This is a genomic window from Brenneria sp. L4-2C (genome assembly GCF_040240335.1).
In the GTDB taxonomy this organism is placed as follows: Bacteria; Pseudomonadota; Gammaproteobacteria; order Enterobacterales; family Enterobacteriaceae; genus Brenneria.
Genome location: NZ_JBEIAC010000013.1, coordinates 1 through 57671, shown reverse-complemented (window position 1 = coordinate 57671; position 57671 = coordinate 1). Strand labels below are relative to the sequence as shown.

Annotated in this window: 52 protein-coding genes, 1 rRNA gene and 1 pseudogene (1 of these 54 running past the window's edge); 36 read left to right on the top strand and 18 right to left on the bottom strand. The window is 54.7% G+C overall.

The window, feature by feature from the left end; genetic code table 11:
- From rfaQ to envC, 7 genes are all read right to left on the bottom strand, one after another.
- Positions 1 to 644, bottom strand: partial view of a lipopolysaccharide core heptosyltransferase RfaQ gene (rfaQ, locus tag ABRZ26_RS17390; protein ID WP_319605417.1) — the 5' portion only. Its footprint begins 439 nt before the window's first position; the window shows 644 of its 1083 coding nt (coding positions 1-644); its start codon is at positions 642 to 644; its stop codon lies off the left edge, out of view.
- Positions 645 to 887: 243 nt separating this feature from the next.
- Positions 888 to 2141 carry an O-antigen ligase family protein gene (locus ABRZ26_RS17385; protein ID WP_319605416.1) on the bottom strand — a complete coding sequence of 418 codons (1254 nt, stop codon included), beginning with the start codon at positions 2139 to 2141 and terminating at the stop codon, positions 888 to 890.
- A 29-nt stretch (positions 2142 to 2170) separates the two neighbouring features.
- The gene (gene rfaC, locus ABRZ26_RS17380) at positions 2171 to 3154 is read right to left on the bottom strand and encodes a lipopolysaccharide heptosyltransferase RfaC (RefSeq protein WP_319605415.1); all 984 of its coding nucleotides are present in this window, start codon (positions 3152 to 3154) and stop codon (positions 2171 to 2173) included.
- A complete protein-coding gene (gene rfaF, locus ABRZ26_RS17375) occupies positions 3151 to 4203 on the bottom strand; it encodes an ADP-heptose--LPS heptosyltransferase RfaF (RefSeq protein ID WP_319605414.1) in 1053 nt (350 codons plus the stop codon). The genes rfaC and rfaF overlap by 4 nt, the downstream gene beginning before the upstream one ends.
- Before the next feature lie 71 nt (positions 4204 to 4274).
- Positions 4275 to 5207: an ADP-glyceromanno-heptose 6-epimerase gene (gene rfaD / locus ABRZ26_RS17370; protein ID WP_319605413.1), complete on the bottom strand. Its 933-nt coding sequence runs from the start codon at positions 5205 to 5207 to the stop codon at positions 4275 to 4277.
- A gap of 155 nt (positions 5208 to 5362) precedes the next feature.
- On the bottom strand, positions 5363 to 6328 hold the full coding sequence (locus tag ABRZ26_RS17365) for a divergent polysaccharide deacetylase family protein (RefSeq protein WP_413556309.1): 966 nt from the start codon (positions 6326 to 6328) through the stop codon (positions 5363 to 5365).
- A gap of 2 nt (positions 6329 to 6330) precedes the next feature.
- Positions 6331 to 7632, bottom strand: coding sequence for a murein hydrolase activator EnvC (gene envC / locus ABRZ26_RS17360; protein WP_319605412.1), 1302 nt, complete (start codon positions 7630 to 7632; stop codon positions 6331 to 6333).
- A 348-nt stretch (positions 7633 to 7980) separates the two neighbouring features.
- Between envC and ABRZ26_RS17355 the strand changes: the two genes are divergently transcribed.
- The 6 genes from ABRZ26_RS17355 to ABRZ26_RS17330 all read left to right on the top strand — a co-directional run bounded on the left by ABRZ26_RS17355 (position 7981) and on the right by ABRZ26_RS17330 (position 13018).
- A complete protein-coding gene (locus ABRZ26_RS17355) occupies positions 7981 to 8412 on the top strand; it encodes a rhodanese-like domain-containing protein (protein ID WP_319605411.1) in 432 nt (143 codons plus the stop codon).
- 133 nt (positions 8413 to 8545) lie between these two features.
- Positions 8546 to 9016, top strand: coding sequence for a protein-export chaperone SecB (gene secB, locus ABRZ26_RS17350; protein ID WP_319605410.1), 471 nt, complete (start codon positions 8546 to 8548; stop codon positions 9014 to 9016).
- Positions 9016 to 10032, top strand: coding sequence for an NAD(P)H-dependent glycerol-3-phosphate dehydrogenase (gpsA, locus tag ABRZ26_RS17345; RefSeq protein WP_319605409.1), 1017 nt, complete (start codon positions 9016 to 9018; stop codon positions 10030 to 10032). Before secB ends, gpsA begins: the two co-directional genes overlap by 1 nt.
- Positions 10033 to 10142: 110 nt before the next feature.
- Positions 10143 to 10964 (top strand): serine O-acetyltransferase, encoded by an 822-nt coding sequence (gene cysE / locus ABRZ26_RS17340; protein WP_319605408.1) that lies wholly within the window; start codon positions 10143 to 10145, stop codon positions 10962 to 10964.
- Positions 10965 to 11310: 346 nt separating this feature from the next.
- Positions 11311 to 11919 carry a lipid IV(A) palmitoyltransferase PagP gene (gene pagP, locus ABRZ26_RS17335; protein ID WP_319605407.1) on the top strand — a complete coding sequence of 203 codons (609 nt, stop codon included), beginning with the start codon at positions 11311 to 11313 and terminating at the stop codon, positions 11917 to 11919.
- Positions 11920 to 12118: 199 nt separating this feature from the next.
- Complete coding sequence (locus ABRZ26_RS17330) at positions 12119 to 13018, top strand: carboxylate/amino acid/amine transporter (protein WP_319605406.1); 900 nt, start codon at positions 12119 to 12121, stop codon at positions 13016 to 13018.
- Here ABRZ26_RS17330 and metR read toward each other — a convergent pair.
- A complete protein-coding gene (gene metR / locus ABRZ26_RS17325; protein ID WP_319605405.1) occupies positions 12924 to 13859 on the bottom strand; it encodes an HTH-type transcriptional regulator MetR in 936 nt (311 codons plus the stop codon). The genes ABRZ26_RS17330 and metR overlap by 95 nt on opposite strands.
- Positions 13860 to 13962: 103 nt before the next feature.
- Between metR and metE the strand changes: the two genes are divergently transcribed.
- The gene (gene metE, locus ABRZ26_RS17320) at positions 13963 to 16227 is read left to right on the top strand and encodes a 5-methyltetrahydropteroyltriglutamate--homocysteine S-methyltransferase (RefSeq protein WP_319605404.1); all 2265 of its coding nucleotides are present in this window, start codon (positions 13963 to 13965) and stop codon (positions 16225 to 16227) included.
- Positions 16228 to 16270: 43 nt separating this feature from the next.
- Here metE and ABRZ26_RS17315 read toward each other — a convergent pair whose 3' ends face one another.
- Positions 16271 to 17098 carry a dienelactone hydrolase family protein gene (locus ABRZ26_RS17315; protein ID WP_319605403.1) on the bottom strand — a complete coding sequence of 276 codons (828 nt, stop codon included), beginning with the start codon at positions 17096 to 17098 and terminating at the stop codon, positions 16271 to 16273.
- Between the two features lie 410 nt (positions 17099 to 17508).
- On the opposite strand from ABRZ26_RS17315, the gene udp reads away from it, so the two are divergent.
- The gene (udp, locus tag ABRZ26_RS17310; RefSeq protein WP_319605402.1) at positions 17509 to 18279 is read left to right on the top strand and encodes a uridine phosphorylase; all 771 of its coding nucleotides are present in this window, start codon (positions 17509 to 17511) and stop codon (positions 18277 to 18279) included.
- A gap of 67 nt (positions 18280 to 18346) precedes the next feature.
- Positions 18347 to 19129, top strand: coding sequence for a tyrosine-protein phosphatase (locus ABRZ26_RS17305; protein ID WP_319605401.1), 783 nt, complete (start codon positions 18347 to 18349; stop codon positions 19127 to 19129).
- A 152-nt stretch (positions 19130 to 19281) separates the two neighbouring features.
- On the opposite strand, the gene ABRZ26_RS17300 is transcribed toward ABRZ26_RS17305, so the two are convergent.
- The 3 genes from ABRZ26_RS17300 to lsrR all read right to left on the bottom strand — a co-directional run bounded on the left by ABRZ26_RS17300 (position 19282) and on the right by lsrR (position 22298).
- A complete protein-coding gene (locus tag ABRZ26_RS17300) occupies positions 19282 to 19632 on the bottom strand; it encodes a cupin domain-containing protein (RefSeq protein ID WP_319605400.1) in 351 nt (116 codons plus the stop codon).
- A gap of 15 nt (positions 19633 to 19647) precedes the next feature.
- A complete protein-coding gene (gene lsrK, locus ABRZ26_RS17295; protein WP_319605399.1) occupies positions 19648 to 21240 on the bottom strand; it encodes an autoinducer-2 kinase in 1593 nt (530 codons plus the stop codon).
- A gap of 92 nt (positions 21241 to 21332) precedes the next feature.
- The gene (gene lsrR, locus ABRZ26_RS17290; RefSeq protein WP_319605398.1) at positions 21333 to 22298 is read right to left on the bottom strand and encodes a transcriptional regulator LsrR; all 966 of its coding nucleotides are present in this window, start codon (positions 22296 to 22298) and stop codon (positions 21333 to 21335) included.
- A gap of 252 nt (positions 22299 to 22550) precedes the next feature.
- On the opposite strand from lsrR, the gene lsrA reads away from it, so the two are divergent.
- The 7 genes from lsrA (at position 22551) to ABRZ26_RS17255 (ending at position 29291) form a co-directional block, all read left to right on the top strand.
- Complete coding sequence (gene lsrA / locus ABRZ26_RS17285) at positions 22551 to 24119, top strand: autoinducer 2 ABC transporter ATP-binding protein LsrA (RefSeq protein ID WP_319605397.1); 1569 nt, start codon at positions 22551 to 22553, stop codon at positions 24117 to 24119.
- Positions 24113 to 25162: an autoinducer 2 ABC transporter permease LsrC gene (gene lsrC / locus ABRZ26_RS17280; protein WP_319605396.1), complete on the top strand. Its 1050-nt coding sequence runs from the start codon at positions 24113 to 24115 to the stop codon at positions 25160 to 25162. The genes lsrA and lsrC overlap by 7 nt, the downstream gene beginning before the upstream one ends.
- The gene (gene lsrD / locus ABRZ26_RS17275) at positions 25159 to 26160 is read left to right on the top strand and encodes an autoinducer 2 ABC transporter permease LsrD (RefSeq protein WP_319605395.1); all 1002 of its coding nucleotides are present in this window, start codon (positions 25159 to 25161) and stop codon (positions 26158 to 26160) included. Before lsrC ends, lsrD begins: the two co-directional genes overlap by 4 nt.
- Before the next feature lie 50 nt (positions 26161 to 26210).
- On the top strand, positions 26211 to 27233 hold the full coding sequence (gene lsrB / locus ABRZ26_RS17270) for an autoinducer 2 ABC transporter substrate-binding protein LsrB (RefSeq protein ID WP_319605394.1): 1023 nt from the start codon (positions 26211 to 26213) through the stop codon (positions 27231 to 27233).
- 71 nt (positions 27234 to 27304) lie between these two features.
- Positions 27305 to 28180 (top strand): 3-hydroxy-5-phosphonooxypentane-2,4-dione thiolase, encoded by an 876-nt coding sequence (gene lsrF / locus ABRZ26_RS17265; RefSeq protein WP_319605393.1) that lies wholly within the window; start codon positions 27305 to 27307, stop codon positions 28178 to 28180.
- A 72-nt stretch (positions 28181 to 28252) separates the two neighbouring features.
- Positions 28253 to 28543 (top strand): (4S)-4-hydroxy-5-phosphonooxypentane-2,3-dione isomerase, encoded by a 291-nt coding sequence (gene lsrG, locus ABRZ26_RS17260; RefSeq protein WP_319605392.1) that lies wholly within the window; start codon positions 28253 to 28255, stop codon positions 28541 to 28543.
- A 10-nt stretch (positions 28544 to 28553) separates the two neighbouring features.
- Positions 28554 to 29291, top strand: a complete 738-nt coding sequence (locus ABRZ26_RS17255; protein ID WP_319605391.1) for a beta/alpha barrel domain-containing protein — start codon at positions 28554 to 28556, stop codon at positions 29289 to 29291.
- An 86-nt stretch (positions 29292 to 29377) separates the two neighbouring features.
- Here ABRZ26_RS17255 and ppc read toward each other — a convergent pair whose 3' ends face one another.
- The 3 genes from ppc to ABRZ26_RS17240 all read right to left on the bottom strand — a co-directional run bounded on the left by ppc (position 29378) and on the right by ABRZ26_RS17240 (position 35619).
- Positions 29378 to 32017 carry a phosphoenolpyruvate carboxylase gene (gene ppc / locus ABRZ26_RS17250; protein ID WP_319605390.1) on the bottom strand — a complete coding sequence of 880 codons (2640 nt, stop codon included), beginning with the start codon at positions 32015 to 32017 and terminating at the stop codon, positions 29378 to 29380.
- Between the two features lie 325 nt (positions 32018 to 32342).
- The gene (locus tag ABRZ26_RS17245) at positions 32343 to 33998 is read right to left on the bottom strand and encodes a glucan biosynthesis protein D (protein ID WP_319605389.1); all 1656 of its coding nucleotides are present in this window, start codon (positions 33996 to 33998) and stop codon (positions 32343 to 32345) included.
- 250 nt (positions 33999 to 34248) lie between these two features.
- Positions 34249 to 35619 (bottom strand): PTS transporter subunit EIIC, encoded by a 1371-nt coding sequence (locus ABRZ26_RS17240; protein ID WP_319605388.1) that lies wholly within the window; start codon positions 35617 to 35619, stop codon positions 34249 to 34251.
- Between the two features lie 322 nt (positions 35620 to 35941).
- On the opposite strand from ABRZ26_RS17240, the gene ABRZ26_RS17235 reads away from it, so the two are divergent.
- On the top strand, positions 35942 to 37141 hold the full coding sequence (locus ABRZ26_RS17235) for an enolase C-terminal domain-like protein (protein WP_319605387.1): 1200 nt from the start codon (positions 35942 to 35944) through the stop codon (positions 37139 to 37141).
- 7 nt (positions 37142 to 37148) lie between these two features.
- Here the strand turns inward: ABRZ26_RS17235 and ABRZ26_RS17230 are convergent, their stop codons facing one another.
- Both ABRZ26_RS17230 and argE read right to left on the bottom strand, forming a co-directional pair.
- The gene (locus ABRZ26_RS17230) at positions 37149 to 37862 is read right to left on the bottom strand and encodes a GntR family transcriptional regulator (RefSeq protein WP_249231761.1); all 714 of its coding nucleotides are present in this window, start codon (positions 37860 to 37862) and stop codon (positions 37149 to 37151) included.
- A gap of 58 nt (positions 37863 to 37920) precedes the next feature.
- Positions 37921 to 39072 carry an acetylornithine deacetylase gene (gene argE, locus ABRZ26_RS17225; RefSeq protein ID WP_319605386.1) on the bottom strand — a complete coding sequence of 384 codons (1152 nt, stop codon included), beginning with the start codon at positions 39070 to 39072 and terminating at the stop codon, positions 37921 to 37923.
- 105 nt (positions 39073 to 39177) lie between these two features.
- Here argE and ABRZ26_RS17220 point away from each other — a divergent pair.
- The 12 genes and pseudogenes from ABRZ26_RS17220 to hemB form a co-directional block, all read left to right on the top strand.
- A pseudogene (locus tag ABRZ26_RS17220) lies at positions 39178 to 39282 on the top strand (N-acetyl-gamma-glutamyl-phosphate reductase); the annotation flags it as partial.
- A gap of 52 nt (positions 39283 to 39334) precedes the next feature.
- Positions 39335 to 40108 carry an acetylglutamate kinase gene (gene argB / locus ABRZ26_RS17215; RefSeq protein ID WP_319605385.1) on the top strand — a complete coding sequence of 258 codons (774 nt, stop codon included), beginning with the start codon at positions 39335 to 39337 and terminating at the stop codon, positions 40106 to 40108.
- A 61-nt stretch (positions 40109 to 40169) separates the two neighbouring features.
- Positions 40170 to 41543 carry an argininosuccinate lyase gene (gene argH / locus ABRZ26_RS17210; RefSeq protein ID WP_319605384.1) on the top strand — a complete coding sequence of 458 codons (1374 nt, stop codon included), beginning with the start codon at positions 40170 to 40172 and terminating at the stop codon, positions 41541 to 41543.
- A 261-nt stretch (positions 41544 to 41804) separates the two neighbouring features.
- Entirely contained in the window at positions 41805 to 43337 is a 1533-nt protein-coding gene (rmuC, locus tag ABRZ26_RS17205; protein WP_319605383.1) for a DNA recombination protein RmuC, read from the top strand.
- A gap of 140 nt (positions 43338 to 43477) precedes the next feature.
- Positions 43478 to 44233: a bifunctional demethylmenaquinone methyltransferase/2-methoxy-6-polyprenyl-1,4-benzoquinol methylase UbiE gene (gene ubiE / locus ABRZ26_RS17200; RefSeq protein WP_319605382.1), complete on the top strand. Its 756-nt coding sequence runs from the start codon at positions 43478 to 43480 to the stop codon at positions 44231 to 44233.
- 12 nt (positions 44234 to 44245) lie between these two features.
- Positions 44246 to 44854 carry a ubiquinone biosynthesis protein UbiJ gene (gene ubiJ / locus ABRZ26_RS17195; RefSeq protein WP_319605381.1) on the top strand — a complete coding sequence of 203 codons (609 nt, stop codon included), beginning with the start codon at positions 44246 to 44248 and terminating at the stop codon, positions 44852 to 44854.
- Positions 44851 to 46491: a ubiquinone biosynthesis regulatory protein kinase UbiB gene (gene ubiB / locus ABRZ26_RS17190; RefSeq protein ID WP_319605380.1), complete on the top strand. Its 1641-nt coding sequence runs from the start codon at positions 44851 to 44853 to the stop codon at positions 46489 to 46491. The genes ubiJ and ubiB overlap by 4 nt, the downstream gene beginning before the upstream one ends.
- Positions 46492 to 46572: 81 nt before the next feature.
- Complete coding sequence (gene tatA / locus ABRZ26_RS17185; protein WP_319605379.1) at positions 46573 to 46830, top strand: Sec-independent protein translocase subunit TatA; 258 nt, start codon at positions 46573 to 46575, stop codon at positions 46828 to 46830.
- Between the two features lie 3 nt (positions 46831 to 46833).
- The gene (tatB, locus tag ABRZ26_RS17180) at positions 46834 to 47358 is read left to right on the top strand and encodes a Sec-independent protein translocase protein TatB (RefSeq protein WP_319605378.1); all 525 of its coding nucleotides are present in this window, start codon (positions 46834 to 46836) and stop codon (positions 47356 to 47358) included.
- A gap of 3 nt (positions 47359 to 47361) precedes the next feature.
- Positions 47362 to 48114 carry a Sec-independent protein translocase subunit TatC gene (gene tatC, locus ABRZ26_RS17175; RefSeq protein ID WP_319605377.1) on the top strand — a complete coding sequence of 251 codons (753 nt, stop codon included), beginning with the start codon at positions 47362 to 47364 and terminating at the stop codon, positions 48112 to 48114.
- Positions 48115 to 48221: 107 nt separating this feature from the next.
- Positions 48222 to 49004: a 3'-5' ssDNA/RNA exonuclease TatD gene (gene tatD, locus ABRZ26_RS17170; protein ID WP_319605376.1), complete on the top strand. Its 783-nt coding sequence runs from the start codon at positions 48222 to 48224 to the stop codon at positions 49002 to 49004.
- Between the two features lie 17 nt (positions 49005 to 49021).
- Positions 49022 to 50044 carry a porphobilinogen synthase gene (hemB, locus tag ABRZ26_RS17165; protein WP_319605375.1) on the top strand — a complete coding sequence of 341 codons (1023 nt, stop codon included), beginning with the start codon at positions 49022 to 49024 and terminating at the stop codon, positions 50042 to 50044.
- Positions 50045 to 50081: 37 nt separating this feature from the next.
- Here the strand turns inward: hemB and rfaH are convergent, their stop codons facing one another.
- Positions 50082 to 50570, bottom strand: coding sequence for a transcription/translation regulatory transformer protein RfaH (gene rfaH / locus ABRZ26_RS17160; RefSeq protein WP_319605374.1), 489 nt, complete (start codon positions 50568 to 50570; stop codon positions 50082 to 50084).
- 195 nt (positions 50571 to 50765) lie between these two features.
- Here rfaH and ubiD point away from each other — a divergent pair, with 195 nt between their 5' ends.
- From ubiD to ABRZ26_RS17125, 7 genes are all read left to right on the top strand, one after another.
- The gene (gene ubiD / locus ABRZ26_RS17155) at positions 50766 to 52262 is read left to right on the top strand and encodes a 4-hydroxy-3-polyprenylbenzoate decarboxylase (protein ID WP_319605373.1); all 1497 of its coding nucleotides are present in this window, start codon (positions 50766 to 50768) and stop codon (positions 52260 to 52262) included.
- Between the two features lie 53 nt (positions 52263 to 52315).
- Entirely contained in the window at positions 52316 to 53017 is a 702-nt protein-coding gene (gene fre / locus ABRZ26_RS17150; RefSeq protein WP_319605372.1) for an NAD(P)H-flavin reductase, read from the top strand.
- Between the two features lie 191 nt (positions 53018 to 53208).
- Positions 53209 to 54540, top strand: a complete 1332-nt coding sequence (gene pepQ, locus ABRZ26_RS17145) for a Xaa-Pro dipeptidase (protein ID WP_319605371.1) — start codon at positions 53209 to 53211, stop codon at positions 54538 to 54540.
- Positions 54540 to 55154, top strand: coding sequence for an IMPACT family protein (locus ABRZ26_RS17140; protein ID WP_319605370.1), 615 nt, complete (start codon positions 54540 to 54542; stop codon positions 55152 to 55154). The genes pepQ and ABRZ26_RS17140 overlap by 1 nt, the downstream gene beginning before the upstream one ends.
- 41 nt (positions 55155 to 55195) lie before the next feature.
- Complete coding sequence (gene trkH, locus ABRZ26_RS17135) at positions 55196 to 56647, top strand: Trk system potassium transporter TrkH (RefSeq protein WP_319605369.1); 1452 nt, start codon at positions 55196 to 55198, stop codon at positions 56645 to 56647.
- A 19-nt stretch (positions 56648 to 56666) separates the two neighbouring features.
- On the top strand, positions 56667 to 57206 hold the full coding sequence (gene hemG, locus ABRZ26_RS17130; protein WP_319605368.1) for a menaquinone-dependent protoporphyrinogen IX dehydrogenase: 540 nt from the start codon (positions 56667 to 56669) through the stop codon (positions 57204 to 57206).
- 384 nt (positions 57207 to 57590) lie between these two features.
- A 16S ribosomal RNA gene (locus ABRZ26_RS17125) occupies positions 57591 to 57671 on the top strand; the annotation flags it as partial.

Genomic DNA, 57671 nt, shown 5'->3' with positions numbered 1-57671 from the left:
AGATGATCAATAACCTGGGCGAACTTATCGTTATCCCAGCATTTGAATAACTGTCTGGCCGTCGGTTGAATCACCACGTAGGGCTGATCCAGCAGGTGCGGATGCGCGGCGAAAATGCGTGCCGCCTCTTCAGCGCCGTAAGCAAGGGTCATGCGTTCTTTCCGCTGTGCCGCAGGCAAACCCAACGGCGCAAGCATCGAGCGATTTTGCTCGATAATATGCTCGCCCTGCGGGCGCACGCATTCGCTGAACAGTGAACGCCACCATTTCCCTTTCAGGCTATCGCCGCGGTCTAGGGCGATGCTGCGGCTTGCCAGCGATTTGATTAACAGCGCGACGGGCCATTGGTCGGCCAGATTGACGATCAGATCGTAATGATTGCGCTTAAGCGTTTTTCGTATTGCAATGAATTCTTTTATTTTTTCCGGCAGACTCGCCGTTTTTCTTTTTAAGCCGTAGAGATGATGAATATCCGGATTTTTCGACAGTATGGGGCGAGTGTCTTCGTACAGCAGCACATCGATCTTGGCAGCGGGATAATGGGCTTTCAATGTGCTGATAAGCGGCGTGGTAAGCAGCATATCGCCGTGAAAGCGCAGTTTCACAACCAGAATCCGATGACAGGGAAGGGCTTTTTCACTCACTCGCTTTCCTTACTTTCCTTAAATAACGGAACGCTACCGCCCCTGGCTCAACAGCTACCAATAGACTGCGGGTCATGCTCCGGATTATCACCAATAGGGCGCGCACGCGACTGCCGCGCCGTTTTATGCCGCTATGGTACTAAAAGCCGCTATGCTCTCACAGTGATAATTAAGATTATATCCGCCATCTTGCCAGCGGCGGGGACGTCGCTGGCAGGCGCTGATTTCCGCCGTTGTACCCGGTTATCGTTTCAGTAACGTGCCGGTCAATGTGGCGGCGAGGCAAAAGGTCAGCAGCCAGGCGATTAACATATCCCGTGAGTACAAAATAACATCGCTCAAACCGTACATGATCAGCGCAAAGACAATGGCCGCCAGCAGGTGGCTTCTGAGAACAAACAGGGAAAAGTAGATCAGGGACGCATAAAAGAGGGTTAACATCGCGACGCCAGGCAATCCTTTAAGGGAAAACGCCTCGATCGCTTCGTTATGCAGGTGAACATTCAGGTATTCCACCGCGCCGCTTAAACCGGGCTTTTGCGCGGCCAGGGCGGTAATGTGCGCGGAACGCTGCTCGGCGGATTGCCCGAACAACGCCTCTTCTCCCGCTTCAATCCCCGATTGATACATGGCAATGCGCGCGCCGACCGAGGTCTTGCTGTTATTCATGCTGTAGTTGCGTATGTCGTTGCGCAGGTCGTCGGCGCGTTTCTGGATGGTGTCGTGAAACAGCAGCGAACACAGCAGAATAGTCATGACGGAGCCGACAAAGGCTTTGATGAGCAGCGGTTTATCGTGCCGAACCTCTGATAACAGGATCATGACGCCGACAATCGGATAGACAAAAATGGCCGCCCGCGTCTCTGTCAAAATGATCGCAACGGTGACGAGTAAGAAGTGCGCCAGATAGAGATAATATTTATAGCGTGAGTTGAGTTTGAGCAGCACCTGCGCGCTCAGCGCGCCGATAAAGGTCAGGAAATAAGCGGCGCTGGTCGCCTGACCGAACATCAGCCTGATACGGTGCATATCATCAAATACGGATTGATAAAACGCATAGCCTACCGTAAGCAGACAGATCGCCAGTATGCAGGGCAGGTGATATTTTCGCCGCTCCTGAATATTGTTCAACGCGGCAAGCATAATGAACGCCCCCAAAATACAGGCATGGGCGGCAGACAAGTGGGCGTCGTAGACGTAAAAAAATAAACTATCCTGGCGAGAGTAGTGATAAAACCAAATGAGATTGATGATGCCGATAATCAGCAGGCACAGCGGCGTAATCAGCAGGCGTTTGGCCGCAAGCACCGTTTTCAGATGGGTCATCACATAAAAAACGGCAAATGAACCGGTTAAATAGAAAAACCATCCGGCGATAACGGTGCTGAACGGCATAATACATAACGTCAATAAACAACCGGGAAAAAGGGCTTTTAGCGCCAGCGCGGAACTCAGGTCTGGTGTTTTTACCAGCCCATATCTTAAATAATTAAGCATGTATTTTTATTCAAAAGTCGGGAGTGGGATTACTCGCCTGATGGGGTTAAGTCTATCATTTGATCCAGTTTTTGCCGGATTTCCCCGGCGGTAATGGCCGCCATGTGCCGATTTTCAGACAGTTCCGCCACCTGATTCAATCCATATCCGCCGATCAACCCCGGATCTGTCGGGCCATACAGCGTGATGTTGGGACGATCCAGCGCGGCGGTTAAGTGGCTTAACCCGGTATCGACGGAAACCACCGCTTTCGCGCCGGCCAACACTTCCGCGACTTGTTGCAATGCAAGGCGAGGTAAAACCTCGACGTGATGAAACCCTTGTGCCAGACGCAGCGCGCGCTGATGTTCATGTTCGGCGCCCCAGGGCAGCTTAATCCTTAAGCCGCTGGGTTGCAGCAAGGCGATCAGTTCCCGCCAGTGCGCCTCCGGCCAGTGTTTTTCATCGCGGGTGGTGGCATGAAGAAACACTAAATATTGATTGGCGTCGGCCGGCAAGCGAGAAAGAAAGCGCGGGGCGATGGCATAGTCGCCTTTCTCGGCCGGTTTTTTATAGTGCAGGCTGGCGGCGAAAAGCTCGCGTACACGTTCAACCGCATGCAGCCGACGACTGACGTAATGACGATAGTTATAGAACCAGCTGGCGAGTGGTTCGCGGGCGCTTTTGTAATCCAGTCCGTGTTTTTTGCCGCGCGCGAGGCGCGTAACCAGCGCGGCGCTTTTAATCAACCCCTGCGCATCGATCACCGCGTCATACCGGTATTCACGCAGTTGTTGCCTGAAGCGCGCGCGTTCCCGGCGTGTTTCGGCGCTGAACCAGCTTTTTCTCCAGCGACGGAGAGCCACCGGGAGCACGCGGGACACCGCAGGGTGCCAACTGGGGATCTGTGCGAACCCTTCTTCCACCACCCAGTCAAACTGGATGCCGGGCAATGCCTGCATGGCGTCGGTCAGGGCGGGTAACGTATGAAGAACATCGCCCATTGAGGATGTTTTGACGATCAGCACCCTCATGCGCCTTCTCCCGGCGCGGTCAGGTATTTTTCCAGCGCGGTGAGAACCTGTTCCGGCTGAATATCGATGAGACTTTGATGGTAGCCCTGTTCTGCATCGCCTTTACGCACCCGCTGATAACCGGTAATTAAGCGAATAACTTCCGCCCGATGCGACAACGGCGGCGTAAAGTCAGGACTGCTGGGGCCGTAGAGCGCGATCAGCGGACGATCGAGCGCGGCGGCGACGTGCATTAGCCCCGAGTCGTTGCTCACGACCGCGTGACAGGCGGCAATCAGCACCACCGCCTGTTCCAGCGACGTTTGGCCGGCAAGGTTGAGGCAGTGCGGCCGGGCGTTTTCCGGCAATGCCGAGCGAATATCATCGCCTGCCGGCCGGTCGTTGGCGGATCCAAACAAGGCGACTTGATAACCCCGTTCAATCAGCATTTGCGCCAGCGCGGCGTAGTGATAATGCGGCCAACGTTTGGCGGGGCCAAATTCCGCGCCGGGGCAAAAACCGATAACCGGGCGCGGCCCCTTCAGTTTGAAGGTCGCCGCCGTCGGCGCGATTTCCTCGTCGCCGACCTGTAGCCGGGGCCACAATACCGGCTGAGGAAGATCCTGCGCGCTATGAATACGGTCGCGTTCGTAGGCCAGCGCGACATAGCGCTGCACCATCAGCGGAAAGGCGGCTTTATCCAGCACGCGGACATCCGTCAGCAGCCCATAGCGCATTTCCCCACGCCAGCCGGTCCGCTGCGGGATGCCGGCGAAAAAGGGCACCAGCGCCGATTTAAATGAATTGGGTAATACATAGGCGCGGTCGTAATGGGCGGCCCGCAGAGAAATACCGAGGCGACGACGTTCTCCCAGCGCCAGTGCGCCGTGGCCCAACGGCATCGCCAGCGCCTGATTGACCTCGGGCATGCGCGCGAGAAGAGGGCGGCACCAGGCCGGCGCCATCACGTCGATGATCGCTTGCGGATGTTCCGCCTTCAGCGTGCGATACAGGCTGTGCGACATCATCATATCGCCGACCCAGGAAGGGCCGATAACCAGGATTCTCATGCTTTTGCTTTCATACCGTTTATCAGTTCCTTAATGGCGCATGCCTGCCTATGGGGCGTAACGATCCCGGATTAAGCGGAGCGGTTCAGCCAGGCCATATATTCAGCGACGCCTTCGGCAACGGTTTTAAACGGTTTGTCGTAACCAGCCGCGCGCAGTTTGGTCAGGTCTGCCTGGGTGTACGCCTGGTAACGGCCTTTCAGCTTATCCGGGAATTCAATATATTCCACGCTGCCTTGTTGATGGAACGCCAGCGTGGCATCGGCAACCGCCTGGAAAGATTCAGCCCGGCCGGTGCCGCAGTTGAAAATGCCGGACACGCCTTTTTGCCAGAACCACAGGTTGACGGCGGCGACATCGCCGACGTAGATAAAGTCCCGTTTGAAGTTTTCGCTGCCGGTGAACAGCTTCGGATTTTCACCCTGATTAATCTGTTTGTTCAGGTGGAAGGCGACGCTGGCCATGCTCCCTTTATGTCCTTCGCGCGGACCGTACACGTTGAAATAGCGGAAGCCGCAAATTTGCGATTCGGCCTGCGGCAGAATTTCGCGTACGTATTGGTCGAACAGGAACTTGGAGTAGCCGTAGACGTTCAGCGGTTGCTCATATTGGCGATCTTCAATGAAGTTATTGTCGCGACCGCCATAGGTTGCGGCGGAAGAGGCGTACAGGAACGGGATATTGCGATCGAGGCAGTAGTGCAGCAGCTCTTTGGAATACTGATAGTTGTTTTCCATCATGTACTTGCCGTCCCACTCGGTGGTCGACGAGCAGGCGCCTTCATGGAACACGGCGTCGATATCGTCCAGATTGTCGCCGGCGATGATATTGGCGATGAAATCCTCTTTATCCATGTAATCGGTGATATCCAAATCCGCCAGATTGACGAATTTCGTCCCGTCTTTCAGGTTATCGACAACCAGAATATCCCGATAGCCAATGTCATTGAGCGCTTTTACGATATTGCTGCCGATGAAACCGGCACCGCCAGTAACGATAATCATGGGATCTACCCTTGTTAATCTTGCCGGTGAGGCACCGCGCCTCACGCTGTTTATGAACGCTATAATAGCATTTCATTTTATCGCAAGCAGCCCGGCGTGCGTTTATCCGGGATTTCTGCGAGCGGAGAAAGAAAAATAGCGCAACGGTTTAGCGTTTAATGTGATTTTTCCGCGGATCCGAACCAGGTTTGCCAGCGACGTTTTACAAACACGACGGCCGCGTTGTCGTGAACGGCATCGCCGAACAGTTGGAGCATCGCCCCGTTTTTCACGGCTTCAGGCGGATGTTTCACCCTGCACTGTTTTATCCCAATGAATGGTTTGCCGCCGTCGGCCGTCGGCCGGGTTTTTGGCGCTTTCGGCGTAACTGGCGCGGATAAAGGCTCGTCGTGCGGCATCGGTTCATTCAGCAACTGGCTGGGGCGAACTAAAACGATGTCAGGCGCCAGCGTGGGCAGCATCTGCTGCAAAACCTTAATGGTCGACGGATGCGGGTGGCCGATGGCGATGGCGGAGCCGCTGCGCCGCGCAATCTGCACCGCCCGGTTAAACTGCTGGCGGATATCGGCCTCATTTTTCGAGTCATCCAGGAATACTTTGCGCTTAATGACCTTGACGCCGGTTCCGGCGGCCGCGCGGCTGGCCTGACTGCTGCCGATGGTCATGCTGTCGAGAAAATAGAGGTGATAGGCGCTCAGCGACTGCATCACTTTTTGCATGCCCGGCAGGCTGGAGGTCATCGCGCTGCCCATATGATTATTCATCCCGACGGCGTAAGGCACATTGTTGACCGACTGGCGAATGATACGCGCAATCTCTTCGCTGCTCATGTCAGGATGCAGGGTGTCGCGCTCCAGGGGCTGTTTGCTGAGCGGCGCCATCGGCAGGTGGATCAGCACTTCACGGCCTTGATTATGCGCCTTGGTCGCCATTTCTCTGGCATAGGGCGCATTCGGCAAAACCGCGACCGAAATGGCGGTGGGCATGTTTAAAACCTGATTCTCGTTATGAGGGCGATAGCCGAAGTCGTCAATCACAATGGAAAGTTTACCGGCCATGATGAACGGAGATAACGACAACAGGCTGAAAAGCAATAGTATTTTTGATTTTAACTGGTACAAGACTATCTTCCCAACCAAGGTTGTGGGTTTACCGCCTGCCCCTGGCGACGAATTTCAAAATAGAGCGCGGGCTGGCTTTGTCCTCCGCTGGTCCCTACCAGCGCAATCGGCTCGCCCGCTTTGACCTGAGCGCCGACGGAAACCAGCGCGCTCTGGTTATAGCCGTATAAGCTCATATCGCCTTTACCGTGCTGCACCACCACCACCAGGCCGTAGCCTTGCAGCCAGTCGGCCATCAAAACGGTGCCGTCGGCGATCGCCTTCACTTCGGTGCCTTCCGGCGCGGCGATCACCATACCTTTCCAGCGTAATTCGCCTTGCAGCGATTCGCCGAAACGATGTTCGATACGGCCGCGCACCGGCCAGAAAGCTCTTGCGGCGGGGCGGCCCAAACCACCGGTGCGCGCCATCAGCGATTGCTCGCTTGCCGTCGGTTTATAGCTGCCGCCGCTGCGTTTGGCCTGCTGCTCTTTGGCCCGCACTTTGGCCGCTTCCCGCGCTTCTCGTTCCGCCCTTGCCTTGGCTTCCCGCTCCGCCCGTGCGATTTGATCGCGCAGCCGGGTTTCATTCTGCCGCAGTTCAGTGAGCAAACGCTGGTCTTTTTCCAGCGAGCTTTCCAGCGTCGTCAGCGTTTTCCTGCGCTCGGACTGCGCCTGTTCCAGCGTTTGCTGCTGCTGTTGTTGGTCGCTCAACAGGGTTTTTTGCTGATTTTGCTTTTGTTCCAGCAACTGTTTCTGGCTGGCCAGCTCGGTTCGCGTTTGCTGTAACTCATTGATGGATTTCTGACGCGCTTCGTTCAGATAACCGAAATAGGCGAGAATACGTTCGCTGCGCTGGCTCTCTTCGCCGCTCAGGATCAGTTGCAGCGCGCTGTGCTGTCCCTGCCGGAAGGCGGCGTCAAGCTGGCGCGACAGCATATCTTGTTGTTTTTTTTGCTGTGACTGCAATCTGGCGATGGAGGCGCCGAGTTCGCTCAACTCTTTGTTTAAGGCGGACAGCGTATTGCGTGTTTCGCGCAGCTGGCGACTCGATTGGGCAATCGACTGTTCCTGTTTTTTCAATTGCTGGAGCAGCGCGCCGCGTTGCTGCCGCTGCTGCTGAACGCTTTTTTCTTTTGCCGCGATATCCTGTTGCAGATTTTTGAGCTGCTGCTGATTATCAGCGGCCAGGCTGATATCGGACAACAGCAAAACGCCGACGCAAAACGCGCAGGCGCTCCGGGCGAACCGCTGCTGTAACGACGGAAATTGAGCCGTGGCGCGACAGGCGGTTCTCAACTGTACAGATAACGCTTTTTTACTCATAGCAAAGGATTATTCCACGATGAACAGCGGCTTACCAGTCGTCTAATTCTGGATTTCTATTTCCATTCGTGACAAGCATGGCATGGAATCCGCGGCAGGGGATGGATAAATGGGAACCTATGCGCATAGAATGATTGAATTACGCGTCCGGCGAGTGATTTTTAGCGGCCCGGCGTCGCCGGACGGGCCGTTGCCGGCGCAATGTCGGGCATTTCTCCTGGAAATTATGTATCGCGCCGCAGATTCAGTACGCGATGTTGGCTTACGGGCTGTAATTGCCGTATCGCGCAGGTATACTCAGGAACCTTATATTTTATCGCTTAACTGATTCGGGAGTCGTTATACCCCATGCAAGAGATTATGCCATTCATTAGCAAGCACCCTATATTGAGTGTGGCCTGGGTTGCCCTGTTCGTTGTTGTGATCGTGCTTACGGTGAAGAGTAAACTTTCTAAAGTGAAGGAAGTGGTTCGCGGCGAAGCGATCCAACTGATCAATAAAGAAGATGCGGTGATTGTCGATATCCGAAATCGTGACGACTATCGTCGTGGTCATATCGCCAATGCGTTTAACCTGTTGCCCAATGATATTAAAAGCGGCAGCGTAGGCGAGTTGGAAAAGCATAAAACGCAGCCGGTGATCGTGGTGTGCGCCAACGGATTGACCTCTCGCGATGCGGCGAACGAGCTGCTGAAAGCGGGTTTTGAACGCGTAATGGTGCTGAAGGACGGCCTGGCTGGCTGGAGCGGTGAAAACCTGCCCCTGGTGCGCGGTAAATAAACGGTTCGCGATATAACAAATTTCGCAGTGCGGACTGGCTGCAACGCCAGGCCAAGATTACGTAATCGACTGATGCCTGCCTTCGCCGACGACGGAAGGCGTCAAAGAAATCCAACAAAAGGTATTATTTAACATGTCTGAACAAAACAACGCCGAAATGTCTTTCCAAATCCAACGTATCTATACCAAGGATATCTCTTTTGAAGCGCCGAACGCGCCTCAGGTATTCCAGAAAGACTGGCAGCCGGAAGTGAAACTGGATCTGGATACGGCATCCAGCCAACTGGCGGAAGATATTTATGAAGTGGTTCTGCGCGTTACGGTAACGGCTTCTCTGGGTGAAGAAACGGCATTTCTGTGTGAAGTTCAGCAGGGCGGGATTTTCACCGTCGGCGGCATTGAAGGCACGCAGCTGGCGCATTGCCTGGGCGCATATTGCCCGAACATTCTGTTCCCTTATGCGCGCGAGTGCATTACCAGCCTGGTTTCCCGCGGTACTTTCCCGCAGTTGAACCTGGCGCCGGTTAACTTTGACGCGCTGTTTATGAACTACCTGCAACAGCAGGCGGAAGGCGAAGGCGCCGCGCCGAGCCAGGATGCCTGATGAACGCGTCTGACGCCTCAATGACCGTCATCGGCGCCGGTTCCTACGGCACCGCATTAGCCATTACGCTGGCGCGTAATGGCCATCAGGTCGTGCTCTGGGGACACGATCCCGACCATATTCATGCTTTGCAGGCCGCCCGCTGTAACCAGGCGTTTCTTCCCGACGTTCCCTTTCCGGATACGCTGCGGCTGGAAGCTGATTTGGCGCAGGCATTGGCAGCCAGCCGTAATGTGCTGGTCGTGGTGCCCAGCCATGTGTTCGGGGACGTCCTGCGTCAGATTAAACCCCATCTGCGCGCGGATGCGCGGCTGGTGTGGGCGACGAAGGGACTGGAAGCGGAAACCGGACGCTTGTTGCAGGATGTGGCGCGTGAAGCGTTGGGCGAACAAATTCCGCTGGCGGTCGTTTCCGGCCCGACCTTCGCCAAAGAGCTGGCCGCCGGTCTGCCGACGGCGATTGCGCTGGCGGCGACCGATAGCGAATTCGCTGACGACCTGCAACGTTTGCTGCATTGCGGCAAAAGTTTTCGCGTGTACAGCAATCCGGATTTTATCGGCGTACAACTGGGGGGCGCGGTTAAAAACGTCATCGCGATCGGCGCCGGCATGTCCGACGGCATCGGCTTTGGCGCTAACGCCCGTACGGCGTTGATTACCCGTGGACTGGCCGAGATGACCCGGCTGGGCGTGGCGCTGGGCGCGGATCCCTCCACCTTTATGGGGATGGCCGGATTGGGCGATCTGGTGCTGACCTGTACGGATAACCAATCCCGTAACCGGCGTTTCGGTATGATGCTGGGGCAGGGGATGGATGTTCAGGCTGCGCAGGATAAAATCGGTCAGGTTGTCGAAGGCTATCGCAATACGAAAGAGGTGCTGGCGTTGGCGCAGCGCTACGCTGTTGAAATGCCGATCACCGAACAGCTTTGGCAAGTTTTATACTGTGGAAAAGACGCCCGGGAAGCAGCGCTAAGTTTGCTGGGGCGTACCCGTAAAGACGAAAGCACCAATTAATAACATGATGATTTTTTAGGGCTTTCTTAATAAAGACGGCCCGGATGTTTTTGTGAGTAATAGACATCGGGGCTATGTCTGCCTGATGTGGCATTTCGGAGAGTAAGGCAATGTCGACAGAAGAACTGGAACTGGTCTGGAACAACATTAAGGCGGAAGCGCGTAGCTTGGCCGATAGCGAACCTATGCTGGCCAGTTTTTTTCATGCCACATTGCTGAAACACGAGAACCTGGGCAGCGCGCTGAGCTATATGCTGGCTAATAAACTGGCGAGTCCGATCATGCCGGCCATCGCGATTCGTGAAGTGGCCGAAGAGGCGTACCATGCCGACGCGCAAATGATTGTCGCCGCCGCGCGCGATATCCAGGCGGTGTGCCTGCGCGATCCCGCGGTGGATAAATATTCAACGCCGTTGCTTTACCTGAAAGGTTTTCATGCGTTGCAGGCCTATCGCATCGGTCACTGGCTATGGTCGCAGGACCGTCGGGCGCTGGCGGTCTATTTCCAGAATCAGATTTCAGTCTCTTTTGGCGTTGATATCCATCCGGCGGCGACGATTGGCTATGGCATTATGCTCGATCACGCCACAGGCATCGTGATCGGTGAAACCGCGGTGGTGGAGAATGACGTCTCTATCCTGCAATCCGTCACCCTTGGCGGTACGGGGAAAACCAGCGGCGATCGTCACCCGAAAATCCGTGAAGGCGTGATGATCGGCGCGGGCGCCAAGATCCTGGGGAATATCGAGGTCGGACGCGGCGCGAAAATCGGCGCGGGCTCGGTAGTATTGCAGCCGGTTCCGCCTCATACCACTGCCGCCGGCGTTCCCGCGCGGATAGTCGGCCGGCCGGAAACGGACAAACCGTCGATGGATATGGATCAGTATTTCAACGGCGCGAACCGCGGCTTTGAGTATGGCGACGGCATTTAATCTCGCCGGGCGGCGCATCAATCAAAACGGCTGATATTCTCATGTGCGCGGTGAATATACGAAATAAGGCGGCGAGCGATGACGGCGCCGTCGCCAAGATGTTTTACCAGTAGGAACAGTCTGAAACCCTTTCCCCCTTTCCCCTATTTGGCTGCCATTGCCGTTTATTCCGGCATAATGGCGCGCCTGTTTTCGCGGGGCGCCATCTGTGAAAACAGCATGAGTTGAACTATATATTTTATTATCCCCTGAATATTTCAGGGCGCGGCAATAGGGTTAACGCGTCGGTAATGGAAATAATGACGGGTATTCGGATAGTGATATTAAAGTTGCAGAGAGTCCAATAATGTATTTAAAGCGAGTGATAATCATCCTGTGTTTGATGGCGTCGTCCGCCATGCCGATTCTGGCTCATGCAACTGACGCGGCGAGCGCCGGCAGCGTGGTGAATAAGGACAGCGCCGCCGGGCATGACGAAAGCTGGTGGCAAAGAAGCAAAAACAATCTGTCGAAAACCTGGTCGGAATCACCGAACCATGACATCTACATTCCCGCGATTACCTGGCATAACCGCTGGACGTACGATAAAGAAAAGACCGATGAATATAATGAACGCCCGTGGGGCGCGGGTTACGGCGTCTCCCGTCTGGATGAAGACGGCGACTGGCATTCGCTATACCTGATGGCGTTCAAGGATTCGCATAACAAGTGGGAACCGATTGGCGGCTATGGCTTTGAGAAGCGCTGGCGTCCAACCCGCGATCAGGATTTCCAACTGGGCCTGGGATTTACCGCCGGCGTTACCATGCGCGACAACTGGAACTATATTCCGATCCCGGTATTGTTGCCGCTGGCATCCATCAGTTACCAGAAGCTCTCTTTCCAGGCGACCTATATTCCCGGTACTTATAATAACGGCAACGTTTTTTTCGCCTGGTTTAGATGGCAAATTTAATCAGAGATTAGCGTGTCCGGATATTCAGCCCCTTTTCGTGGCGTCGAAAGGGGCTTGCCTTCCGCAATCGACTTTAGGCTGTGCGGCAAAGGTCTATCGATTGATTGTTATTTATTCTCATGTCAACCATATTGGTTGAAATTTATTCGCTATCCTCCGTTACAATAGCGCTTCTTTTTTCTGAGCGGTGGATATTGCTGTGCCATTACTTATCATCACCACGATCTTGTGGGCTTTTTCATTCAGCCTGATTGGCGAATATCTGGCGGGCCATGTCGATAGCTGGTTTTCCGTATTGATGCGCGTCGGGCTGGCGGCATTGGTCTTCCTGCCGTTTTTACGCTGGCGGGGCTATGCGCCGCGGGTGATTTTACTCTATCTGCTGGTGGGCGCCTGTCAGTTGGGGATCATGTATCTGTTCGTTTTCCAGGCCTATCTCTACCTTACGGTGCCTGAATTTTTACTCTTCACGGTGATGACGCCGCTGTATGTCACGTTGATTTACGATCTGCTGCGAGGCGAGCGCCTGCGCTGGGGCTATATGTTCAGCGCGCTGCTGGCGGTGCTGGGCGCGGCGGTGATCCGCTACGACGAGGTCAGCACGCATTTTCTGTGGGGGCTGGTGCTGGTGCAGGCCGCCAATATTTTCTTCGCCATCGGCCAGGTCGGCTACAAGCGCCTGATGGAAGTGCATCCGATGCCGCAGCATACCGCCTTTTCGTGGTTCTATCTGGGGGCGCTGGCGGTTGCGGTGGTCGCGTGGCTGCTGTTCGGCAACGCCGAGAAACTACCTACCACCTCGTTGCAATGGGGCGTTCTGGTCTGGCTGGGCGTCGTCGCGTCGGGGCTGGGTTATTTTATGTGGAACTACGGCGCGACTCAGGTTGATGCCGGAACGCTGGGCATCATGAATAATTTCCACGTTCCTGCCGGGCTGCTGGTTAATCTGGCCATCTGGCAGGAAAAAGTGCATTGGCCGAGTTTCATCATCGGCGCGATGATCATTATGTCCTCACTGTGGGTACACCGGCACTGGGTCGTGAAGCGTCCCGTACAAACGGCAGATGCTCGCAAGCGTGCCGACGCGCCGAACGAATAAACGCGTCGATTACCGGTTGACGCTGCTCTCCGTCCCGCACGGCGGCGTACAACCGGCTCCACAACCCGTCTCCCAGCGTTTTTGTCACAATCAGCCCCTGACGTTCGAAACTTTCCACCACCCAGTGCGGCAGAGCGGCGATCCCCATGCGGGCGCTGACCATCTGGATCAGCAACAGCGTGTTATCGACGTTTTTCAGCGTCGGGCTGATGCCGGCGGGTTGCAGAAAATGACGCCAGATATCCAGCCGCTGGCGCTGCACCGGGTAAATCATCAACGTCTCCTCAGTTAAATCCTCCGGTTCAATGACCGCTTTTGCGACCAGCGGATGTTCAGGCGCCAGCACCAGCCTGACTTCAAAATCAAACAGCGGCGAATAGTGCAATCCGCTGCGCGGCAGGATATCGGATGTCATCACCAGATCCAGCTCGCCCTGCTGCAAAGCGGGCTGCGGATCAAAGGTGACGCCGGATTTAAAGTCCATCACCACCTGCGGCCAGTTTTGGTGGAACTCGTCCAGCGCCGGCGTCAGCCACTGAATACAGCTATGGCACTCAATCGCCAGACGCAGCGTCGCCTGGTGCGGTTCATTGCATGCCTGCAATGCCTGCTGGATTTGCGGCAAGACCTGCTCCGCCAGTTGCAACAGGATCTCTCCCTGCGGCGTAAAACGCAGCGGCTGACTTTTACGCACAAATAACCTGAACCCGAGACGCTGTTCCAGATCGCTGAACTGGTGCGACAACGCCGATTGGGTCTGATGCAGCGCGGCGGCGGCGGCGGCTAACGATCCCGTATTACGCAGCGCTTGCAACGTTCGCAGGTGTTTGAGTTCGATCATGAGAGTCCTTCACAGTGATAGTGAATAAATTGCGCTTGTGCCGAATACACTACCTGCGGATTATGGATGTGTAAACATCTGGACGGCTAAATAAGGGTTAACGATGACGATTTTAAATCACACGCTGGGTTTTCCACGAGTTGGACTGCGGCGCGAACTGAAAAAAGCGCAGGAAAGTTATTGGGCTGGTAATGCGACGCAGGAAGCGTTGCTGGCCGTTGGACGCGATCTTCGGGCGCGTCACTGGCAGCAACAAAAGGATGCGGGCGTCGATCTGCTGCCGGTGGGGGATTTCGCCTGGTACGATCATGTGCTGACCACCAGCCTGCTGCTGGGGAACGTGCCGGCCCGCCATCAGAATGCCGACGGCACGGTCGATCTGGACACGCTGTTTCGCATCGGCCGCGGCCGCGCGCCGACCGGCGAGCCTGCCGCCGCCGCCGAGATGACCAAATGGTTCAACACTAACTACCATTACATGGTGCCGGAATTTGTCAAAGGCCAGCAGTTCAAACTGACCTGGACGCAACTGCTGGACGAAGTAGACGAAGCGCTGGCGCTGGGCCACAAGGTGAAGCCGGTGCTGCTGGGGCCGGTTACCTACCTGTGGCTGGGTAAGGTCAAAGGCGAGTCGTTCGATCGCCTGTCGCTGTTGCCGGCTATTTTACCGGTTTATCAGCAGGTATTGGCTGAATTGGCTAAACGCGGCATTGAATGGGTACAGATTGATGAGCCGGCGCTGGCGCTGGAACTGCCGCCGGAATGGCTGGCCGCGTTCAAGCCGGCGTACGATGCGCTGCAAGGGCGGGTGAATGTGTTGCTGACCACCTATTTCGATAGCATCGGCCAGAACCTGGACACCATCAAAGCGCTGCCGGTACAGGGGCTGCACGTTGATTTGGTTCACGGTAAAGACGACGCGGCCGCGCTGCATGCGCAATTGCCGGCGGACTGGCTGCTGTCGCTGGGGGTGATTAACGGGCGCAACGTCTGGCGCGCCGACCTGAGCCAGTGGTTTGAACGTCTGCAACCGCTGGCGGGCAAACGAAATCTGTGGCTGGGAAGCTCCTGCTCGCTGCTGCACAGCCCGATCGATTTAAGCGTCGAAACGCGGCTGGACGATGAGGTGAAAAGCTGGTTTGCCTTCGCCATTCAGAAATGCGCGGAGCTGTCTCTGCTCTCCCAGGCGCTGAACAGCGGCGATGGTCGGGCGCTGGAGGCGTACAGCGCGCCGATTCGCGCCCGTCGTACGTCCTCCCGCGTCAACAACCCGGCGGTGGCTCAGCGTCTGGCGGCCATCACTGCGCAGGATAGTCAGCGTCAGAGCCCTTACCCGCAGCGCGCGGCGGCTCAGCGCGCGCGCTTCAAGCTGCCGGCATGGCCGACCACCACTATCGGTTCGTTCCCGCAAACCACGGAAATTCGCGGCCTGCGGCTGGACTTCAAGCAAGGGCGTCTGGACGGCAACAACTATCGTACCGGTATCGCCGAGCACATTAAGCAAGCGGTGATCGAGCAGGAACGTCTGGGGCTGGACGTGCTGGTGCATGGCGAAGCCGAGCGTAACGATATGGTGGAATACTTCGGCGAGCATCTGGACGGTTTCGTCTTTACCCAGAATGGCTGGGTGCAGAGCTATGGTTCCCGCTGCGTCAAGCCGCCGGTGATTATCGGCGACATCAGCCGCCCGCAGGCCATTACCGTTGAGTGGGCGAAATATGCGCAATCCCTGACCGACAAGCCGATGAAAGGGATGCTGACCGGCCCGGTCACCATTCTGTGCTGGTCGTTCCCGCGCGAAGACGTAACGCGTGAAACCATCGCCAAGCAGATTGCGCTGGCGCTGCGCGACGAAGTGGCCGATTTGGAAAAAGCCGGTATCGGCATCATCCAGATCGATGAGCCCGCTCTGCGTGAAGGCCTGCCGCTGCATCGCTCCGACTGGGATGCCTATCTGGCCTGGGCGGTAGAGGCGTTTCGTCTGAACGCGGCCGTGGCGCAAGACGATACGCAGATCCACACCCATATGTGTTACTGCGAGTTCAACGACATTATGGATTCCATCGCCGCGCTGGACGCCGATGTGATCACCATCGAAACCTCGCGTTCCGATATGGAACTGCTGGAGTCGTTTGAAGAGTTTGAGTATCCGAACGAAATCGGCCCGGGCGTCTATGATATCCACTCGCCGAACGTCCCGAGCGTGGAGTGGATCGAAGCGCTGCTGAAGAAAGCGGCGCAGCGTATCCCGGCGCAACGTCTGTGGGTTAACCCGGACTGCGGTCTGAAAACCCGCGGCTGGCCGGAAACCCGTCAGGCGCTGGCCAATCTGGTTCAGGCGGCGCGCCGTCTGCGCGAAGCGCAGTAAGTATCGAAGCGCACAGGGAGGCGAAAGCCTCCCTGACCTAAACTCAGCCTATCCCGTATTTCTTAAACCACGCCAGCATCCGCTGCCAGCCGTCCTGAGCCGATTCGGCATGATAACTGGGGCGATAATCGGCATGGAAAGCATGTCCCGCATCCGGGTAGACGATGATCTCCGCGTTGGCATTGCCGGCCCGCAGCGCCTGGCGCATTTTATCTATCTGCTCCGGCGGAATACTGTCGTCCCGGGCGCCGTACAATCCGAGTACCGGCGCGTTGAGCGATGTGGCGACGTCAAGCGGGTGCGTGGGGGTATTTATCGTCTTGGGCGCGGTGAATTTTCCGTACCAGGCGACCGCGGCTTTCAACTGCGGATTATGGGCGGCATACAGCCAGCTGATTCGTCCCCCCCAGCAGAAGCCGGTAATGGCGAGTTTATTGGCATCCCCGCCGTGTTTGATGGCCCAGTTCGCCGTATGGTCCAGATCCGATAACACCTGCGCATCCGGCACGTTGCCGACCAGTTCGCTGAGAATTCGCTGAATATCCTGATATTGATGGGGATCGCCCTGACGGAAATAGAGTTCGGGCGCGATGGCCAAATAGCCTTGCTTAGCCAGTCTGCGGCACAGATCCTGGATATAGTGGTGAACGCCGAAAATTTCCTGCACCACCAATACCACGGGAAAGGGTTCGTTTTGCGCGGCGGGCTTGGCGAAATAGGCCGGCAACAGCTCCCCTTGCGACGGGACCGTCGTTTCACTGGCGATGATCCCGGCAGTATCCGTATTGATGGTTGAAGACGTCTGCGCGCTGACCGCCGAAGTCAATTCCCGCGGCATCTGTCTGAGAACGGTTTGCTCATCGGTATTCATGGCGTTTTCCCCTTTGGGTGCGTTCAATTCATAGTGATGTCAGGTTTCGCGTCTATGACAAAGAGTATCAACGATTGAAGAATCTACAATAAACAGGCTGAATAACCGTCAGGAGAGGAATGAAGGACGGCGCGAATGTTTTGGTCATTGAGGCTATCGATTGGCGGATGCGGCGCTGAAGCTCTTTAATTGGTGATATGTGTCACATATTTAATGTATTACTGGCCTTTATTTCTTTTTTATTGGTGATTATGGTCACAAAAATAGCCATGGCAATACGATAGAGTCTTGGCGATGGTGGACTATTTTCGCCCGTCATCTTCCTGAGGCCGCTGTTATACAACGTTTAAAAATGTGCCCGGTGTTTTTTTCTTTCTCTGATTACTCAACTCATTGCCTGGGAGGCATGTATGTCTACATCTGATGTATTCCATCTCGGCCTGACGAAGCCGGATTTACAGGGTGCGACGCTGGCGATTGTACCCGGCGATCCGGCGCGTGTCGAAAAAATAGCCCGACTGATGGAGAATCCGGCGCATCTGGCGTCGCATCGTGAATTTACCTCCTGGCGCGCCGAATTGGACGGCAAGGCGGTTATCGTCTGTTCCACCGGTATCGGCGGGCCGTCAACGTCGATAGCGGTAGAAGAGTTGGCCCAACTGGGTATTCGCACTTTTCTGCGGGTAGGTACGACCGGCGCGATTCAGCCGGACATCAATGTGGGCGATGTGCTGGTCACCACGGCGGCGGTGCGCCTCGACGGCGCGAGTCTGCACTTTGCGCCGATGGAGTTCCCGGCGGTAGCCGATTTTGCCTGTACCACCGCGCTGGTCGAGGCGGCGAAGGCGGCGGATGCGGCGCTTCATATCGGCGTGACCGCGTCATCCGATACGTTTTATCCCGGACAAGAGCGCTATGATACGTTTTCCGGCCGTGTGGTACGCCGTTTTCAGGGTTCCATGGCAGAGTGGCAAAGCATGGGCGTACTGAATTATGAAATGGAGTCGGCCACCTTGTTGACCATGTGCGCCAGCCAGGGGCTGCGCGCCGGGATGATAGCCGGGGTTATCGTCAATCGCACCCAGCAGGAAATTCCCGATGTCGAAACCATGAAACAGGCGGAAACGACGGTCGTTAAGGTACTGCTGGACGCTACGCGACGGCTGCTGGCCGGCGCATAGGCTTTACATCGGTCTGATGGGCGTATTTCAGGCCGGCTCTTTATCGATGACAATCGCAAGGAGATGTATGACCGAACCTACGTTACTCCATCCTTCACTGGTTCCGCTGGATGGCGGGATTAACTTCCGCGATCTGGGCGGGAACCGCGCGGCGGACGGACGCCTTATTCGTCACGGAAAATTGTTCCGCTCCGGTTCGCTGGATCGGTTAAGTCCGGCGGACTGCCAACGTCTGGCCGGGGTGCCGGTTTCACAGGTGGTTGACTACCGGGATGATGATGAAATCGCGCTAAAGCCCGATATTCTGTGGCCCGGCGCCCACTATCACGCTTTCCCGGCGAACCCGCTGCGCCATGAAGTCACGGCGAATCTGGATTCGCTCGGCTCCGAGGTGCTGGCGGCTTTTGATTCGCGCGCATTTATGCTGAAGCTCTATAGCCTGTTGCCGTTCGATAATTCCGCCTATCGCCAATTGGTATCGCTTCTGCTTCAGGACGACGACGGCGCGCTGGTGCAGCACTGCGCCGTGGGTAAAGATCGTACCGGGATGGGGTCGGCTCTGGTGATGTTCGCCCTGGGCGCGGACGAGCAAACGGTGATTGAAGATTACCTGTTGACCGAAACCACGCTGACGCCGTTTCGCCAGCAGTTGCTGACCCGTCTGTCAACCACGCTCAATGAGAAGGCGCTGACGCAGTTCTCCTACGTGCTGTCGGTACAGGAGGAGTTCATCGCGACGGCATTGCGGGCGATTAATGAACGCTATGGTTCGGTCGATGGCTGGCTGGAAAACGAGTACGGGCTGGACGAGCGCGCCCGCCGCCGCCTACAGGACAAGTATCTGGCTTGATGCCGGCCCTTGGCGCTAATCCTATGCGTAAAAAGAGGGATATTAAAATCATCTCCGTTCGCTTTAGCGCCGACCTTACCGGGTTGTAAGCGATAATATCCCCAGGATTTCTGCCACACGCCCCGATAGCCATATCGGTTTAGGGGCGTGTTTTAATAGGCTTCTGGTTCTGCGGGATGGCTATCGCTTGCCAGATGAGGTGATTTTACAAAAACGCCCTTCCATGGCTGTGTTCCATGATTGATCAGAAAATGCGCTTCTCCCGGATCGCACTGGAGCACATCCCCTTCGCGCAAAATGTGCATTTGGCCTTCAAGAAACAAACAGACTTCCCCGGATAGCGTATAGAACACTTCACAGGCCTGTTTATGCCGGTGATTCCTGAATGACTGTCCTGGTTGCAGAACCACAACGCCCATATCGCAGAACGGACCCCGAATCAGATATTTTGGTCCGTTGTCACCAAAACGATAGTCATGTGCTGTTTCCGTTGTCTTAATCATATTCCGTCCTTCCTTTCAAAGCCCTGGCGCTTTCCAGAGAGAAGTGGTGAGGCCGTGATCGACCAGCCCCCGTTGCTCCTTATAAACCGCCAACCATTTCTGGCGCGCCAGCAGGTAAATATCGCTGTTGGCAGGGTCGGGCTGATGCATTCTGTCCCAGCGCACCAGGCGTTCCCCCGTTTCGGCCAGCGAGTCGTAAATTCCCGCGCCAACGCCTGCTGCAATGGCGCATCCAAGCGCGGTGGCTTCCTTTACCACCGGGATATGCACCGGCAGTCCGGTCACATCAGCCAGAATTTGGCTCCACAATTTCCCTTTTGCCCCTCCGCCGGCAAAGACAAGGGAGGTGGGCGTGACATTCGAAAACTCGGCGATTTGCTGTAGGTTGCAGGCGGAAACAATGGCGGCATTCTCTTCCAGCGCCCGGAATAGCGTTGCTTTGTTGCATTTATCAGGGTCGATTGAGAGATTGATGAAAGAAGGGGCGGCGTGATACCAGGACTTGAATCGCATGACGTCGGAAAAGATCGGCATTACGCCGTATGCGCCTGGCGGAACACGGCTGGCTATATTCTCGAGCAACGTGTAAGCATCGATTCCCATGCGTTCCGCGATCAGTTTTTCTTCCGCGCAAAACGCATCCCTGAACCAGCGCATGGTCAGTCCGGTAAAGAAACTGATGGATTCTGTCTGCACCATCCCAGGGATTACATGCGGATTGATGCGTACGTTCATATTCGGATCGGTGACGGGGGCGGGTAAATTCACTACCTGTTGCCAGAACGTGCCGCCAAGTACCGCCGTCTGCGCCGGTCTAACTACGCCTAGCCCCAGGCATCCGAGTTGAACGTCCCCGCCGCCGACCACCACCGTCGTCCCGGCGGCAAGCCCGCACTGTTCCGCCGCTCCGGCCGTTACTTTACCCAGAACCGACCCCGTCTCCTTAACCGGAGAGAGAATGTCGGAACGTAGCCCCGCCATTTCCAGCAGGCCCGCTTTCCAGTCACGAGTCACCAGATCCAGCAAACCCGTGGTGCCGGCATTGGATGGATCAACGGCCAGTTCTCCGCTCAGCATACAGGCCATCCAGTCGCTAATCATGGTGATCGTCGCCGCCCGACGATAGATATCGGGACGATGATGGGCAAGCCAGAGCAACCGCGGCATTGCGCTGAGCGCCAGCGTCTGCCCCGTACAACGGTAAATTTCGTTTTCAAATGTATTGTCGTACAGTTCTTTTAGCTCGTTTACCTCGCGTGACGCTCTGGCATCGACATTCGCACATGCCCAGATCGGCAACCCATCGCTGTCATAGAGCACGATCCCTTCACGCATTGAACAGGTGGAAATTGCCGCAATCGCGTCAGGCGGGATGGCGGCGGACTGTAATGCCTGACGTATGCACTGACAGGTTAGCAGCCAGTTTTTGACAAGATCGAATTCCATTGAGCCCGGTACATCAGGAACGGCTAAATGTTGCCATTCAGCCTGTCCCACGGAGACTTGATTCCCTTCCAGATCAAAAATAACTGCTCTCACGCTGCCAGTGCCGGCATCGAGAGCCATCAGGTAGTTCCCTGATGAAGAGGAGGTACAGAGTCGAGCCATATGATTACCCTCGGCTAATTATGTCGATGCGTTGTTTATGGGGTCATGTCAGATAAATCACTCCGGTTGTCCGTCATCTGTATAAGGACTGGTTAATTTACAATTAGCTTCAGAATTTCTTCTGCGGTTTCCTGGTCGGTCACCAGCGCGTTGATATATTTTCCTTTCAGCGCCGCCACGATTGCCTCTGCTTTATGTATTCCGCCCGCCACGCCGATAACGGTAGGGATTGTGGATAGCGCCCGGAGGCTCAGGCCGATTAACTCATTGTGAATTCGCATATCGGGGACAATCTCGCCGTTTGAACGGAAGAAGTACCCCAGAATGTCTCCTGTTGCGCCTTTACGCCCAAACATGAGCTGTTCGCCCTCGGTGATATAGCCCGAACGTAAAATAGTGGCCTCCTCTTTCTGACTTATCGCGCCAATGCCCACCACGGCAACATCTGCGGCCTGGGCCGCCAGCAAGACATCTTTTACGCTGCTTTCTTCCCGCAGGGTTTGCGCGATATCGGCGGAAGAGGCTCGCAATGGGGCGGGGATAATGCTGACGCAGCACGCGGCATCGAGCTGCCCGATCCCTGTCATGTAAGGCCCTACGCCACCGGAAAGCGTAATCAGCCGGATTTTCTGTGACGAGATATATCCGCTGAGCCTTTTTAGCGTACACATCGTGGCTTCGCCGAACCCGGCCGCCAACAGTTGGTTAGGCTGAAGAGATTCCATCAGCATATGAGCAGCGCCAATGCCCAGCCGTGAGCAGATATCCCTTCCCGGTAAAGCGGGCAGCACCCGTATGTTCTTTAAACCGAAGTGGCGTTTAATGGCGTCTTCGTGCTTTAGGCAACCTTCGAAACGGGAATTGATCTGGACGCGAATAATCCCCGATTGATGGCCCTTCTCCAGAAGCCGCGAGACCTTCAGGCGTGAAAGTCCGAGTCGTTCGCTGATATCGCTTTGCGTCAGACCATCGTGGTAGTAGAACCAGGCGATACGCGCCACCAGTTCCTCTTCGCTCATGTGGCTGTCGGATTGAAAGCTACTGTCATTCGTTGTCATAAGTCTGCATCACTTTGAACATTTTAAAATCATGAACACAATTGTTCTTCTAACGGTGAAGAATAGCTGTGATCCATCCCGCACTTCTTATCCCAATAATGAACAAAATATTAAATAAATAATAAATTATCTAAAAAACGTGATCGTTATGACTGTTTTTCAGGCAACCCATGTCTATCTTGATGAACAAATAGATTTCACTAAAACTTTTGTTCAGATTGCGGCGTTTATTATCTGGGCGATGGAGGCGAGATGCAAATCGGTGACTATTTCGTTCCCCCGCTGCTTTGCGTGAGCAATATCAGCAAGCAGTACTCCGGCGTCGATGTGCTCAAAAGTATCGATTTTACGCTGCATGCCGGGCAGGTTCATGCTTTGCTCGGCGGCAATGGCGCCGGTAAATCCACCTTGATGAAAATCATTGCCGGAATTGTTCCCCCGGATGGCGGAACAATCGAAATTGACGGGAAACGGTGTGCCGGTCTGACGCCGGCCAAGGCCCATCAGTTGGGCATCTATCTGGTACCGCAGGAACCCCTGCTTTTTCCGAGTCTTTCGGTGAAAGAAAATATCCTTTTTGGTCTTTCAACGCGGCAGGCTTCCCCGGAAAAAATGCACCAGTTACTGAAGGGGCTGGGTTGTCAGCTGGATCTGCAAATTGCCGCCGGAACGCTGGATGTGGCCGATAGACAGTTGGTTGAAATCATGCGGGGGCTAATGAGGGATTCCCGTATCTTGATCCTTGACGAACCGACCGCTTCTCTCACCCCGGCGGAAACCGACCGCCTCTTCGCCCGGCTAAAAGACCTGCTCACGCAAGGCGTCGGGATTGTGTTTATTTCTCATAAGCTCCCCGAAATTCGTCAAATAGCGAACCATGTCAGCGTGATGCGCGACGGGACAATCGCCCTGACAGGCAGTACAACGTCGCTCACCACGGAAGAAATCATTCAGGCCATTACCCCGGCGGCCCGTGGCGTTTCATTGTCTGCATCGCAGAAACTCTGGCTTGAGCTGCCGGGTAACCGGCCGGCTCGTGAAAAAGATGAGCCGGTGCTGGTGCTGAAGAATCTGACGGGTGAGGGATTTATGGATATCAGCCTGGAAGTCCGGGCTGGTGAAATTCTCGGGCTGGCTGGGCTGGTTGGCGCAGGCCGTACTGAGCTGGCTGAAACGCTTTATGGCATCAGGCCCGTCAGGGCCGGGAGTATCCGGTTTAATGAACAGGATATTGCCGGGCTTCCGACGGATCAGCGTCTGAATCGCGGTCTGGTCTATTTGCCTGAGGACAGGCAGGCTTCGGGGCTCTATCTTGATGCATCCCTGTCATGGAATGTCTGCTCACTGACGCATAACAGCAGTGGGTTTTGGGCAAATCCGCAACGCGACAACGCCAAACTCGAACGTTATCGCCGTGCTTTGAATATCAAACTGAATAATCCCGAACAACCGGTTCGTACCTTGTCCGGAGGAAATCAACAGAAAATCCTGATCGCAAAATGCCTTGAAGCCGGCCCACAACTGCTGATTGTGGATGAACCTACCCGCGGCGTGGATGTCTCCGCCCGCAGTGATATTTATCAGCTTATTCGCAGTATCGCGCAACAGAATGTCGCCATTTTGTTTATCTCATCCGATCTGGAAGAGATCGAGCAGATGGCCGATCGCGTTTATGTCATGCACCAGGGAAAAATCAGTAAAACAGCGTTGAGCGGGGATGAAATCGATGTCGACACCATTATGCATATGGCATTTGGCGAGCATCTGTCGTGCGCCGTAAAAACGGACAAACCCCGTCAAAATGCGGAGGTCTTATGTTGAAGTTCATTCAAAACAACAGGGAATTGACGGCGCTGATCGCTATTCTCTGTCTGTTTGCCCTACTGGGCATTATTGATAAAAACTATTTCAGCTTCCAGACGCTGACGATGATATTCAGTAGCGCTCAGATCCTGATGCTGCTGGCGATTGGCGCCACTCTGGTTATGCTGACGCGAAATATCGATGTTTCGGTCGGTTCAATCACCGGAATGTGCGCTGTGCTGCTTGGTCTGACCCTGAATGCGGGTTACAGCTTGCCGCTGGCTTGTTTTTTTACTCTTCTTCTGGGATTGCTGGCCGGTTTTATCAACGGCGTGCTGGTCGCCTGGCTCAAAATCCCGGCAATTGTGGCTACGCTGGGTACGTTGGGACTCTACCGCGGCGTGATGTTGTTATGGACCGGCGGGAAATGGATAGAAGGCCTTCCGGCGGATCTTAAGCAGCTATCTTCCCCTATTTTCCTGTCCATTTCCCCCATCGGTTGGTTGACGCTCGCGGCGATCGCGCTGATGGCCTGGGTACTGCTTAAAACACCGTTCGGCCGTAGCATTTACGCCACCGGCGATAACTTGCAGGGTGCCCGACAACTGGGAATTCGCACGGAAGCGATTCGCATCATGGCCTTCTCCCTCAATGGCGTGATGGCCGCTATCGCAGGCATCGTTTTTGCTTCACAGATCGGTTTTATCCCCAACCAGACAGGAACCGGTCTCGAAATGAAAGCCATCGCGGCCTGCGTTCTCGGCGGGATCAGTCTTCTTGGCGGTTCAGGCACCGTGCTGGGCGCGATTCTGGGCGCTTACTTTCTGACGCAAATCGACAGCGTTCTGGTGCTGTTGCGCATTCCAGCCTGGTGGAATGACTTTATCGCCGGCCTGGTCTTACTGGGGGTGCTTGTGTTTGACGGCAGGCTTCGCTGTGCGCTTGTGAAGAATTTACGTAAGCAAAAATATGCGCGTTTCGTTGGCGGAACGTCAGAAATTACCGCCCACGAAGAGACGAAAACGACGAATACCCCGGATAAAAACAGGAAGGTGGCATGATGGCGCAATGGCAACGTTATGGCTGGGAGATCGCGCTCGCCGCACTGTTGGCGGTTGAAATACTGTCCTTTGGTATTGCCAATCCGCGCATGCTGGATATTAACGTGTTGTTGTTCAGCACCAGTGACTTTATCTGTATCGGTATAGTCGCGCTGCCGCTCACGATGGTGATTGTCAGTGGCGGCATCGATATCTCTTTTGGTTCAACGATTGGGCTGTGCGCGATTTCCCTGGGCGTGATGTTCCAGGCGGGCATTCCCTTCCCCCTGGCTATTCTGTTCACGCTGGCGATAGGCGGCCTGTGCGGGCTGTTGAATGCCGGTCTGATCATCTATACCGGCGTAAACCCGCTGGTTATCACGCTGGGTACGATGTACCTCTTCGGCGGAAGCGCGCTTTTACTTTCCGGCATGTCTGGCGCGACCGGATACGAAGGTATCGGCGGATTCCCGCTGGCGTTTACCGAGTTTGCCAACCTTTCACCGTTCGGCCTCCCAATGCCGCTTATCTTTTTTGCCGTCTGCTTTTTTTTGTTCTGGCTGCTGATGCACCGAACGCATATCGGCCGGAATATTTTCCTCATCGGTCAAAGTACGCGGGTCGCTCACTATAGCGCCATCCCGGTTAACCGGACTCTGTGCGCGTTGTATGCCATGACCGGACTCGCTTCATCTGTCGCGGCCATCTTGCTGGTGTCCTATTTCGGCTCGGCGCGTTCCGATCTGGGGGCTTCTTTTCTGATGCCGGCCATTACGGCGGTCGTTCTTGGCGGCGCCAATATCTACGGCGGTTCGGGATCGATTATTGGCACCGCTTTGGCGGCGCTGCTTGTCGGCTATCTACAGCAGGGGCTGCAAATGATCGGTATTCCCAATCAGATATCAAGCGCGCTGTCAGGCGCTCTGCTCATTATTGTCGTTGTCGGCCGGTCGATCAGTATTCACCGTCATCAAATTCGGGAGTGGCTTCTGCGTCAGCGAGCGATAAAGCAGGCGTAACGTTCCCCTATGGCTTAATCCATCCCACAAGAGAAGCAATATGGAGATATATGACTATGCAAAGCATTAAAAAAATAGCGCTGTTAAGCGCGCTCGGCATGGCTTCGCTGAGTTTTACCGTCCATGCCGCCGAGCGTATTGCTTTCATTCCAAAACTGGTCGGCGTGGGGTTTTTCACCAGTGGCGGGAACGGCGCTCTGGAAGCCGGTAAAGCGCTCGGTGTTGACGTGACCTATGACGGCCCGACGGAACCGAGCGTTTCGGGGCAGGTGCAACTGATTAATAACTTTGTAAATCAGGGGTATAACGCCATCATTATTTCCGCCGTCTCCCCTGAAGGGCTATGTCCGGCGCTAAAACGCGCCATGCAAAGGGGCGTCAAAGTTCTGACCTGGGACTCTGATACCAAGCCCGAATGCCGCTCTTATTACATTAACCAGGGTACGCCTGTCCAACTGGGGAGTTTGCTGGTCGATATGGCGGCTAATCAGGTGAAGAAAGAGAAAGCCAAGGTCGCCTTCTTCTACTCAAGCCCGACCGTAACGGATCAGAACCAGTGGGTAGCTGAAGCCAAACGCAAGATTGAACAGGATCATCCGGGCTGGGAGATAGTGACCACGCAGTTTGGCTATAACGATGCGACTAAGTCATTACAGACCGCCGAAGGAATTATCAAAGCATGGGGCGATTTGGACGCCATTATCGCGCCGGACGCCAATGCCCTGCCCGCGGCGGCCCAGGCGGCGGAGAACCTGAAGCGTAGCGATATCGCCATCGTCGGTTTCAGCACTCCGAACGTGATGCGTCCCTATGTAAAACGCGAAACCGTCAAAGCGTTTGGTCTCTGGGACGTGGTTAATCAGGGGAAAATCGCTGTTTATGTGGCGAATGCCCTGCTCAAAAATGGCGAACTGAATATTGGCGACAAGCTGGATATTCCCGGTGTCGGGCAGGTTGAAGTTTCACCTAACCGCGTACAGGGATACGACTACGAGGCCAAAGGCAATGGCATCGTTCTCCTGCCGGAACGCGTGATCTTCACGAAAGAGAATATTGATAAATATGACTTTTGATTCACGCGCTGAAATGACGCTCTACGTTCTTTCAGCACCGGTTACGTTTAATAATCCGATGGGGTGTTGTCATGGCTGATTTAGACGATATTAAAGACGGTAAAGACTTCCATATTACTAACCCGCAAACCAATACCTTATTCAAGCTCAAAGGCTGTGGCGCGCTTGATTGGGGAATGCAGTCGCGGCTGTCGCGCATTTTTAATCCACGCAGCGGAAAAACCGTGATGCTGGCATTTGATCATGGCTATTTTCAGGGGCCGACAACCGGCCTTGAGCGTATCGATATTAACATTGCGCCACTGTTTGACTACACCGATGTGCTGATGTGTACCCGCGGCATTCTTCGCAGCGTGGTGCCGCCGGCGACGAATAAGCCGGTCGTGCTTCGCGCCTCGGGGGCGAATTCGATTTTAACGGATCTCAGTAATGAAGCCGTCGCCGTTGCGATGGATGACGCCGTGCGACTGAATGTCAGCGCCGTTGCCGCACAGGTATACGTTGGCAGCGAGCATGAGCATCAATCGATTAAAAATATCATCCAGCTTGTCGATGCCGGTATGAAAGTGGGGATGCCCACGATGGCCGTCACCGGCGTGGGCAAAGAGATGGCGCGCGACCAGCGTTATTTTTCTCTGGCGACGCGTATTGCGGCTGAAATGGGCGCACAGCTCATCAAAACCTACTATGTCGACAATGGTTTTGAACGAATCGTGGCCGGGTGTCCGGTGCCTGTCGTCATTGCCGGCGGGAAAAAATTGCCTGAACGGGACGCGTTGGAAATGTGTTTTCAGGCCATCGACCAGGGCGCGTCGGGGGTGGACATGGGGCGCAATATCTTCCAGTCAGAACACCCCGTCGCCATGTTGAAGGCCGTACATGCCATTGTTCATGAAAATGAAACCGTCGAACACGCCTATGCGTTATTCCTCAGCGAAAAGGGATGATGCGCAGGCATCGCTAAAACGTTTTCGGGCCTGTGATGCAGGCCCGATGTTTAAGCTATAAGGAGATTTTCCATGCATGTTACGCTGGTTGAAATTAACGTTCATGACGATAAAGTTGAACAGTTCATTGAGGTTTTTCGTAAAAACCATCTTGGCGCCGTTCAGGAAAAGGGTAATTTGCGTTTTGATGTTCTTCAGGATCCCGCGGTTAGAACACGTTTCTATATCTATGAAGCTTACGTGGATGAAAAGGCCGTTGCAGAGCATAAAACCACCGCGCATTACAAAGAATGCGTCGCTGCGCTTGAATCCCTGATGACGGGCTCTCGTAAAAAGACAACCTTTATCGGCTTGATGCCATAGGAAGGTCGCTATGAATACGCGCTTTTCCAGTCTTGGTCGTCAGGAATGTCTTGAGCTACTGAGAACATACCCTTTAAGCGTTGGCATACTGGCAGGCCGGTGGATTAATCTCTCCCGTTATTTATCTGAGCTGGAAGCGCTTTCCTTACCGGTGCTCCATCTTGATCTTATGGATGGTCACTTCTGCCCGCAGTTTACCGTCGGGCCGTGGGCGGTGGAGCAACTTCCCCAGTCTTTTATCAAGGATGTCCATTTAATGGTATCCGATCCCTGGCCGGTAGCGCAGGCGTGCGTCAAAGCGGGAGCTCATATCGTCACCCTACAGGCTGAAGGGGTGACGCATCTTCATCATATTCTTACCTGGCTTGGTCGGCAGCAGGCGCCGGTGGCAGGGGGGGAAATGCCGGTTATCCGCGGCATCAGTCTGTGTCCTTCCACGCCTATCGACATCATTCTTCCCGTTCTTGATGATGTGGAACTTATTCAGGTGCTGGCAGTGGATCCAGGTTACGGCAGCAAGCTGTCCGAACACGCCCTTCATGCCCGCTTAAACCAACTTTTCACGCTGCTCGGCAATCAAAGGCGCAGTAAGATAATCGCGGTGGATGGCTCGCTGAGTCTTGCTGAACTGCCTGCTCTTAAAAGGCTTGGCGTCGATCGGGTGGTTTCAGGCAGCGCGCTTTTTCGTAATGACAAACTTTCTGAGAACGCCTCTATCTGGCTTGCTGATTTTAGCGCCGCGCATTGAGGCTGATGTAAAAAGAAAGCGCCGACGATATGATCGTCCGGCGCTTTCTGCTCACTTAATTATCGGTTAAATATGGCTTTTAGCGATCAGCCGGTATTGCGCATCCCGGCGGCGACCCCCGCGATGGTTACCATCAACGCCAGTTCGACCTCCGGATCTGACTCTTCCTGTTGGCGCGAACGATGCAGCAGTTCAGCCTGAAGCACGTTCAGCGGGTCGGTATACACGTTGCGCAATGCGATCGATTCGGCGATCCACGGCAGATCTTCCATCAGGTGATCGTCATTGGCGATGGTCAGCACGACATGGATATCGGCGGCTAACTGTTCACGCAGCTGTTTTCCCAGCGGCCATAATTTCTTATCGACCAGACGCTGGTCGTAGTATTCGGCCAGCCACAGATCCGCTTTGGAAAACACCATTTCCAGCATCCCGATACGGGTGGAGAAAAACGGCCAGTCGCGGCACATGGCTTCCAGATGTTCCTGTTTGCCGTCGTCCACGACTTTTTGCAGCGCGGCGCCGGCGCCAAGCCAGGCGGGCAGCATCAGGCGGTTCTGCGTCCAGGCGAAAATCCACGGAATGGCGCGCAGGCTTTCCACGCCGCCGGTAGGACGACGTTTCGCCGGGCGCGAGCCTAACGGTAATTTACCCAGTTCCAGCTCCGGGGTGGCCGAACGGAAATAAGGCACAAAGTCCGGATTTTCACGCACATATTTGCGATACATATCGCAGGATACGCGGGACAGATCGTCCATCACCGCTTTCCATTCCGGTTTGGGTTCCGGCGGCGGCAGCAGATTGGCTTCCAGAATCGCGCCGGTGTAGAGCGCCAGGCTGCTGATGGTGACTTCCGGCAGACCGAATTTGAAGCGGATCATCTCGCCCTGCTCGGTCACGCGCAGACCGCCCTTCAGACTGCCCGGCGGTTGAGACAGCAGAGCGGCGTGGGCCGGCGCGCCGCCGCGGCCGATCGAACCGCCGCGACCGTGGAACAGCGTCAGCGCGATGCCGGCTTTTTCGCAGGTTTTAATCAGGGCGTCCTGCGCGCGGTACTGCGCCCAGGAAGCGGCCATCACGCCGGCGTCTTTCGCCGAGTCGGAATAGCCGATCATCACCATCTGTTTGCCCTGAATGACGCCGCGATACCAGTCGATGTTCAGCAACTGGGTCATCACGTCGTCGGCATTGTTCAGGTCTTCCAGCGTTTCAAACAGCGGCGCGACCGGCAACGCAAAGGGACAGCCCGCTTCTTTCAGCAGCAAATGCACCGCCAGCACGTCGGAAGGCGTACGCGCCATGGAAATGACGTAGGCGGCGATCGAACCGGCGGGCGCTTTGGCAATGACCTTACAGGTGTCGATCACCTCTTTGGTCTCGGCGCTGGGTTCCCACTGGCGCGGCAACAGCGGGCGTTTGGAGCTTAATTCACGGATCAGGAAGGCCTGTTTGTCGGGCTCGGACCAGCTTTCGTAGTCGCCTAAGCCCAGGTAACGGGTGATTTCCGCCAGCGCTTCGCTGTGATTGGTGCTTTCCTGACGAACGTCGATGCGCACCAGCGGTACGCCGAAACATCGTACGCGGCGCAGCGTGTCCAGTAGTTGACCGTCGGCGATGATGCCCATGCCGCAGGCATGCAGCGACTGGTAACACGCGAACAGCGGATCCCACAATTGTTCATTGCTGACCAGCAGGTCTTTCGGCGGTAACAGCTCGCCGCCTTTGAGACGCGCATCCAGATAAGCCAGCGTGCTATTCAACTGGGCGCGTAATGATTTCATGATGGCGCGATACGGCTCCTGCACGTCGTCGCCGCCGGCCAGCTTACGCAGCTCCGGGGTACAGGCCGACATCGACAATTCCGATACCAGGAACTGAATATCCTGCAAGAACAGGTCGGCCGCTTTCCAGCGGCTGAGTAATAATACCCGGCGAGTGACTTCGGCGGTTACGTTGGGGTTGCCGTCGCGGTCGCCCCCCATCCACGAGGTAAAGCGCACCGGCACGGCTTCGACGGGCAGACGATAGCCGAAAGATTTTTCCAGCAGTTCATCCAGTTCGCGCAAGAAGGCGGGGACGCCTTCCCACAGGCTATTTTCAACCACGGCGAAGCCCCATTTGGCCTCTTCGAGCGGGGTAGGGCGGATCTTGCGGATTTCGTCGGTATGCCAGGATTGCGCAATCAACTGGCGCAAACGACGCATAATCCGGTCGCGTTCATAATCGGCCAGATCGTCATGATCGAGCTGTTTAAGACAGGTATTGACTTCAACCAGTTTATGGATCAGGGTTCGACGGGTAATTTCGGTCGGATGTGCGGTCAATACCAGCTCGATGGAGAGCGATTCGACGGCGTTGCGGATGTCTTTTTCCGTAAGATTTTTATTTTCCTTTAAGCGCTCGAACGCTTTGGCGAGCAGTTCCGGGTTGCTGGCGGCTTCGCCGTGCGGGGAAATGGTGTGATATTGCTCAGCGGTATTGGTTAAGTTAAGAAATTGGCTAAATGCGCGCGCTACCGGCAATAGCTCGTCATTGGACAAATTTTGTAGTGTGTTCAGCAGTTCCTGTCGATGCTTTTCACTGCCTGCTCGGGAGGACTTTGATAATTTACGAATCCTTTCCACTTTATCAAGAATGTTCTCACCCAGCGCTTCCTTGATAGTATCGCCAAGTAGCTTACCTAGCATGCTGACGTTACTTCGCATTGCTGAATATTGCTCTTTCATATTTACCCTAACCCATCTCTAATTTTTTGTAAGTTTGTTTCACCAGAAAAACGTACAACGCTCCTTTCATCTAGCCACGATGAGGTAGATTCGTCAATTGACGATTCTTTGTTCGCGTCAATCTTTATACCGTCTCTCTTTTTACCTGCTTTGATGTAGATCTGGCAATTTGTGAAATTTAATTACAGATGCCCTGACATTAGGTGAGCTTATTAGGGAGGCAACGCGGGGCATGAATGCCCCGGACAGTGAATGACGGCCTGTCTGATGAGTCGCTAGATCAATTTCTGCTGATTTCGCCGGGCGGCGAATCCGGCCGAAATCACTACTGCATTTCCCGATCGTCGATATAACGGCGTTGGTCCGCGGCGGGAGGGAAATACTGATAAAGCCAGGTTTCGCTCAGCGTCTCGCCCTGCGAACGCAGGAACAGCCGCATATCGACGGGGTCGTTCTTCTCGCTGGTCGGATACCAGTCGAACAGAATACGGTAGCCGTCAAAAGGCTCGACGTAGAGGATTTCGATATTTTTCGCCTGTCCGTCGGACAGGGTAATCACCGGTTCTATCCCTCTGGGGGCCGCGGATTTCAGATCGCCGCCGACGAAATCCACCGCAAAACGCCGCGCCCACTGGGCGGGATAGTGTTCGCCCGGCGCCCACCCTTCCGGAAAGCCGCCCATTCCCGTGCGCGTGGCATGCACCCTGGCGAGAGGCGTGCGTTGCGGCGCGTCGGCGCTCCAGTAAAGTTTATAGCGATAGTTGTATTCGCCGCCGGCTTTTATCGGGGTTTCGGGCTGCCAAAAACAGACGATATTGTCCAGCGTCTCGCCGGTGGTCGGGATCTCCATCAGCGTGACGGCGCCTTTGCCCCACCGGCCGACGGGTTCCACCCACAGGCTCGGTCGCTTGTGGTACCAGCCGATGACATCCTGGTAATTATCGAAATCGCGATCGGTTTGCAACAGCCCGAATCCTTTGGGGTTATTGTCCTGGTAGGCGTTGAAGCGCAGTTTTTGCGGATTGTTCAACGGCCGGCAAATCCATTCTCCCGCGCCCGTCCACATGGCCAGCCGGTCGGAGTCGTGAATCTGGGGATGGATGGTGTCGCACATGCGGCGCTCGTGGTTGCCGCAACTGAACATGCTGGTCATGGGCGCGATGCCCAATTGCTGAATATCCTGACGGGCATGCAGCTGTTTTTCAATATCCATCACCACGCGCTCCGCTTCGCAGTCGATGACGAAACGGTAGGCGCCCGTGGCGCTGGGGCCGTCCAAAAGCGCGTACACGGTGAACGAGGTCGCTCCCGCTGCTGGCTGTTCGAACCAGAAGGCGACGAAGTCGGGGAACTCCTCGGGCTGGGAGGTATAGGTATTGATGGCGATCCCGCGCGCCGACAGGCCGTACTGATAGGTGGCGTCCACGGCGCGGAAATAGCTGGCGCCGAGGAAAGAGACGATGTCCCGCTGGGTCAATTCCGGCGCTTTAAATACCCTGAAGCCGGCGAAGCCGAGATCGTCTTTTCCTTCGAGCTGCGAGACGTCGACGCCGGCGCCGGTATAGTCGAACAGTTCCGGGCGGAAATGAATTTCACGCGCCGTGTTGTTGGCGGAATCGATGGAGAACATACGTACCGGACGGGTAAATCCCATGCCGACGTGAAAATATTGCACGTCCAGCCGGCGATTTTCCAGCGCGTTCCAGAGCGAATGTCCGGCGTCGTAGCGGATATCGTTGTAGGCCTGCGGCGTCAGCCTGGCCAGCGTGGGCGGAAGCGCCGCCGACTGGCCGTTATAGGGTTGACTGGCGCGATCCGCCGCCATTTTCTTGAGCAGGGAAAAACTGAAAGGCGTCGCATTGCCGTCCGCGATTTGCTCTCCCGCGGCCTGGGCCGCGCGGGGAAAGACCGTGGCCAGCGCTGGAATGCCACAACCGGCGGCCAGCGCCATGGAGGCTTTGAGAAATAATCTTCGATTCATAGCAGCATTAATTTCCTTAATTTGCAGAAACCCCTTTGCGATGGCGAAACTTGCTGGAATAACCAACCGGCAGCAGTGTAACAAGGGCGCTAAGCGTGGACGATGCCGATATGCGCGAATGAAAAACATATTCATCTATTGCTATAAAAACAGCAAAAACTCTTATTATCCTTAACTTTTTTTACTTATCTTCACAATAGACGCAGGTATTGGGGCGGGAAGACGGGGCACGAATGCCCCGGAAAGTGAATTATGGCCTGGCGGTCTGTCTGACGACCAACGCATAGGTCAGCGTGAAGGACAGCGTCAGCGCGATGATGACGCCGGAAACGGCGAAGATGAAATACGGGCCGATGTAAGCCGGCAGGCTGAAAATGCTGGATAAAATGTAGCCGAATAGCCGTACGCCGAAGAACGCGATAAATGCGGAGGCGATCGAGCTTGCCGCGGTCGCGGCGATAAAGGACTTCTTATATTTGGTCAGCACGCCGAATAACGCTGGCTCGGTAATGCCGAGCAGCGCCGACACGCCGGCGGAGAGAACGATGGATTTATCCTGCCGGCTTTTGGCATGGAAATAAATGGCGAACGTCGCGCCGGCGATAGCCATGTTCGCCATAAACATCATCGGCATCAGCATATCGAATCCCTGATCGCTGAAGTTCTGTAGCGCGATCGGCGTCATGGCATGATGCATACCCGTCAGAATCGCCACCGGGCGGATTGCTCCGACGACAAAACCGGCAAAAATGGATGATATATCAAACAGGCTCTGGATAAACAGCGCCAGTAATTTGCCGAGATAGATCCCCAGCGGCCCGATCAGCGTCAACGAGACCAGCGCGGTAATGAACAGCGTCAAGGTTGGCGTAAACACCGTTTTCAACACCGACGGCATAATTTTGTCTACCCAGCGATGGATGTAACTCAGCGCCAGCACGGAGAAAATCACCGGGATAACGCTGGCCGAATAGTTAAAGACGGAAACCGGAATAACCCCAAGGAAGTAGAAGGCGCTTACCGCGTCCGGACTATGGCCGGCCAGCGCTTTGGCGGCTTCCATCAGCGAGGGGTACATCAGGCAGGCCGCAATGGCCGCCGCCAGATATTCATTGGTTTTAAAGATTTTGGCGGCGGAGACGGCCAGGAAAAAGGGCAGGAAATAGAACACGCCGCTGGCGATCAGATCGATCACGATCACCGTATCGGACTGGGCGGAGATCGCTTTGAGCGCGATCAGCCCGGCCAGCAGTCCTTTGATCATCCCTGCGCCGGCGATGGCGGGTACGATGGGGCCGAATACGCCGGAGACGGTATCCATAAACAGGGATATCAGACCTTTTTTGTTCTTTTGCGTCTCGGCGTCGGTCGTCGATGGCGATAGCATCGCCACTAAAGCCTGGTAATAAGTTTCCACCTGCGGGCCAATAATAATTTGAAACTGGTCGCTTTGATTTTGCGCGCCTAATATTCCCGGCAACGCCTTAATTTCTTCCGCGTTAACTTTATTATCATCAATCAGATCAAAACGAAGGCGAGTCATACAGTGCCAGACTTTATTGATATTTTTATTTCCGCCGACTAGGTTAATGATCGACTGAATTACTTCATTTTTCCCCATAAATAAATCCCTCGCTTGGCCTTCATGTATTTTAGACCGAATTATTTACTGGGATAGTAGGTTTCTCCTTAAGTAAAAACAAACCAATAAATCATGAGCTACATCACAACATCAGTTTAAAACTGAGTTATTTTTTATAAAATCGATAATTGGTATGGTTTTTTGGGTAATTAAATCATTTTTTCAAACCAAAATAATTCTTTTGCATTAAGTCGTTTACAAGGCGAAAAAAAGGCAGTAGAAAGCAAAAAAGAAACGGTTTTTGATATTGCCTATCCGCCTGTTTTTTCTATTCAGGCCGGAAACGCTGGAGGATACTTTTGTGTTGCCGACAATAATTACCAATATTGAATGTTTGGTCACCCGGCCCGACCGACATAATCTGGTTACCGTGATCGTCAGTACGGATAAAGGCATAACGGGTTATGGCTGTGCGACCTTCCAGCAGCGTCCGCTGGCGGTAAAAGCCATGGTTGATGAATATCTCAAGCCGTTACTGGTCGGGCGGGACGCCAATAATATCGAAGATCTGTGGCATATGATGAGGGTTAACGCCTACTGGCGAAACGGCCCCGTCATCAATAATGCGGTGGCCGGCGTGGACATGGCGCTCTGGGATATCAAGGGCAAGCTGGCCGATATGCCGCTCTATCAGCTATTCGGCGGTAAATCCCGCGATGCCGTCGTCGCATACAGTCATGCGGCGAGCGATACGCTGGCCGGGTTGTTTCTGGACGTGGAGCGGCTCTATGCCCGCGGCTACCGTCATATTCGCTGCCAGTTGGGTTTTTATGGCGGCAACGCCGCCTTACAGCATGGTACGCGGCAGCCGACGGACGGCGCTTATTACGATCAGGATCAATACATCACCGACACCCTCGCCATGTTTCATGCGCTGAGAGAAAAATATGAAGACCGCTTTCATATTCTGCATGACGTGCATGAGCGACTTTTCCCCCATCAGGCGGTGCGATTTGCGAAAGAAGTTGAAGCCTATCATCCTTATTTTATTGAGGATATCCTGCCGCCCGATCAGAACGCCTGGCTGGCGCAGATTCGCAGCCAGAGCGCGGTGCCGCTGGCGACCGGGGAGTTGTTCAATAATCCGGCCGAATGGCAGGATCTGGTGATCAACCGGCGAATTGATTTCATTCGTTGCCACGTCTCGCAGATCGGCGGCATCACGCCGGCATTGAAACTGGGGGCGTTTTGCCAGAATTTCGGCGTGCGGCTGGCGTGGCACTGTCCGCCGGACATGACGCCGATCGGCGCCGCCGTGAATGTTCATCTGAATATTCATCTGCATAACGCCGCGATCCAGGAGTTTGTCGATTATCCCGCCAATACCCTCAGGGTTTTCCCGGAGGCCGTCGAGCCGGAGAATGGCTATTTATATCCTATTGAAAAACCAGGGATCGGCGTAGGTATCAATCTGGAAGAGGCCCGCCGGTTTCCGGTCGTCTATCGCCCGCATGAGTGGACGCAGAGCCGGTTGCCGGACGGCGCCATTCACACGCCGTAGGCGGCGATCACGGGGACTGGCGGAACGTCAGGTTATCCTGATTGAAGGGAATGACATAGGCGCAGGAATAGTTGATATCAATAATGTCGCTGGACTCATAGACCCGGCCGCCTTGCAGGATCCCCCGGTTGATAATATGCATGGCGGCAATGCCCTTTTTACAGTCCAGCAGTTCAGCCTGCGCTTTATTCACGGTGACGGCCTGATAATGCGTCAGTGAATGGGAAATGGCGTAGCCTTTGCTGAGCACATACTGCTGGATGGAGCTCTCAATAATCTTTTGATTGATATCAGGGAAATCAGCCGCCGGCATGGTCGATATCTCAATCTGCACCTTGCGCTTATCCACATAGCGCAGGCGACGGAATTCCCAGATAAAGGAATCCCGGGGGAGGGCGAATATCTGCTGCTCTTCCCGATTCGGGCAGCGTTTATGCAGACTGAGCAAACGGAATGAAATCTGGTTGAATTTCTTTTCGGTAATGGAGTTATAGACCAGCGGATTGCCGCGCACGCCCTGATTAATGAAGTTCCCCGCGCCCTGTACCATAGAAATCGCGCCAATGCTGGCGAGCTTTTCCAATGCGTTGCGGATCGTGAAGCGCGACACGCCGTATTCTTCGGCCAACTGGCGTTCCGGCGGCAGCTTTTCCGGCAGCGGGTCGCTGTGCTGATAGATTTTGCTTAACAGATCCTGGGCGATAAAATCTTTTTTCTTCATTGGTTCTCTCAAACGGCCTTATCCGCTTTGCGGATGGATAAGGCCGCAAGTCGCAGGGTTACGGGTGGCAGAAATGCTTGATCATCTGCGAAATTAATTCTCTCGTCGGTTTGATAAAAGCGGTATCGAGGAATTCGTCCGGCTGATGCGCCTGATCGATCGATCCCGGCCCCAGCACCAGCGTCGGGCAGAGCTCTTGAATAAAAGGCGCTTCGGTACAGTAATTGACGACTTCGGTTTGCGTACCCAGCAACTTTTCCACCACCGAGACTAAATGATGGTCCGCCGGGCATTCATAACCGGGGATCGGCGGGTGCAGCTCGCTGATGGTCAGCCGTCCCGGCCAGCGCTGACTGACCGGCGCCAGCGCGTCCGACAGCAGGCCGTTCAGATCGTTGAGCGTGATGCCCGGCAGCGGACGGATATCCATATGCAGCTCACAGCAGGCGCAGATACGGTTCGACGCATCGCCGCCGTGAATATGGCCCAGATTCATGGTCGGATAGGGGATGGCGAACGCGGCGTTGTGATAGCGTTCCTGCAAGGTTTTGCGCAACACCAGCAGATGGGAGATCGCGTCGTGCATCAGTTCGATGGCGTTAACGCCGCGCGACGGATCGCTGGAGTGTCCGGACTGGCCCTGAATGCGTATCGCGCTGGACATATGGCCTTTGTGGGCGCGTACCGGTTGCAGCGAGGTCGGCTCGCCGATAATGGCGCAGTCCGGCCTGAGCTGTGTGGATTCGGCAAAATATTTGGCGCCGGCCATGGTGGTTTCTTCATCCGCGGTGGCGAGAACATACAGCGGTTTGGTCAGTTTCGTCGCATCGAGGTCGCGCAACGTATCAAGAATAAACGCGAAGAATCCTTTCATATCGGCCGTACCCAGACCGTACAGCTTATTATCGTGTTCGGTCAGCGTGAAAGGGTCGCGCGTCCAGCGTCCGTCATCGAAGGGTACGGTATCGGTATGCCCCGCCAGCAATAGGCCACCTTTTCCTTCCCCTATTCTGGCCAGCATATTAAATTTATGTCGGGTGCCGGGTACTGGCTGAACTTCAACATGAAAGCCCAAATCAGTAAACCAGCCGGCCAGCAGATTGATTAACGCCTGATTACTTTGATCGAGTTCACTGTCGGTCGCGCTGATGGACGGCGTTGCGATCAACGCCCGGTATAGCTCAATAAACGGGGGTAATTTCATCTTCACAGTTGACAGCCTCTGGTTAGGATAGTATCAATATTCATGCATTTTTTTTGAATAAAAATACAATAATGCTGAACAAAAGGAAACCTTGAGGTATCCTTGGTAAGGAACATAACCGCTTTAGCCGTTTCAGCGCAAAGTGTAGATGCAGGAAAATTGCTTGCCGCTTTGCCGTCGCTGAAGGGCATCACCGATTTGCCGGTTAAACCGTTAACCCAGTCTTTATTTTGATGACTATTTACCATTCTGAGGCGCGAAGAAAACAATGAATCCGTTAATTATCAAGCTAGGCGGCGTTTTACTGGATAGCGAAGAAGCGCTGGAACGCCTCTTCACCGCACTGGTTGCCTATCGTCAGCAACATCAGCGCCCGCTTGTGATTGTACATGGCGGCGGATGCCTGGTTGACGATCTGATGAAAAAACTGTCGCTGCCGGTCGTGAAGAAAAATGGCCTGCGCGTCACCCCCGCCGACCAGATCGACGTTATTACCGGCGCGTTGGCGGGTTCGGCGAATAAAACGCTGCTGTCGTGGGCGAAAAAGCACGCTATTAACGCGGTCGGTCTGTGTCTGGCGGATGGCGGCAGCACCCAGGTGACGCAACTGGACGAGGAACTGGGTTTTGTCGGCAAAGCCGCGGCCGGTTCGCCCGCGTTGCTGAATACGCTGCTGTCCGCGGGCTACCTGCCGGTCATCAGCTCTATCGGGATGACCGATCAGGGCGAGCTGATGAACGTCAACGCCGATCAGGCCGCCACCGCGCTGGCGCAGACGCTGGGGGCGGACCTGATTCTGCTTTCCGACGTGAGCGGCATTCTGGACGGCAAAGGTCAGCGCATTGAGGAAATGACGGCGCAAAAAGCGGAGCAACTGATCGCGCAGGGTATCATTACCGACGGCATGATTGTTAAGGTTAACGCGGCGCTGGATGCCGCGCGCGCGCTGGGTCGTCCGGTGGATATCGCCAGTTGGCGCCATGCCGATCAACTGCCTGCGCTGTTCAACGGCGTGGCTATCGGTACGCGTATTTTAGCGTAAGCAATTTTGAGGTATGGCATGATGCCATACCGATGTTTATTTGATTTTGGGAGTAATGGTTATGGCTTTGTGGGGCGGTCGGTTCAGTCAGGCGGCAGATCAGCGTTTTAAACAGTTCAATGACTCACTGCGGTTCGACTACCGTCTGGCAGAGCAGGACATTATTGGTTCCATTGGCTGGTCGAAAGCGCTGGTTACCGTCAATGTGCTGAGCGAGCAAGAACAGCAGCATCTGGAGCAGGCGCTGAACGCGCTGTTGGCCGAGGTTCAGGCCGATCCTGAAGTGATTTTGCAAAGCGATGCGGAAGATATTCACAGCTGGGTTGAACAGCAGCTGATTGAAAAAGTCGGCGATCTGGGCAAAAAGCTGCATACCGGACGTAGCCGCAACGATCAGGTCGCCACCGACCTTAAACTATGGTGCAAAGCGCAGGTGACCGAACTGCAACAGGCGGTGCGTCAATTGCGTCAGGCGCTGGTCGCCACGGCACAAGCGAATCAGGACGCCGTGATGCCGGGCTACACGCACCTGCAACGCGCCCAGCCGGTGACGTTCGCCCACTGGTGTCTGGCTTATCACGAAATGCTGGCGCGCGATGAAAGCCGGCTGGCCGATACGCTGACGCGCCTGGACGTAAGTCCGCTGGGCTGCGGCGCATTGGCCGGTACGGCTTATCCTATCGATCGCGAGCAACTGGCCGGCTGGTTAGGTTTCGCTTCCGCCACGCGCAACAGTCTGGATACGGTGTCCGACCGCGATCACGTGCTGGAATTGCTGTCTGACGCCGCTATCGGCATGGTGCATTTATCCCGCTTCGCCGAAGACCTGATTTTCTTCAACAGCGGCGAATCGGCGTTTGTCGAGCTTTCCGATCGGGTGACGTCGGGGTCGTCGTTAATGCCGCAGAAAAAGAATCCGGATGCGCTGGAATTGATCCGCGGTAAATGCGGACGGGTTCAGGGCGCGCTGAGCGGCATGCTGGTGACGCTGAAAGGGTTGCCGCTGGCGTACAACAAGGATATGCAGGAAGACAAAGAGGGCTTGTTCGATGCGCTGGATACCTGGCATGACTGCCTGATGATGGCCGCTCTGGTGCTGGAAGGCATTCAGGTGAAACGTCCTCGTTGCCGGGAAGCGGCCGAGCAGGGTTATGCGAACGCGACGGAACTGGCGGATTATCTGGTTGCGAAAGGCGTGCCGTTCCGTGAAGCCCACCATATCGTCGGCGAAGCGGTTGTGGAAGCCATTCGTCAGGGCAAAGCGCTGGAAGCGCTGTCTCTGGCCGAGCTTCAGCAGTTCAGCGCCGTGATTGGCGATGATGTTTATCCCATCCTGTCGTTGCAGTCTTGTCTGGATAAACGCGCCGCACAAGGGGGTGTTTCGCCCCAGCAGGTCGCGAAAGCCATCGATGAGGCGAAACAACGTCTGAGCTGATGACGCTGCGTTGAACGCCGCTTGCGGCGGTTGCGACGAGGCCCGGCCCAGGGATGGGCCGGGCGACAACGCCGACGCATCGGCGACCTGAGGCCTGTACCGGCCCGCAATATTTGCCTGATAAATCTGAATCATGCCCGCATTTCCCGCTTTTTTTCTCCGTGTTTCCCCCTAAATCCCTGTATGAGCGGAATTGTCTCTGGACATCCATACAGTATCAATTTACCTTGACGGGCAGCAGTGACGGCCAGTGGAGGCGCAGTGGATATCAGCATATTTTATGGCGTGGGCGGCGGTCTTGTCGGTCTGTTGGTCGGCTGGCTTATCGCCAGCCTGTCGTTCCAGCGGCGGCAGTCCCGTCATGAGACCGAACAACGGTTGCTTGAGCAATCGCTACAGCAAACCCAGCAACTGCTGAGCGACAGTCAGCAGGCAAAAAAACAGTATGAGCAGCAATTGCGTGACAATGAGCTGGCGTTGCGTAACGCCCACGGCCAGCTGGCGGCCGGCCAGGAAAAGCAACGGCAACTGGCGCAACTGCGCGAGGAGTGCGCGCAGTTAAATCAGGAGTTGCGCGCGCTGCGCGAGGTGAATAGCGCCCAGGAAGCGGAACTGCGGGAGGTCACTATCAGGCTGGAAGAGACGCGCATGGCGGCCGAAGAGAAACAGCGTCTGCTGATGAACAGCGAACAGCGTTTAACCACGCAGTTTGAAAATCTGGCCAACCGGATTTTTGAGCACAGCGGCCGTAAAGTGGATGAACAGAACAAACAAAGTCTGGATCGTTTATTGATGCCGCTGCGCGAACAGCTTGATGGATTCCGGCGTCAGGTTCAGGATAGCTTCGGCGCCGAAGCCCGCGAGCGCCATACCCTGACGCATGAAATCCGTAATCTGCAACAGCTGAATGCGCAGATGGCGCGCGAAGCGATTAACCTCACCAAAGCCCTGAAAGGAGATAACAAGACGCAGGGCAACTGGGGCGAGGTGGTGCTCAGCCGCGTGCTGGAAGCCTCCGGGCTACGCGAAGGCTATGAGTATCAGACGCAGGTCAGCGTGCAGACCGGCGCCAACAATCGTATGCAGCCTGACGTGATAGTCCGTTTGCCGCAGGGCAAGGATGTGGTGATTGACGCCAAAATGTCGCTGGTGGCCTATGAACGCTATTTTAATAGCGAAGATGAGGCCGAGCGTCTGGCCGCGCTGAACGATCATCTGCTCTCCGTGCGCGGGCATATTCGCCTGCTGGGCGGCAAGGACTACCAGCAACTGCCGGGGCTGCGCTCTCTGGACTATGTGCTGATGTTTATTCCCGTCGAACCTGCGTTTCTGGTGGCCATCGATCGTCAGCCCGAGTTGATCAACGAAGCGCTGAAACACAATATTATGCTGGTTAGCCCCACGACATTGCTGGTGGCGTTGCGCACTATCAATAATCTGTGGCGGTATGAGCAACAGAGCCGCAACGCGCAGCAGATCGCCGAACGGGCCGCGCGGTTGTACGATAAACTGCGTCTGTTCGTCGATGATATGGCGTCATTGGGCCAAAGTCTGGATAAAGCCCAGGGTAGCTATCGCCAGGCGATGAATAAACTTTCCTCCGGGCGTGGTAACCTGATTGGCCAGGCCGAGGGGTTTCGTGCGTTGGGCGTTGAAGTAAAACGCCCAATCAGCCCGTCGCTGGCGGATCGGGCCACCGCGCATGAGCAGAACGCCGGGGATGCGTTGACCGAGTCGAACGCGACGAAAGATGCCGGCGCTGACCCGTCAGATCCGCCCTCGGAACATCACTAGGCGTTTCTGTCGCGCGGACTGAATAAAGGTATCGCCCTGAGTCTGTTGTCGTATTAGGCGGTGGGCTTTTTATATGGGTCTGTTACACTCTTCCACTAACAGAATAGACTCGATATTTGACAAAATAGTAGGCGGATAAGATGGCAGATGAGCAGGAGAAAACAACCGACTTTGGTTTTCGCACTGTCGCCAAGGATGAAAAAGAAGTCATGGTGGCCGATGTTTTTCATTCTGTAGCAGCAAAATATGACTTGATGAATGACCTGATGTCTTTCGGCATCCATCGTATCTGGAAAAGATTCACCATTGAGTGCAGCGGCGTGCGGCGCGGACAACGCGTGCTGGACGTGGCGGGCGGAACCGGCGATTTGACGGCCAAATTCTCCCGCATCGTGGGGGATGAAGGCGAAGTGGTTTTGGCCGATATCAATGCTTCCATGCTGAAGGTCGGGCGCGAAAAATTACGTAACAAAGGCATTATCAATAATGTCAGCTACGTACAGGCTAATGCGGAAGAGCTGCCGTTCCCGGATGACTTCTTTGACTGCATCACTATCTCCTTTGGTTTGCGTAACGTCACCGATAAAGAAAAAGCGCTGCGTTCCATGTATCGCGTATTGAAGCCGGGCGGACGTCTGCTGGTGCTGGAGTTCTCTAAACCGGTATTGAAGCCGTTAAGCAAAATGTACGACGTCTATTCGTTCCATGTTCTGCCGAGAATCGGGGAAATGGTGGCGCGCGACGCCGGCAGCTATCGCTATCTGGCGGAATCGATCCGTATGCATCCCGATCAGGAAACGCTGAAAGGAATGATGGCCGACGCGGGTTTTGATAGCGTGAATTATTTCAATCTTACCGGTGGGATTGTTGCGCTGCATCGTGGTTTTAAATTCTGATTGGAAATGCCAATGCTGATAACGTCTGTGCTGACAGCCGCGCTGGAAACCGCGTTGAATCAGCTGCTGTTTCGTGACCGCAGTATGAAGGCGGCGCGCCAGCGCCTGTCTGGAAAAACGCTGCAAATCGAACTGGCTGAACTGGATATGCCGCTGGTGCTCGTTTTTAGCGAGCATCGGCTTGACGTGTTGAGCCAATGGGAAGATGGCGCCGATTGCCGGCTGAAGACGCGTTTAGCGGTACTGATGAAGCTGCGCGATAGGCAACACCTGTCTTCGCTGATGCGCAGCGGCGATCTGATCATAGAAGGCGATATCCAGGTTGCGCAGCAGCTTATCGGGCTGCTTGATTTGGCCGAGTTTGATCCGGCGGAATGGCTGGCGCCCTATCTGGGGGATATTGTCGCGCAAGGGGTAAGCCAGACGGCGCAAAAAACGCTGGGCGCATTCAACCGACTTTTGTGCCGGCAGCAGCATATTTTGTCCGAAACGTTGACCGAAGAATGGCGTCTCGCGCCGGGAAAACTGGAACATGCCTGGTTCCAGGATGAGGTCGCCGCACTGGATAAATCAGCCGAGAAGCTGTCTGAGCGTCTGGCGAAGTTGGAGATCTCACGATGATGCCCGGTGAACTGATTCGGCTTTACAGCATCGCGCGCGTTTTGCTCAGCTACGGTCTGGATGAGCTCATTCCCAGGATGCGCCTGACAATCCCGCTGCGCTTTGGCCGCCGTTTGCTGTTCTGGTTGCCCAATCGGCATCCCGATAAGCTGTTGGGCGTGCGTTTACGTTTGGCATTGCAGGAACTTGGCCCGGTATGGATCAAGTTCGGCCAGATGATGTCGACGCGGCGCGATCTGTTCCCGCCGGCGATCGCCGATCAACTGGCGATGTTGCAGGATCGGGTCGAGCCTTTCGATGGCATGCTGGCGCGCAAACAAATCGAACTGTCGATGGGCGGCGTTCCTCTGGAGGCGTGGTTTGATGATTTCGAGGTGAAACCGCTGGCGTCGGCATCTATCGCCCAGGTTCATACCGCGCGTCTGAAAGAGACCGGCAAAGAGATCGTTATCAAGGTTATCCGGCCTGATATTTTACCGGTGATCAAAGCTGATATCCGTCTTATGAAGCGTCTGGCGGGCTGGCTGCCGAGGCTGTTGCCGGACGGACGACGCCTGCGCCCGCGGGAAGTGGTGCATGAATATGAGAAAACGTTGCTTGATGAGCTGAATCTGCTGCGTGAAGCGGCGAATGCGATTCAGCTGCGGCGCAATTTCGAAGATAGCAACATGCTGTACATTCCCGAAGTGTATCCGGACTACTGTAGTGAGCGTATGCTGGTGATGGAACGCATCTATGGCGTTCCGGTTTCCGACGTTGAAACGCTGAAAGCCAACGGGACCAACATGCAGTTGCTGGCGGAACGCGGGGTGCAGGTTTTCTTTACGCAGGTGTTCCGCGACAGTTTCTTTCATGCCGATATGCATCCCGGCAATATCTTCATTAACGACGAACACCCGGAAGATCCGCAGTATATTGGTATCGACTGCGGCATTGTCGGTTCGCTGAATAAAGAAGATAAGCGCTATCTGGCGGAAAACTTTATTGCGTTCTTCAATCGGGATTACCGTAAAGTGGCTGAGCTGCATGTGGATTCAGGCTGGGTGCCGGCGGATACCAACGTCGAAGACTTTGAATTCGCGATTCGTACCGTATGCGAGCCGATTTTTGAAAAGCCGTTAGCGGAAATTTCATTCGGTCATGTATTATTGAACCTCTTTAACACGGCTCGCCGCTTTAATATGGAAGTTCAGCCCCAGCTCGTGCTGTTGCAAAAAACGCTGCTGTATATCGAAGGGATTGGACGCCAGCTCTATCCGCAGTTGGATCTCTGGAAAACGGCCAAACCATTTTTAGAAAATTGGCTGAAAGAACAGGTCGGTTTGCCGGCTATGGTTCGGGCCTTGAAAGAAAAAGCGCCGTTCTGGGCGGAAAAACTGCCGGATATTCCCGAATTGTTTTATGACGGTTTACGCCAGCATCGCATATTACGGCAGAGTGTGGATAAACTGGCTGATGAACTGCGCACGCAGCATGTCAGACAGGGACAATCCCGTTACCTGCTGGGAATCGGCGCCACGTTGTTAATCAGCGGTACGTTGTTGCTGGTCAGCCACGTGGAAGCGGATGTTATACCTTCTGGTCTGATGGCCGCGGGGGTTGTCGCCTGGGTTATCGGCTGGCGGCGAACTCGTTGAAGCAGATCATAATGCATAGCAAGATTATCTTCTATAATGGGGGTAATCTTGGTGACCCCCTTTTTGAAAGAGGTAAACGTTATGGGCGGTATTAGTATTTGGAACTTGTTGATCATCGCAGTAATCGTTGTATTACTGTTTGGGACCAACAAGCTGAGGACATTGGGCTCCGATCTCGGCGCATCCATCAAAGGCTTTAAAAAGGCGATGGGCGACGAGCAGCCGTCTGCCGCTGATAAAGCTCAGCAGGACGCTGATTTTGCGACTAAATCGATAGCAGACCAACAGCCTGAAGCCAAGAAGGATGACGCAAAGAACCAGCATAAAGAGCAGGTATAATCGGTGTTCGATATTGGGTTTAGTGAACTGCTATTAGTCATGGTGATCGGTTTGGTCGTGCTTGGACCAGAACGTTTGCCGGTAGCCGTAAGGACCGTAGCCGGGTGGATTAGAACCCTGCGTTCGCTGGCGTCCACGGTTCAAAATGAGCTGTCGCAGGAACTGAAGCTACAGGAGTTGCAGGACAGCCTCAAGAAAGTGGAAAAAGCCGGCCTGCAAAATTTGTCGCCGGAGTTGAAAGCTTCCATGGACGAGCTGAAGGAAGCGGCGGAAGCGATGAAACGCGGCTATGGCGAGCAATCGTCGCAGAATGAGGCGAAGACCGCGGAACCGACGTCTTATGAGCCGCTGAACGATCCCGAGGCGGTGCATGACGGCGTGATTGAGGCGGAAAAAACGCCCTCGCCGGTTGCGGTCAGTCATGAATCTGAGGATAACCGGACTGCGCCTGTCCCGGTGGTGGATAACAAAATCAAACCTGAGCAGTCTCCTGCCGTTTCTGCCCGTCAACCAAGTGATGATCGTTAGTTTATGACCGCTGAAGATACCCAACCGCTGATTAGTCATCTGATCGAACTGCGCAAGCGGTTGCTGAACAGTATTATTTGTGTGCTGGTGGTGTTTCTGGCATTGATTTACTTTGCTAATGACATTTACCAGTTGGTTTCGGCCCCGCTGATTGAAAAGCTGCCGGCAGGGGCCAGTATGATCGCCACTGATGTGGCTTCGCCGTTTTTCACGCCGATAAAGCTCACCATGATTGTTTCGGTGTTTGTCTCGGCGCCGCTGGTGTTGTATCAGGTCTGGGCGTTTGTCGCGCCGGCGCTGTATAAGCATGAACGCCGGTTGATGATGCCGCTGTTGGTTTCCAGCAGCCTGTTGTTCTATGCCGGTATGGCGTTTGCCTATTTCGTTGTTTTCCCGCTGGCATTCGGCTTCTTCGCCAAAACGGCGCCCGAGGGCGTGCTGATTGCGACCGATATCAACAACTACCTGGACTTTGTCATGGCGTTGTTTATGGCGTTCGGCGTGTCATTTGAAGTGCCTATTGCGATCGTGTTGCTGTGCTGGAGCGGGGTGGTGACGCCGGAGGATCTGAAAAAGAAACGGCCTTATATGCTGGTCGGGGCTTTTATTGTCGGTATGTTGCTGACGCCGCCGGATGTTTTCTCGCAAACCTTGCTGGCGCTTCCCATGTATATGCTGTTTGAAATCGGCGTGTTTTTCTCCCGGTTTTATGTGGGTAAAGGTCGTCGTGCGGAAACAGAAGAGCCTGCGCCGTAAGAAATGGCTCCCTGTCTTTGAAAGTAAATAGCCTCTCTTTGAGAGGTTTTGTTTTTTGTGCGCCTCCTGCGGCGGTATCACTGTAGCGATAGACGGGTAACTAGCCAATGTTTGATATCGGAGTCAATTTAACCAGCCCTCAGTTTGCGAAAGACCGGGAACTGGTGATCGCGCGCGCCAAACAGGCCGGCGTCAGCGGGATGCTGGCGACGGGAACCAATATTCGGGAAAGCCGTCAGGCCCTGGCGCTGACGGCGGCATATCCGGATTACTGCTGGTCTACCGCGGGCGTTCACCCGCATGACGCCAGCGGTTGGGATGATTCAGCCGCCGAGCAGATCCGCCAGATGGCGCAATCCGAGGCCGTCGTCGCCATCGGTGAGTGCGGGCTTGATTTTAATCGCAACTTTTCCTCCCCAGAGCAGCAGGAACGCGCATTCAGCGCTCAACTGGCGCTGGCGGCCGAGTTATCCATGCCCGTTTTTCTGCACTGCCGAGAGGCTCACCCGCGTTTTCTATCCCTGCTGACGCCTTGGCTGGACCAGTTGCCCGCGGCGGTATTGCATTGCTTCACCGGCAATCGCCGCGAGCTTGATGAATGTCTGACTGTCGGGTTGATGATCGGCATCACCGGCTGGGTCTGCGATGAACGCCGGGGGCTTGAGCAGCGTGCATTATTGAAACATATTCCGTGCGATCGGTTGTTGCTGGAAACCGACGCGCCGTATTTGCTGCCCCGGGATTTAAGTCCTAAGCCTGCATCCCGTCGTAACGAATCCTGTTTTCTCCCGCATATTGTCAGTCAGGTCGCCGCCTGGCGTGAAGAAGATGCCGCATGGTTGGGACGAAAAACAGATGAAAACGCCCGCCGGGTTTTCCGGCTGGTTTGATTCAGGAGAATAATGATATGAGCACTGCTTTTCCCGGTAAGTTCCCCGGTCGGCGCATGCGCCGCATTCGTCGTCATGATTTCAGCCGCCGTCTGGTCGCTGAAAACCAACTGACGGTTAACGACCTGATTTATCCTGTTTTTGTCATGGAAGGCAATAATCGTCAGCAGGAAGTTCCCTCGATGCCGGGCGTATACCGCATGACTATTGACGTGCTGGTGAAAGAAGCTGAGGAAATCGCCAGGCTTGGCATTCCGGTGCTGTCGCTGTTTCCCGTCATCGAAGCGGATAAAAAATCGTTGCATGCCGAGGAAGCCTATAACCCGGACGGCCTTGTTCCGCGCACCGTTCGCGCGTTAAAAGATGCTGTGCCGGAGCTGGGTCTGTTGACGGATGTTGCGCTCGACCCCTATACCACGCACGGGCAGGACGGCATTATCGATGAAGAAGGCTACGTCATTAACGATATCACCAAAGATATTCTGGTGCGTCAGGCGCTGTCGCACGCCGAGGCCGGCGCGGAAATTATCGCGCCCAGCGATATGATGGACGGGCGTATCGGCGCGATCCGCGAGAGCCTGGAAAGGCAAAACCTGATTAATACGCAGATTATGGCTTACTCGGCTAAATACGCCTCTTGTTACTATGGCCCATTCCGCGACGCGGTGGGATCGGCCGGTAATCTGAAGGGCGGGGATAAAAAGACCTATCAGATGGATCCCGCCAACGGCGATGAAGCCTTACAGGAGATCGCCCAGGATCTTCAGGAAGGGGCCGATATGGTGATGGTGAAACCGGGAATGCCGTATCTGGACGTGGTCAGGCGTGTGAAGGATACGTTTGCCGTGCCGACTTTCGCTTATCAGGTTTCCGGGGAGTATGCGATGCATATGGCCGCCATTCAGAATGGTTGGCTACAGGAAAAGCCGCTGGTGATGGAGTCCTTGCTGTGTTTCAAACGCGCGGGCGCCGATGGCGTATTGACCTACTTTGCCAAGCGCGTCGCGCAATGGCTGCATGAGCAGCATTCGCAACGTTGATTAGTTTCGTCAGGACGGCGTTCGCCGCGCCTGACGATTACATTTTCTGGAATTGACGGTTATCAATGCTCTGACGAACCTGCTTATTCAGCAAATTCAGCAACAGCATGGAACGGGCTTCCCCGTCCGGCTCGGTATAGATGGCCTGCAAGCCGGTAAAAATCCCATCCGTAATCATGACCTCATCGCCTGGCTGCGGCGTTTGCGGGTCGGTAATGCCTTCCGGCGGATGCTGCATCAGGTCATCGATCACCTGCTGGGGGATCGTGGCGGGGAAATTACCGAAGCGCACGAAGTTGCTGACCCCGCGCGTGGCGCTGATGGTGGTTGTATGGATGCGTTCGGGATCGAACTCGACAAACAGATAGTTCGGAAACAGCGGTTCGCAGACCTCGGTACGTTTGCCGCGTATGATTTTATCCAGTGTAATCATCGGACTTAGGCAAGCAACATCCTGGCGTTCCAAATGTTCTTTCGCCCGCAGCAATTGACCACGTTTACAATAGAGTAAGTACCAAGCTTCCATAATTTTGCAGACTTATGATTCCGGTGGGTCAGCATAACAAAAGCGGACCCGGATAAAAAAATTTTCTTAAGAAATTGCTGATATCGGTTTCAAGGTACCCAGAAGCGCGGGCGAATGCCGCCGCAAAATAGCCGCACTAAGAAGCGACAGGCCGCAGAAGAGACTTTATAATAACCAGTTCCACAGACAGCGCCGATGATCAGCATGAAATATCGTGACTTACGCGAATTCCTCTCGCTACTGGAAGCGAGGGGAGAATTAAAACGCATTAACCAGCCTATCGATCCCTATCTTGAAATGACGGAAATTGCCGACCGTACCTTGCGTGCGGATGGCCCGGCGCTGCTGTTTGAAAATCCGAAAGGTTACAGCATGCCGGTTCTGTGCAATTTGTTCGGCACGGCAAAACGCGTCGCCATGGGAATGGGGCAGGAAGACGTCAGCGCATTGCGTGATGTCGGTAAACTGCTGGCTTTTCTTAAAGAGCCCGAACCGCCGAAAGGGTTCCGCGATCTGGTGGATAAAATGCCTAAATTCCGTCAGGTATTGAATATGCCGACGAAACGATTGTCTTCGGCTCCCTGTCAGGAACAGGTGTGGCAGGGCGAAGACGTCGATTTAAGCCGGATACCGATCATGCACTGCTGGCCGGAAGATGCCGCGCCGCTGGTGACCTGGGGGCTGACGGTGAGCCGCGGGCCGAATAAGGAACGGCAGAATCTGGGGATATATCGGCAGCAGTTGCTGGGCAAAAACAAGCTGATTATGCGCTGGCTGTCGCATCGCGGCGGCGCGCTGGATTTTCAGGAATGGTGTCAGGAAAATCCGGGGCAACGCTTCCCGGTCGCCGTCGCGTTGGGGGCCGACCCGGCAACGATTTTGGCGGCGGTCACGCCGGTTCCCGATACACTATCCGAATATGCTTTTGCCGGTCTGCTGCGCGGCCATAAAACCGAGGTCGTGCAATGTTTGTCCAACGATCTGGAAGTGCCGGCCAGTGCGGAAATGGTGCTGGAAGGTTATATCGAACCGGGGGAAATGGCGCCGGAAGGGCCTTACGGCGATCATACCGGTTACTACAATGAAGTCGATAGTTTCCCGGTCTTTACGGTGACGCATATCACCCAGCGGCGCGACGCGATTTATCACTCCACCTATACCGGACGTCCGCCGGATGAGCCCGCCGTATTGGGCGTCGCGCTCAATGAAGTTTTTGTGCCTATTTTGCAAAAGCAATTTCCGGAGATAGTCGACTTTTATTTGCCGCCAGAGGGTTGCTCTTACCGTCTGGCGATCGTTACCATGAAGAAGCAATATGCCGGTCACGCTAAACGCGTCATGATGGGCGTTTGGTCTTTTTTGCGGCAGTTTATGTACACCAAATTTGTTATTGTCTGTGACGACGACGTCAATGCCCGTGACTGGAAAGACGTTATCTGGGCGATCACCACGCGCATGGATCCGGCGCGAGATACCGTATTAGTGGAAAATACGCCGATAGATTATCTGGATTTTGCCTCGCCGGTTTCCGGTTTGGGTTCCAAAATGGGGCTGGACGCCACCAATAAATGGCCGGGCGAAACACAACGCGAGTGGGGACATCCGATCAAAAAAGATCCTCAGGTGTGCGCGCGCGTTGATGCCATATGGGATGAATTAGCCATTTTCAGTGACAGAGAACCCCGGCGCTAACCTGCTGTTGCTCTGTTCCCAGTATTGCTTTTATGACCCTACAGAGGGAATGCATGACGACATTGAGCTGTAACGTGACTTTGGTAGAAGCAATAACCGATACGGTTTATCGGGTTCGTTTATTACCTGAGGCGCCCTTTTCTTTTCGTGCCGGTCAGTACCTGATGGTCGTCATGGACGAGCGGGATAAGCGTCCTTTCTCTATGGCGTCCACGCCGATGGAGACGAATTTTATTGAACTGCATATCGGCGCTTCTGAGCTGAATCTTTATGCCATGGCGGTGATGGAGCGTATTCTGCAAGAGAAAACGCTGACGGTGGATATTCCGCACGGTGAAGCGTGGCTGCGCGAAGAGAGCGAGCGTCCGCTGGTGTTGATTGCCGGCGGCACCGGCTTTTCCTACGTGCGCTCGATTTTGCTGACGGCGCTGGCTCAGCGGCCGGAGCGCGATATCGCGATCTATTGGGGGGGGCGGGAAACCAAACACCTCTACGATCTCGGCGAACTGGAAGCGCTGACGACGCAGTATGCCAATTTGCAAGTGATCCCGGTGGTTGAACAACCGGAAGAAGGCTGGCGTGGACGAACCGGTACCGTATTAAGCGCGGTACTACAGGATTACGGTTCATTAGCCGAGCAAGACATTTATATCGCCGGTCGTTTTGAAATGGCGAAGATTGCCCGCGAGCGCTTCTGCAATGAGCGCGGTGCGTTGACGGCGCATATGTTCAGCGACGCTTTCTCGTTTATCTAAGAAAACCCCCGCGTGATAGTCCGCGGGGTTTGACGGTCATCATCCCCTGTCCCTTGCCAATGCACACAGGCTTTCCATCAGATGGATTAGCGTGGCGGAAATCCTGGCGCGCGCACAAAGTGTCCGGCGCTGTCGTTGAATGGCGGCTGTGTTAAAATGAAGGCATCGTGCAGCGACAAACAGGGATACCTATGGAAAAGCTGGCTTCTTTATACCACCATCATCTGATTACGTTACAGCAACGCACTCAAGCCATTCTTGCGCGCCACCAGCTCGACGCATTATTGATTCATTCCGGTGAATTATTAACGGTATTTCTGGACGATCACGACTACCCCTTTAAAGTTAACCCGCAGTTTAAAGCCTGGGTGCCGGTAACCCAGGTGCCGAATTGCTGGTTATGGGTCGACGGCGTCAACCCGCCGAAACTCTGGTTCTATTCGCCGGTGGATTACTGGCACAACGTCGCGCCCATGCCAGAAAGTTTCTGGACTGACGAGGTGGACATCTCGGTTCTGCGCAATGCCGATGATATTGGAAAACAACTTCCGGCCGGGCGTCGGCGCGTCGCTTACCTCGGTTATGCCCCGCAAAGAGCGCTGGCGCTGGGTATTGATGCCGAAAACATTAATCCCCAGGGCGTATTGGATTATCTGCATTACTATCGCGCTTATAAGACGGACTACGAGTTAGTCTGCATGCGTGAAGCGCAGAAAACCGCGGTTGTCGGCCATCGCGCTGCGCATGAGGCTTTTCTGTCCGGCATGAGCGAGTTCGATATCAATCTGGCTTATCTGACGGCCACAGGTCACCGTGATACCGACGTGCCTTATAGCAACATCGTGGCGCTCAATGAACACGCCGCGGTGCTGCATTATACCCAGTTGGACCATCAGGCGCCGTCGGATGTGCGTAGTTTTCTGATCGATGCCGGCGCCGAATATAACGGCTATGCGGCCGATTTGACCCGAACCTATTCCACGCAGAGCGATAACGCATTTGCCGCGTTGGTGAAAGATCTGAATCAGGAACAGCTGGCCCTCATCGATAAGATCCAGCCCGGCGTGCGCTATACCGATTACCATATCCAAATGCATCAGCGTATTGCCGGCTTGTTGAAGTCACATCAGCTGATTGATGGGATCAGCGCCGAGGCGATGGTGGAGAACGGTTTAACCGCGCCATTCCTGCCGCATGGTCTGGGACACTTGCTGGGGTTACAGGTACATGACGTCGCCGGTTTTATGCAGGATGATCAGGGCGCCCAACTGGCCGCACCGCCGCAATATCCCTATTTGCGCTGTACCCGAATACTTGAGCCCGGCATGGTGTTGACGATTGAACCCGGTATTTATTTTATCGATTCGCTGCTTGAGCCCTGGCGGGCGGGTCAATTCAGCCGCCATTTTGACTGGAAGCGGATTGATGCGCTAAAACCCTTCGGCGGTATTCGCATTGAAGATAATATCGTTATCCATGAGCAGCGTATTGAAAATATGACGCGCGACCAGAAGCTGTCCTGATGCAGGCTTATCCGGTACCCGCAGCGCCGGTCAGCGTGAGTGAGGAAATCAAGAAAAGCCGTTTTATTACTCTACTGGCGCCGACAAATGGCATTGATGCGGCAAAAGATTTTGTTCAGCAGACCCGGGAGCAGCACCCCACGGCCAGACATCATTGTTGGGCGTATGTCGCCGGCGCGCCTGACGATTCCCAGCAGCTTGGATTTTCTGATGACGGCGAGCCTTCGGGGACAGCCGGGAAACCCATGTTGGCGCAGTTGATGGGGAGCGGCATCGGCGAGATTACCGCCGTCGTTGTGCGTTATTACGGCGGGATCCAACTGGGTACCGGCGGGCTGGTGAAGGCTTATGGCGGCGGCGTCCAGCAAGCGCTGAAAGCGGTATCGCTGCAAGAAAAAGTATTACAGAAAGAATATGGCCTACGCTGTGATTATTCATTATTACCTCAGGTTGAATCGCTGATATACCATCTTGGCGGTCGGATTCTGCATAGCGACTTCGGTGCGGAAGTGACATTGAGCGTGTCTATTCCCCTTGGGCGCGTTGATGAAGCGGCCATGAGATTGCGTGATATCAGCCGTGGCTCGTTGCATTTATTGCCAGTTTCACAATAATCCCAACGCTGTTTTATGAATCATTTAAGGAATTCTTTGCAATGCATTTGCGCGCCATAACCCGAATTGTGGGTCTGCTGGTTATCCTTTTTTCCGGGACGATGTTTATCCCAGGACTGGTGGCCTTGATCTATCGTGATGGCGCCGGGCGGGCTTTCACTCAAACTTTTCTGGTCGCACTGACGATCGGCATTGTGCTTTGGCTGCCAAACCGTAAACAAAAGCATGAGTTGAAATCACGGGAAGGATTTCTGATCGTCGTATTATTCTGGACGGTGCTGGGCAGCGTGGGCGCGCTTCCCTTTCTCTTCGCGGAACACCCGAACCTCGGCGTCACTGACGCCTTTTTTGAGTCTTTCTCCGGACTAACCACCACGGGGGCGACGACGCTGGTCGGGCTGGATTCGTTACCCAAAGCGATTCTGTTCTATCGACAAATGCTGCAATGGTTTGGGGGGATGGGGATCATCGTTCTGGCCGTGGCTATCCTGCCTATCCTTGGCGTCGGGGGGATGCAGCTTTATCGCGCCGAAATGCCGGGACCGCTGAAAGATAACAAAATGCGTCCCAGGATCGCCGATACGGCGAAAACCCTATGGCTGATCTACGTGATGCTTACTGCGGCCTGTGCGGTTTCACTCTGGCTGGCGGGGATGCCCGCTTTCGATGCGATCGGCCATAGTTTTTCAACGGTTGCGGTTGGCGGTTTTTCTACCCACGATGCCAGCATCGGCTATTTTAACAACCCGACGATTAACACCATTATTGCGGTATTTCTACTGATTTCCGGCTGTAATTTTGGTCTGCACTTCGCGGTGCTGAGCGGACGTAGCATCAAGGTTTACTGGCGCGATCCTGAATTCCGTATGTTCATCTATGTTCAGATGTCGCTGGTCGCGGTGTGTACCGTGGTGTTGTGGTTTCACAACGTCTATGCGACAGGCATGCAAACGCTAAATCAGGCTTTCTTCCAGGTTGTGTCGATGGCCACAACCGCGGGCTTCACCACGGATAGTATTGCTTCCTGGCCGCTTTTTTTGCCGGTGCTGCTGCTGTGCTCCGCGTTTATCGGCGGCTGTGCCGGGTCAACCGGGGGCGGCTTGAAAGTCATTCGTATTCTGCTGCTTTTCCTGCAAGGTTCGCGTGAATTGAAAAGGCTGGTTCATCCTAACGCGGTATACAGCATAAAATTGGGCAATCGCGCGCTGCCTGAGCGGATACTGGAAGCCGTCTGGGGTTTCTTCTCCGCCTATGCGCTAGTCTTTATCGTCAGTATGCTGGCCGTTATCGCGACGGGGGTGGATGATTTCTCCGCTTTTGCCGCCGTCGCCGCGACGCTGAATAATTTAGGTCCGGGGCTGGGTGTCGTCGCGGACAACTTTACTTCGATGAATGATGCGGCAAAGTGGATATTGATCCTGACAATGCTATTCGGACGTTTAGAGGTATTTACTCTTTTAGTCTTGTTTACGCCGACGTTCTGGCGGGAATAAAACAGGCGGATATAGTGCAATGAAAGCTTTGATATTATTTTCCAGTAAGGATGGGCAGACGCGAGAGATAGCCTCTTATATCGCCAACTCGCTAAAAGGCGCGTTGGAGTGTGATGTCATTAGCTTGCTAAGTGCGAATGATATCGACCTGACTAAATACGATCGGATCCTGATCGGCGCATCGGTGCGATACGGACGTTTTAATCCGGCGGTGAATAAGTTTATTCAGCGGCATCTGACGCGTCTGCGGCAAATGCCCAGCGCGTTCTTTTCCGTAAATTTAACGGCGCGGAAACCAGAAAAGCGCACGTTGCAGACGAACGCCTATACGCGCAAATTCTTGTTGAGTTCGCCGTGGGAGCCAGACTTGTGCGGCGTATTCGCGGGTGCGCTGCGTTATCCCCGCTATCGATGGTTTGATCGCATTATGATCCAATTGATTATGCACATGACCGGCGGAGAGACGGATAGCAGCAAAGAAGTCGAATACACCGATTGGGATCAGGTAACGCGTTTCGCTCATGAATTTGGGCAATTAACGCTTAAAAAGAGCACATAGCGTTGCCTTTCCCGGCGGATCGCCGAAAAAAAACGCACTCAATCATTTTTATGCAAATTACCTGTTGCGGCCTGCGCAGAAGTCCCTATAATGCGCTCCCACTGACACGGCAACGGCGATTACGCGGTTGTGACGACAGTAAGAAGCCAGGCAATAATCACTTGACTTCACAGCGGAATTGCATAATATATGCGGCCCGCGCCACGGGATGACGTGGCACTGCTCTTTAACAATTTAATCAGACAATCTGTGTGGGCACTCACAAGACCTATCGGCTGACGATATAAAAAAGTCTTGAAGAGTGACTAGCAGTAAATTCATTACGAATGAACAGTTACTAATTCTTTGAGCACAGCTATTAACTTAGCGAATCAAACAAATCTTAAATTGAAGAGTTTGATCATGGCTCAGATTGAACGCTGGCGGCAGGCCTAACACATGCAAGTCGAGCGGCAGCGGGAAGAA

Bases quoted from the DNA above. Each gene is read 5' to 3' on its own strand.
- ABRZ26_RS17385 (WP_319605416.1), bottom strand. From the start codon at position 2,141: ATGCTTAATTATTTAAGATATGGGCTGGTAAAAACACCAGACCTGAGT.
- rfaC (WP_319605415.1), bottom strand. From the start codon at position 3,154: ATGAGGGTGCTGATCGTCAAAACATCCTCAATGGGCGATGTTCTTCAT.
- rfaF (WP_319605414.1), bottom strand. From the start codon at position 4,203: ATGAGAATCCTGGTTATCGGCCCTTCCTGGGTCGGCGATATGATGATG.
- rfaD (WP_319605413.1), bottom strand. From the start codon at position 5,207: ATGATTATCGTTACTGGCGGTGCCGGTTTCATCGGCAGCAATATCGTA.
- envC (WP_319605412.1), bottom strand. From the start codon at position 7,632: ATGAGTAAAAAAGCGTTATCTGTACAGTTGAGAACCGCCTGTCGCGCC.
- ABRZ26_RS17355 (WP_319605411.1), top strand. From the start codon at position 7,981: ATGCAAGAGATTATGCCATTCATTAGCAAGCACCCTATATTGAGTGTG.
- secB (WP_319605410.1), top strand. From the start codon at position 8,546: ATGTCTGAACAAAACAACGCCGAAATGTCTTTCCAAATCCAACGTATC.
- gpsA (WP_319605409.1), top strand. From the start codon at position 9,016: ATGAACGCGTCTGACGCCTCAATGACCGTCATCGGCGCCGGTTCCTAC.
- cysE (WP_319605408.1), top strand. From the start codon at position 10,143: ATGTCGACAGAAGAACTGGAACTGGTCTGGAACAACATTAAGGCGGAA.
- pagP (WP_319605407.1), top strand. From the start codon at position 11,311: ATGTATTTAAAGCGAGTGATAATCATCCTGTGTTTGATGGCGTCGTCC.
- metR (WP_319605405.1), bottom strand. From the start codon at position 13,859: ATGATCGAACTCAAACACCTGCGAACGTTGCAAGCGCTGCGTAATACG.
- metE (WP_319605404.1), top strand. From the start codon at position 13,963: ATGACGATTTTAAATCACACGCTGGGTTTTCCACGAGTTGGACTGCGG.
- ABRZ26_RS17315 (WP_319605403.1), bottom strand. From the start codon at position 17,098: ATGAATACCGATGAGCAAACCGTTCTCAGACAGATGCCGCGGGAATTG.
- udp (WP_319605402.1), top strand. From the start codon at position 17,509: ATGTCTACATCTGATGTATTCCATCTCGGCCTGACGAAGCCGGATTTA.
- ABRZ26_RS17305 (WP_319605401.1), top strand. From the start codon at position 18,347: ATGACCGAACCTACGTTACTCCATCCTTCACTGGTTCCGCTGGATGGC.
- ABRZ26_RS17300 (WP_319605400.1), bottom strand. From the start codon at position 19,632: ATGATTAAGACAACGGAAACAGCACATGACTATCGTTTTGGTGACAAC.
- lsrK (WP_319605399.1), bottom strand. From the start codon at position 21,240: ATGGCTCGACTCTGTACCTCCTCTTCATCAGGGAACTACCTGATGGCT.
- lsrR (WP_319605398.1), bottom strand. From the start codon at position 22,298: ATGACAACGAATGACAGTAGCTTTCAATCCGACAGCCACATGAGCGAA.
- lsrA (WP_319605397.1), top strand. From the start codon at position 22,551: ATGCAAATCGGTGACTATTTCGTTCCCCCGCTGCTTTGCGTGAGCAAT.
- lsrC (WP_319605396.1), top strand. From the start codon at position 24,113: ATGTTGAAGTTCATTCAAAACAACAGGGAATTGACGGCGCTGATCGCT.
- lsrD (WP_319605395.1), top strand. From the start codon at position 25,159: ATGATGGCGCAATGGCAACGTTATGGCTGGGAGATCGCGCTCGCCGCA.
- lsrB (WP_319605394.1), top strand. From the start codon at position 26,211: ATGACTATGCAAAGCATTAAAAAAATAGCGCTGTTAAGCGCGCTCGGC.
- lsrF (WP_319605393.1), top strand. From the start codon at position 27,305: ATGGCTGATTTAGACGATATTAAAGACGGTAAAGACTTCCATATTACT.
- lsrG (WP_319605392.1), top strand. From the start codon at position 28,253: ATGCATGTTACGCTGGTTGAAATTAACGTTCATGACGATAAAGTTGAA.
- ABRZ26_RS17255 (WP_319605391.1), top strand. From the start codon at position 28,554: ATGAATACGCGCTTTTCCAGTCTTGGTCGTCAGGAATGTCTTGAGCTA.
- ppc (WP_319605390.1), bottom strand. From the start codon at position 32,017: ATGAAAGAGCAATATTCAGCAATGCGAAGTAACGTCAGCATGCTAGGT.
- ABRZ26_RS17245 (WP_319605389.1), bottom strand. From the start codon at position 33,998: ATGAATCGAAGATTATTTCTCAAAGCCTCCATGGCGCTGGCCGCCGGT.
- ABRZ26_RS17240 (WP_319605388.1), bottom strand. From the start codon at position 35,619: ATGGGGAAAAATGAAGTAATTCAGTCGATCATTAACCTAGTCGGCGGA.
- ABRZ26_RS17230 (WP_249231761.1), bottom strand. From the start codon at position 37,862: ATGAAGAAAAAAGATTTTATCGCCCAGGATCTGTTAAGCAAAATCTAT.
- argB (WP_319605385.1), top strand. From the start codon at position 39,335: ATGAATCCGTTAATTATCAAGCTAGGCGGCGTTTTACTGGATAGCGAA.
- argH (WP_319605384.1), top strand. From the start codon at position 40,170: ATGGCTTTGTGGGGCGGTCGGTTCAGTCAGGCGGCAGATCAGCGTTTT.
- ubiE (WP_319605382.1), top strand. From the start codon at position 43,478: ATGGCAGATGAGCAGGAGAAAACAACCGACTTTGGTTTTCGCACTGTC.
- ubiJ (WP_319605381.1), top strand. From the start codon at position 44,246: ATGCTGATAACGTCTGTGCTGACAGCCGCGCTGGAAACCGCGTTGAAT.
- ubiB (WP_319605380.1), top strand. From the start codon at position 44,851: ATGATGCCCGGTGAACTGATTCGGCTTTACAGCATCGCGCGCGTTTTG.
- tatA (WP_319605379.1), top strand. From the start codon at position 46,573: ATGGGCGGTATTAGTATTTGGAACTTGTTGATCATCGCAGTAATCGTT.
- tatC (WP_319605377.1), top strand. From the start codon at position 47,362: ATGACCGCTGAAGATACCCAACCGCTGATTAGTCATCTGATCGAACTG.
- tatD (WP_319605376.1), top strand. From the start codon at position 48,222: ATGTTTGATATCGGAGTCAATTTAACCAGCCCTCAGTTTGCGAAAGAC.
- hemB (WP_319605375.1), top strand. From the start codon at position 49,022: ATGAGCACTGCTTTTCCCGGTAAGTTCCCCGGTCGGCGCATGCGCCGC.
- rfaH (WP_319605374.1), bottom strand. From the start codon at position 50,570: ATGGAAGCTTGGTACTTACTCTATTGTAAACGTGGTCAATTGCTGCGG.
- ubiD (WP_319605373.1), top strand. From the start codon at position 50,766: ATGATCAGCATGAAATATCGTGACTTACGCGAATTCCTCTCGCTACTG.
- fre (WP_319605372.1), top strand. From the start codon at position 52,316: ATGACGACATTGAGCTGTAACGTGACTTTGGTAGAAGCAATAACCGAT.
- pepQ (WP_319605371.1), top strand. From the start codon at position 53,209: ATGGAAAAGCTGGCTTCTTTATACCACCATCATCTGATTACGTTACAG.
- ABRZ26_RS17140 (WP_319605370.1), top strand. From the start codon at position 54,540: ATGCAGGCTTATCCGGTACCCGCAGCGCCGGTCAGCGTGAGTGAGGAA.
- trkH (WP_319605369.1), top strand. From the start codon at position 55,196: ATGCATTTGCGCGCCATAACCCGAATTGTGGGTCTGCTGGTTATCCTT.
- hemG (WP_319605368.1), top strand. From the start codon at position 56,667: ATGAAAGCTTTGATATTATTTTCCAGTAAGGATGGGCAGACGCGAGAG.